Here is a 44,402-nt window from a genome sequence, read left to right as displayed (position 1 = left end):
GCGGCGAAAAAGGGGGGACTGGACGCCCAGGCGCTTGGCCGCTCGCGCGGCGGCTTCGGAACCAAGCTCCATGTCTGCGTAGATGCGCTCGGCCTGCCGGTCCGCCTCATCCTGGGGCCTGGTCAGCAGAACGACATGGCGCCCGCCTGCGATCTGATCGACGGCCTCGCCGCCAAGTATGTGATCGCCGACAAGGCCTACGACGCCGACCGGCTCTACCAGAAGGCCATCGACCAGGGCGGCGACCCCGTCGTCCCGCCCAGGCGCCATCGCAAGCGCCAGCACGGCTACGACAAGGCCCTCTACAAAGAGCGAAACCGCGTCGAGCGCTTCTTCAGCCGCATCAAGCAATGCCGCCGCATCGCCACCCGCTACGACAAGCTCGCCCAGACCTTCATGGGCTTCGTCACCCTCGCCAGCATCATGCTATGGCTCAAATGACTAAATCGTCCCTACGACCTAGAACCTTTCCGGTTCAAATGGAATCATTTGAACCGGACAAAAAGGCTCTAAATCAAGAACTTAGAGCACGACGGGCGCTTGAACCGGTATCCACTTCAAGCTGTCGTGCTCTAGGGCCGGGCTTCCAGGACCATGTTGAACGGGCCCTGGGTGGCGCGGCGCACGCTAGAGAAGCCGGCGCCCTTGATCACCTCGGTGAGCTTGGCCTCGCCGGCCTGGGCACCCAGCGCCTCACCCACTTCCTGGGCCAGCGAGGTCGGCACGCAGATCATGGTCGAGGCGTTGTAGTAGAGGCGGCTGACCGGATTGCCGAGGTTGTCGGCGGGGGTGTCGCCCGCGATCGGCTCGACCAGCATCCAGGCGCCGTCGGCCTTCAGGAGCTTGCGCATGTGGGCCGCACAGCCGCGCGGGTCGCCCATGTCGTGCAGGCAGTCGAACATGGTGATGAGGTCGAAGTCGCGCTCGGCGATGTCCTTGGCCTTGGCGGTCTCGAAGCGGACCCGGTCGCCCAGGCCGTGGGCCTTGGCGTGGGCGTTGGCCTGCTCGATCGAGGGGCCGTGGAAGTCGTAGCCGACGAAGGTCGAGTTCGGGTAGGCCTCGGCCATCAGCAGGGTCGAGAAGCCCACGCCGCAGCCGACGTCGGCGACGCGGGCGCCGGCCTGCAGCTTCGGCAGCACGCCGTCGAGCGCCGGCAGCCAAGCCTGGGCGATGGCGTTGACGTAGCCCGGCCGGAAGAAGGCGCCGACCGCGCAGAACAGGCAGCCCGAGCTTTCGCCCCAGGTGACGCCGCCGCCGGTCTTGAAGGCGGCCTCGACCTTGGGCTGGCCGTGGACCATCTCGGCGGCAAGGTCGAAGGCGCCCTCAAGGTAGACCGGGCTGTCCTTCACGCCGAACACCATGGCCTGCTCGGGGCTCAGGCTGAAGGCGTTGCGCGCGGGGTCGAAGGTGACGTAGCCATTGGCCGCCTGGGCCATGGCCCACTCGCGGACATAGCGCTCGGCCAGGCCGGTTCGCTTGGCCAGGTCCGCGGCGCTGGCGGCGCCGTCCTTGTGCAGGGATGCGAAGAGGCCCAGCCGGAAGCCGATGCGCACCGTCGGCACGCTGTAGGCTCCACCCAGGTCGCCGAGCATCTTGCCTACCAGGGCGTTCAACTTGTCGCCGTCGATGTCGTTCATGTGATCCATAGGCCTCAGAAATGAAATTCGGTCGACCGAGCGGATGTCGGTCCCGGGTGTAGGAGCGCCGAGGGCGGAACTTCCCCCATGCGGGCGGGCGCTTTCAACGGATCGACCGCATCAGCGAGGCCGAGAGCGTGGCGCCGGCGGCGGTCAGCATCGCGGCGAGGATGGCGAACGGCAGCCACAGGAGGCTGGCGTCGGTCAGCCCCGCCCTTGGCAGGCCCCGGTCGGCGAAGCCGAAGCCGGCGACCACGGCCAGCGCCGTCAGGATCGTGCAGGCGCCCGCCGCGGCCAGCCCGGCGCGGCGCCGGGTGCGGGCCTGGCGGGCGATCGTCGCCGCTACGCCGCGGCTGACGTCGATCTGGGCCGCGTCCGCCGGCTCAGCGAGATGGCGAATGAGCTCGGCTTCGAACTTCGTGGTCATCATCTTCCACCTCGAGGATCTGCCGCAGCGTGGCGAGGCCGCGGGCAATATGCGATTTGACGGTGCCCAGGGGAAGCTTGAGCGCGGCGGCGATCTCGCCGTGGCTCATGCCCTCGCCATAGGCGAGCACGATGCAGGTGCGCGGCGCGGTGGCCAGCCGCTCCAGCGCCCGGTCGATCTCCAGGCCGTGCAGCAGGGCCGATTCCGGCGACGGCTGCCCGACGTGGGCGAGCTCGTCGTGGAACGCCACCGTGGGCACGGTCCCGCGACGCATGGCGTCGGTCAGCAGGTTGAGCGCGATGCGCCGCAGCCAGAGGCGGACGGCGTCGGGGTCGCGCAACGACCCCAGCCGTCGCCAGGCCTTGAGGAAGGTCAGCTGAGTCAGGTCCTCGGCCAGCGTTGCGTCACCGCAGGCGCGGCGCAGCAGCCCTGCGATATAGCCCTGGTGGTCGCGGACCAGCCGGGTGAAGGCGGCGAGGTCGCCGCCCGCCGCGAGCAGGACCGTGCGGCGTTCCGGGTCGGTCAGGGGCACGATGGCGGCGCCTAGGGCCGCGCGCGCGTCCGCCGCACCCAGCGCCCGCAATGGACCAGGCCCAGCCCCAGGGCGGCGGAAAACGCCGCCAGCGCGAACAGCGGCGCGGGCCGGCCGCCGGTCAGGACGATCAGCGCCACGGCCCCGACGACCAGGCCGGCGCTGGCGAACAGCACCAGCATGCCCAGCACGGTGAGGCGTTCGACCCAGCTCAGGCCCGCGGGCTGGCGCAGGTCGCGGATCGCCATCGCATCGGTCAGCAGGCCCTTTTCGATCGCCAGCCGGATCGTCGCCTCGGCCTCGCTGGCGGCCCGGTAGCTGGACCAGGACATCACCGCGCTGACCACGGTGACCGCCGCCAGCACTGCAAACAGTTCCATGGGGTTGTTCCTCTTGCCTGGCGGTGAAGACGTCGGCCTGGGCTCGCCTGGATGCAGTGGCCCACGAATTTCGCGGACCTGCATCCGGAATGCGCCGACGCGGCGTCCAGGGGGTCGGCGCATCGGATCCTGAGGCACCCATCCGTGCCCCTGCGCCGCCGACGGAGGAGAGTGCGATGCGCGGGCGACGCAATCGGTGGACGCCAGGTCTGGCGGTCCTGCTGGCCATGACCTCGGCGGCGTGCAGCGGCGGCGGCGGCGGACCCGGCGGGGGGACGACATCGCCAACGCCGCCGCCTCCCCCGGTCGTGGCGCCGCCCGCGTCGCCGGCCCTGGTCTTCACCGCGGATTTCTCGCCGGCCCTGCCGGCGCCGGGTCCGGCGACGCGCCAGGAGATCTTCACGACCGGCGTGGACGGCAAGGCCATCCAGCAGCTGACCCACGACGGGACGGAGCATTTCCTGCCGCACTTCTCACCCGACGGGTCGAAGCTGCTCTACACGCGGTTCGCGGTCGGCGGGTACGGCGATCCGGCGTCGATCCTGGACGTCTGGGTCTATGACCGGGCGAGCGGCGCCGAGACGCAACTGACCCACACCGGCCGTTCGGTGCAGGGCGTCTGGTCGCCGGACGGGCGGCAGATCGGCTATGGCGACTTCTCCAACAACACCATCTCGATCATGAACGCGGACGGTTCGTCGCCGCGGGTCATCGCCCCCTCGAGCGGGAACCCCGACGACCGGCAATGGGGCGACTATCTGTGGTCCAGCGACAACTGGATCTACTTCTCGGTGGCCCAGGACATCGACGGCTGCTTCAAGGTTCGCCTCGACCGCATAAGGCCGGACGGCAGCCAGCGGACCCGCATCACCGACGGCGGCCCCAACTGCACGCCGCCCGGCCTGGAGCAGAGCGGGGAGGCCGACCCCGGCATCAGCCCGGACGGCAAGACGATCTACAGTTCGCGCGGGCTGCCGCGGATCGTGCCCGGCACGGCAAACGCCACCGTGCGCCACCTGTTCAAGTTCTCGAGCGACCCCTACACGCCGGGCAAGGTCGAGACCGATCTCAGCCAGGCCGCCAAGGCCGATTGCATCGCCGGCGTGCCGAAGGTGTCGCCGGGCGGCGACCGCATCGCCCTGTTCCTTTTCTGCCCGTCGGACCCCGAGCACGCGGGCGTCACCCTGACCGATCCCGACGGCTCGGCGTTCACCTTCGTCACCCGCGGCTTCGGACCGGACTGGAACCCGGCGGCGCGGTAGAATAACGGGGACGCCAATTCGCAACACCGTCGCACGCATTTTCGTCTGGAGCGCACCGCTCTCGCGGACCCAGCCCGCCCGGACGCCGCCAGGCACGCTCCGAGGCCCGACGACATCACGCCCGCTTCCCGTCCCGTTCCGGGGAAAAGACGGGCACTCCCCGGGATCGGCGCTCGCCTCCGAGGCGAATTGGCTTGCCAGCGTGGCCGTCTGTGAAAAGCTCCACCGTGAGATTGGCCGTGGCCAGTCTCGGGGGAAGCAAAACCATGAAACGCGCAATCCTTGGCGCCTTGGCCCTTGGCGCCTTGGCGCTGGCCGCCTATCCGGCCGCCGCCGCCGGCGTGACGTTCCACCTGACGCACGACGCCGACAGCTACCGCTGGGCGCTCCCGCAGTCCCCGACCCCGGACTACGCCGACGACGCCTCGTTCGACGTCGGCGGCCCAGCCTTCGGCGCCGCCAATGGCCAACTCGCCGTATTCTCCAACTTTACGTTCTACACCGCCGCCGCCGACGGCGGGCTTGAGTTCGATTTCCTCGGTGGGCTCCCCGAATTGGGCGACGCGTCCGCCGCGTCTTTCTTCGGCGCGCACTTCGACCTGTTCGGGCCCCAGTTGTTCAGCGGGGACACCTCGGCGCCGACCTTCCAGTTCGGTGAGTACGATCTCGTCGACGGCGGCGGCGACTGCGGCTGCGACTCGTTCACCACGCAGGCCGTCGGCCAGTATCACCTGTCGATCAGCGGGGGCGTGCCCGAGCCCGCGACCTGGGCGCTGATGATCGCCGGGTTCGGCGGCGCAGGCGTGGCCCTCCGCCGCCAGCGCCGCCAGGTCGTCGCCTAGACCGCGCTGGCGCGCACGCCGCGGGGCGGCCGCCTGGCGCCGGTGCTTGACCGGCCGCGGGCTGACCGGCGCGATACAGGACGCCGGTCCCGCGTTGCGGCGGCGGTTCCACTGGCTAAGGTGGGGGCCAGGGAAACGCACACCAACGGGGACGGCATGATCAGGACCAGGATCACGGAGATGTTCGGCGTCGAGACGCCGATCGTCATGGGCGGGATGACCGGGCTGGGCGCCGCGCCGCTGGTGGCCGCGGTGGCCAACGCCGGGGCGCTCGGGTTCATCGTGGCGCACATGTCGCCGACCAAGGCGGCGCTGCTGGCGGAGATCGAGCGGTGCAGGGCGCTGACCGACAAGCCGTTCGGGGTGAACCTGACCCTGCTGCCGTCGCTCAACCCGATTCCCTATGACGACTATCGCGAGGCGATCATCGAGAGCGGCATCAAGATCGTCGAGACCGCGGGCCGCAGCCCGATCGAGCACCTGGCGGGGTTCAAGGCCGCGGGCGTCAAGGTGATCCACAAGTGCACCTCGGTGCGCCATGCGGTGACCGCCGCACGGCTGGGCGTCGACGTGATCTCCATCGACGGGTTCGAGTGCGCCGGGCATCCGGGCGAGGACGACGTGGGGCTGATCGTGCTGCTGCCGGCGACCGCCGACGCGGTGGACCTCCCGATCATCGCCTCCGGCGGGATGGCCGACGGGCGCAGCCTGGCCGCCGCGCTCACCCTGGGCGCCGACGGGATCAATATGGGCACCCGCTTCATGGCCACGCGGGAGGCCGCCATCCACGAGAACGTCAAGCGCAAGATCGTGGAGAACACCGAGCGCGACACGCTGCTGACCAACCGCACGCTGCGCAACACCAGCCGGGTGGCGCGCAACGCGATCTCCGAGGAGGTGGCGAAGATCCAGCAGGATTCCACCAAGACCATCGAGGACGTCCGCCACCTGGTGGCCGGGCTGCGCGGGCGGGTGAAGGTCTATGAGGGTGGCGACGTGGACGACGGCATCTGGACCGTGGGCCAGAGCCAGGGGCTGATCCACGACATCCCCACTTGCGCCGAACTGGTCGCCAATATCATGCGCCAGGCCGAGGACGTGCTCGCGCGGACCTCGGGCCGGGTGCTGCAAACGACGTAGGCGGCGAGCGGAATGGTCTTAAGACCTGTGCCCTGAGGTCTTAGGACCAGGGCATCGAAGGTCTTAAGACCATACCGCACCTCTGGAGAAGTTCTCCGCCGCGTTCGGTCACGTATAGGCGTGCGCTGGTCTCGGGCTCTAGTCCAAAGACTCGGCTCCGGTCCAATCTTCGCGATCTATATGTTTCGGACGCCGCTCGCGCTGCAGGCGAATCCTATTGATGCGGCGCCTTCGTAACCCTAACGATGAGTTAATCCGTCAGGACCAGGGAGTTTTCAGATGCATATTCGATCCGCCGCGGCTGCCGCGGTGCTGGGCGTGGCCACGTTGTTGTCGCCGTTGATGACCTCCGCCGCGTCCGCCGACGCGCTGTATTCGGGGTCCGTGACCGGCTTCTTCAGCGATCCCGTGACCAGCGGCGACGTCGTGCTGATCAGCGGCGCCTCGGGGTTCCTCAACAATGGGGCCAGCGCGGTGAGCACCGGCTTCCCGGGGGCCGCCGTGACCTGGGGCAGCACGCCCGGCTCCAGCCAGTTGATCTTCCTGGGCGACAACTTCCTGAACGTGACGTCGATGCAGATCTTCCACCTGGGGACGATCATCTACACCAACGGCACCAGCGACCTGTCGACCCTGATCTTCGGGGCCAAGCTGCACCTGCTGACCGGGGGGGTGGCCGACGAGCACATCTCCGACCTCAACATCGTGACGACCCAGAACACCGGGCTGGGCGCGGCGCGCGACTCCGACTTCGTCGGGTTCAGCGACTTCTCCAGCACCTTCAACGTCTATGAGGGCATGACCTCGTCGATCGAGCTGTTCGGCAGCATCGTCGGCGACCCGATGCTGACCCTCGACCACATCGACATCTCGCCCGTGGCGGCCAGCGCCGGCTTCATCGGGCACGGCCTGGGCGCGGTTCCGGAGCCGGCGACCTGGGCGATGATGATCCTGGGCTTCTTCGGCCTGGGCGGGGCGCTGCGCACGCGCCGGGCCCGCGCCGCGCTGGCCTGATCCAGCCGCCTCGACGTCGACCGGACAAAAAGTAGCCCCCGATCCCGCGGTGATCGGGGGCCAAAGACGCGGCTCGCGGGTCAAGGGGCCCGCAAGCCTCGCCGGGAACTCAGGCCGGCCGCGGCGGCTCCCCAGCCACCTCGACCGGCCAGCCCCGGCGGGCGAGGCCCGCACGGGGTGAGCCCCAGGAGAGGTTCCGTCCGCCTTTCCGCGTCCGCACAGACGCACCCCCCGGGCGTCGCCAGCGGGGGCTGGCGGCGATGAACGGGGCCGGGGCGCCGGCCGAATGTCGGGTCTGCCGGCGCGCCCAGAAGCAGTTGAAACCCAACCCCAGAAGACCAGCCACGGGACCGATCCGACAGGGGGGCGACCCGATCGTTCCCCGAGCGGACGCCGATCTTTCGTCGCCGGGCCGGCCGGCGCGGCGATGCCGGCCCCGAGAGGTTGTGCTAACTTGCGAGTCGATGGGGCGGCGCGGCAGCGGCGCGCCCGCCTGGGTTGAAGGGGGACTGGATTAGGATGCAGCTGGCCCATCAGGCTGCGTTTTCGCTGGGCGCGCTCGACGTGCGGCCGGCCACCCGCGAGGTGGTGTCGCAATATGGCCGCGAGGTGCTGCAGCCGCGCGTCATGCAGGTGCTGGTGGCCCTGGCCGCGGCCGACGGCGCGGTGGTCAGCCGCGACGACCTGATCGCCACCTGCTGGGACGGCCGCGTGGTCGGCGAGGACGCCATCACCCTGGTGATGATGAAGCTGCGCAAGCTGGCGGGCCGCAGCGGCGGCGCGTTCGCGGTGGAGACCATCCCGCGGGTGGGCTACCGGCTGGCGACCGCGCCGGCGATGCCGGGATCCGAACCGGCGCTGAAGCTCGACGGCCGGGCGCGGCCGCGGCTGGTGGTGCTGGAGTTCACCCACGCGCCGGGAGACGAGGAGCAGGCCTGGTTCGCCGAGGCGCTGGCCGACGAGCTGACCGCGGGGCTGTCGAAGTCGCCGCTGCTGGCGGTGACGCCTCGCCAGTTCCTGCTGCACTCCGACGTGGTCGGCCATCCGCCCGGCGCGATCTGCGCGCGGCTGGGGGTGGACTATGTGCTGGACGGCAAGGTGCGCAGCCTGGGCGGCACCGTGCGGGTGTCGGTGGACCTGATCCAGGGCTCGGACGAGACCAGCGCCTGGTCGGCGCACTACGACCAGCCGCTGGCCGACCTGTTCTCGGTGCTGAACGAGATCACCACCTCGATCATCGGCACGGTGGAGCCGGCGGTGCTGGCGCGCGAGGAGTTCCGGGCCCAACAGACACCCGAGCACAGCCTGCAGTTCTGGCGGCTGTTCGTGCAGGGCCGGCGGCGGTTCTGGCGCTCCACGCCCCAGGACGTGCGCGCCGCCGAGGGACTGCTGGAGCAGGCCCTGGCGATCGAGCCGGACGACGTCTCGGCGCTGTCGATCCTGGCCCACTGCAAGCTGTTCGACGTCTGGGTCGGCAATACCGAGGACCCCTCCGCGGCGATCGGCGAGGCGCACCGGATCGCGCTCAGCGCCGTAGCGGCGGACGGGTCGGACGCCTTCGCGCACTACACCCTGGGCGTGGTGTTCTCGACGATGGTGCGGCTGGCCGAGGCCAAGGCCGAGCAGCGCCGCGCCCTGGAGCTCAACCCTTACCTGGCGGCCGCGTCCGGGGAGATGGGGCGGCTGCTGGCCTTCGAGGGCCAGTCGCCGGACGCCATCGCCTATTCCGAGCGCGCCATCGCCGCCAGCCCCAACGACCCGGCGACCTGGCTGTGGTTCCGCAGCAAGGCCATCGCCCGCTTCGTGGCCGGCGACTATGAGGCCGCCGCCCGCGATGCCGCCGACGCCTGCGCGCGCGGGGCCGAGCGGTTTCCCCTGCACTACCTGCTGGCCGCCTGCCACAGCGCCGCCGGCCAGATGGCCCAGGCCCGCCGCGCGCTGGAGACCGGCGAACGCCTGGCGGGCGGGCGGCAGGGCCCGGGTCGGCGGCGCAGCAACGGCCCGGCCTATTCCCTCGAAGCCCTGAAAACCGGCCACCCGTTCGTCCGGGCCGCGGATCTCGATCGGCTCGTTAAGGCTCTTGGAACGGCTGGCTGGCAGGGTGTCTAGGTCGAGAACCTAGAACGGGGCCGCGGCGTAGCGTCGCGGGATGGCTGAGATGTCCAATACGACCGCGCCGCAGAAGATCGCCATCCTGGGTGGCGGAATGGGGGGCCTGACCACGGCCTTCGAGCTCACCAGCCAGCCGGGCTGGCAGGAGCGCTTCGAGGTCACCGTCTACCAGCTGGGCTGGCGGCTGGGGGGCAAGTGCGCCTCGTCGCGGGGCGCCAACGAACGCATCGAAGAGCATGGCATCCACGGCTTCATGGGCAGCTACTTCAATGCCCTGCCGCTGATGTCCGAGGTCTACGCCGAGCTGGGCCGCGCGCCCGGCCAGCCACTGGCGACCTTCGAGGAGGCGTTCCTCGGCTCCAACTTCACCATGCTGTGGGAGTGGCAGGACAACGGGCTGAAGCCCTGGCCGATGCGCGCGCCCGCCAACGACATCCCGCCCACCGACGGCGCCGCCTACAAGGGCGTCCAGACCGCGATCGCCGCGATCATCGAGGAGGTGTCGCAGATGCTGACCTTGACGCCGGGCGTGCCGAAGCCGGTGGGCGACTGCATCGCGGACCTGCTCGGCAAGGCCCGCCAGCAGGCCCTGAGCGTCCCGATGTCGGAAGGGCCGGACCATCCCCTGGTCCGCGAGATCAAGGACGCGCGGACGTTCATCTCCGGCGTCGTCAGCGCCATCAACCACCTCGATCCGAAGATCGCGGCCCACGCCGACACCCTGCGCCAGGCGCTGCTGACCCTCGACTTCTACGCCGCCCTGATCGTCGGCGCGCTCAGCGACAACGTCGAGGTCAACGGCTACGACGTCCTCGACCCGGAGAACTGGACCGACTGGCTGACCCGCCACGGCATCCATGCCGCCACCCTGCGGTCGCCGGTGGTGATGACCACGGTCAACATCTGCTACCAGAGCCCCAACGGCGACACGAGCCGGGCGGCGGCCATGGCGGCGGGCTGCTTCCTCAACTGGACGCTCCGCTCGGCGGCGTACATGGGCTCGGTGATCTGGAGCTTCGCGGCCGGCACCGGCGAGACCGTGGTGGCCCCGATCTACGAGGTGCTGCAGCGCCGCGGGGTGAAGTTCGAGTTCTTCCGCAAGGTCGAAGCCCTGCGCCTGGACCCGAACGACCGCACCCGGGTCAGCGCCATCGAGATGACCGTCCAGGCGACGCTGAAGGACCCGCAGGCCGGCTACCAGCCGCTGATCGAGGTCAAGGGGCTGCCCTCCTGGCCGGGCAGGCCGCACTACGACCAGCTGGTGGAGGGCGAATATCTGCGCGCCACCGGCATCGACCTGGAGTCCTACTGGAACGGCTGGCCCACCGCGGACTTCCCGCACCTGAAGACCCCGCACACGCTGCGCCATGGCGTCGACTACGACGAGATCGTGTTCGCCATCTCGCTGGGCGCCGCGCCCTACCTCTGCGAGGCGCTGATCGCGGAGAACCCGGCCTGGGGCGAGATGGTCGCGAAGATCCCGGCGCTGCAGACCCAGGCCATGCAGCTGTGGCTCTCCCGCGACCTCTACGAGCTGGGCTGGTCCGAGCCGCTCGATCCGGCCAAGAACGAGCTGGCGCTGAGCGCCACCTATTTCGCGCCGCCGAACGGCAACGCCGAGTTCCATGACCTGCTGCAGTGGGAGTGCTGGCCCAAGGACAACCAGCCCAAGGCGCTCTGGTACTTCTGCGGCCTGATGCCGGACTACGAGGCCCCGCCGCCGTTCTGCGACACCGACTATCCGCGCCGCCAGTCGGAACGGGTGAAGGCCCAGTGCATCCAGTACCTGCAGGCCTCGATCGGCACCATGCTGCCCAAGGCCACGGTGCGGGCCAACAACCCGGCCGGCGATTCCAACAGCCTGGACTTCGACCTGCTGGTCGACACCCGCGACGGCGGCGCAGGCGAGGCGCGCGCCCAGGGCGTGCAGCGCTTCGACAGCCAGTTCTGGCGGGCCAACATCGATCCTACGGAACGGTACGTTACCTCGCCGCCCGGCAGCGTCGACAGCCGCCTGGAGGCCTGGGGCTCGGGGTTCGCGAACCTCGTGCTGGCCGGCGACTGGATCTACACGGGCCTCAACGTCGGCAGTTTCGAAGGCGCGACAATGAGCGGCAAGCTGGCCTCCTATGCGCTGAGCGGAGCCCCGGCCCTGTCGACGATCATCGGCTATCCGACTGTCCCGCGGCCACAGTCAGCGACCGCGCGGCCGCACGCCCCGCCACCCGTCGCCGCGGCGCTGACCCCCACCCGGCGGGTCGGCTGAGGATCGCGACGGCCAACGTCTCCCGCAATGCGAGACCCAACCCCTACGCCAGGTTCGTCTTGTACAGCTCCGTCAGCACGCCCCACGCCTTCTCGGCGCTGGCCTCGTCGTAGACGGCGCTGCCCTTGACGCACCAGCCGTGGTTGGCGGGGTAGACCTCCACCGAGGCCGGCCGCTTGGCCTCGGCGAAGGTCGCCTTCAGGATGTCCTTCGATTCCGGCTGGGTCTTGTCGTCGTTCTGGGCGACGCAGCAGGCGAAACTGGCCTTGGTCCTGGCGATCAGCAGGTGCGGGCTGTCGGGGGCCTTGGTGGTCAGGCCACCGCCGTGGAACGACCCCACCGCCGCGATCCGCCCGGGAACCGCCGCCGCCGTGCGGAAGCTAAGAGGCCCGCCCATGCAATAGCCCTGCACGCCCACCTTCTTCTTGTGGTTGGTCTGCGGCTGGGCGTCGAGGAAGGCGACATAGGCCGTGGCGTCCTTGTCGACCCCATCGTTGGTCATGGCGCCGCGATAGCCCATCACCCGGGCGCGATCCTCGGGCTTGTTGAAGTCGAAGCCCGGCGTCGCCACCACCCCGTGCACCGAGCGGTAGAACGGGTTCGGGACCAGCACCACATAGCCCTGCGCCGCCAGCCTGCGGCCCATGTCGCGGAACGCCGGCCGCAGGCCCGCGATATCGGTCCAGATCAGCACCGCCGGCCACTTTCCCTTGCCGGGGGGGTAGAACAGCGCCGCGTCGGCCACGCCGTCCGCGGTCGTGACGTTGACGTCCTTCTCGACGACGTCGGCGGCATAGGCGCCAGTGGGGCCCAGGGTGGCGGCCCCGGCGGCCATCAGGCCGAACGTGCGGCGCGACACGGTCGGATCGTAGATCAGGCCAACGTGGATATCGTCGTCACACATGCGGGAGCCTCCCTGGCTTTGTCATCTTGCGGGTAAGCGCAGGGCCCATGTTGCGACGTTATTTCAGCCGACGGAAGAGACCTCCGCTAGCTCCACGCCCCGTAGGGATCGACGAATGGCTTGCCCAGGGCCTGGGCGACCGCCGGGTGGGTCACCTGTCCGGCCAGGATGTTCAGGCCCTTGGCCAGGTGCTTGTTGCGCTTCAGGGCGTCCAGCCCGTGGTTGGCCAGCTCCAGCCCGAACGGCAGGGTGGCGTGGACCAGGGCCTCCGACGAGGTGCGCGGCGCGGCGCCCGGCATGTTGGCCACGCAATAGTGCACGACCCCGTCGATCACGTAGGTCGGGGCCTTGTGGGTGGTCGGCCGCGAGGTCTCGAAACAGCCGCCCTGGTCGATGGAGACGTCCACCAGAACGCTGCCGGGCTTCATCCGCGACAGGTGCTCGCGGCGGACCAGCTTAGGCGCGGCCGCCCCGGCGGTCAGCACGGCGCCGATCACCACGTCGGCCCGCAGGATCTCCTCCTCCACAGCGTCGTAGGTAGAGTAGCGGGTGATCACCCGGCCGGCGAAGATGTCGTCGATGTAGCGCATGCGCGGGATCGAGCGCTCCAGGATCACCACCTCGGCGCCCAGGCCGGCGGCCATCACCGCGGCGTTGGCGCCGACCACCCCGCCGCCCAGGATGCAGACCCGCGCCGGCGGCACGCCCGGCACGCCGGAGATCAGCAGGCCCATGCCGCCGTTGTGCTTCAGCAGGGTCTCGCCGGCCGAGAACACCGCGATGCGGCCCGCCACCTCCGACATCGGCGCCAGCAGCGGCAGGCCGCCGGCGGCGTCGGTGACCGTCTCATAGGCGATGGCCGCGCAGCCCGACGCCAGCAGCCCCTCGGTCTGCGCCGGGTCCGGCGCCAGGTGCAGGTAGGTGAACAGGATGTGCTTCGGCGTCAGCCGCGCCCACTCCACGGCCTGCGGCTCCTTGACCTTGACGATCAGCTCGGCCGCCTCGAACACCGCGCCCGCATCGGGCAGGATGGTCGCCCCGGCCCGCACATAGAGCGCGTCCGGATAGCCGGCCCCCTCGCCAGCGCCGGTCTCGACGAACACCTCGTGCCCGTGGGTCACATATTCCCGCACCGCCGTTGGCGGCAGCCCCACCCGATACTCGTCCGGCTTGATCTCACGGGGCACGCCGACGCGCATGGGAAGGCTCCTGGGGGGAAGGATTTGCGGGTGTAGCGCGGTTTGAGGGAACGGCGTTGCGGGGTCAAGGGGGGCTAGATTTCCTGTCGCTCCAGCGCCAAGCGTCGCGGGTCCTCACCAATCGGGCTGACCCATCCGCGAAACGAGGTCAAAGGCTCGTCGGAGCCGATCTGATGCACTGAGAGTTCAACCATAGCTCCATCGATCTGCCACCGATCCCCTGGGCCGCTCACGACGAATACAGCACCACGAAGGCCCTCATCTGGGTCTCCCGCTCGAAAATCCAGCGGCACATCCACCGCCTTCGCTTGTTCAACCCGGTCGATCTGAATCTCCATCCATTGTCGGTCGCCCTGCAAGCCGAGTCGGCGGGCGGCTCGAACAAGGTAGGCATTCGTCGGCTTTACTATTCGGGCGTGAACTTCGATTCCGGAATGTCTCCAGCGTGGATGGTAGGTGAAATGCAGCAACAGGCACCCATGTGCCGCGTACCGAGAGGTGGTAATCGTCAGTCGTTCACCTTCTTGCGCCTCCCGACGCCGCCGATCCGACAACCACCCGCCTACAGCAATGCCGAGTGAGGCGCACACCGCAGCAAAAGTGGCCAAGGCCGCCAACCAGTTGCCTGTGCCTTCGTGAATATCGAAGAAGTGGAGCACGTCGATCCTTTGGTCTGCGAGCTGAAGTGATGCTCGGCGTCCGTCGCAATTCGGACGGCATCTTTCAGGATGCTTCCGCCCCTCAAATCTCACGGTAGATGCGAGCCTGCGGCCATGCGATCTATGGCTGGGTATGGCCGCCGCGCGACCTCTCCGCGCCCACACGCCTAACTCCACCGGTGTCATCCCGGTTTTCGCGCCAGCGAAAGGCCGGGACCCACCCGCGCCAATCACGCCGGGCGGTAGTGCGGCGGCGCCGTTTCCGCGAACTCGGCCGCTCGGGCGCTTGTGGGTCCCGGTCTTTGGCTTCGCCAAAACCGGGATGACACCCGGTGGGCGGGGCGATGGGCGCGGCTGCGCCGAAACCGGGACGACACCTGTGGGAGATGGAACTCAGGGGGATGATACGGCCGGGGCCATGCCTGCCGGATGACAAGCGGCGCGCGCGCCCCCATGTGGGTTCCACGCCCACCGGAGCGCCGCCGCTTGATCGCCGCCCTGGTCGCCCTGGCTCTCGCCGTCGTCCTCACCCCGTTCGCCGTCTGGGCGGTGGGGCTGGCCCGGCGCCAGCGCGGCGGCGCGGTGCTGGTCAGCGGGCTGTTGCTGCTGTTCGGGATGAACACGCCCATCGTCCCGCCGCCCCCGCCGGTCGCCGAACAGGTCCAGCGGCAGGCCGAGGACGACGACCCCGATTGACTCGCTCCCGACTTAGACGCCCAGCACGTCTCGCGCCCGCCGCGCGTCCGCCATCACCTGCTCGGTCATCACCTCGAGGCTCTCGAACTTCTCCTCCGGGCGCAGGAAGGCGATCAGGTCGGTCTCGATGATGCGGTCGTAGATGTCCTCGTCGAAGTCGAACAGCCAGACCTCCAGCAGCGGCCGGGTGACGCCCTGGACCGTCGGATTGACCCCGATGTTGGCGACGCCGGCGAACTCACGCCCGTCCGAGAGCCGGGTGCGCACCGCATAGACCCCGAAGCGCGGCGTCACATAGTCGGCCAGGTCGACGTTGGCGGTGGGGAAGCCAAGCTTGCGGCCCAGCTGCCGGCCCCGCTGCACCGGCCCTTCGATGGCGAACGGCCGGCCCAGGATCTCGGCGGCGGCTTCCGGCCGGCCGTCGCGCATCGCCTCGCGCACGGCGGTGGAGGAGTATTTGTCGCCCTCCCCCGCGTCACTCGCACCCGCCCCCACCGGCGCGGCCACCGACACCCCGAAGCCCATCTCCCGGCCATAGGCGCGCATGGTCTCCGGGCTGCCGGTGCGGTCCTTGCCGAACGAATTGTCGAAGCCCACCGCCACATGCCGCGCGCCCAGGCCCTGGTGGAGCACGCGCGCGGCGAACTCGCGGTCGGTCATCCCGGCCAGCTCGGCCTCCAGCGGCAGGACGTAGAGCATGTCGACGCCCAGCTTCTCCAGGGCGCGGGCCTGCTGGTCAGGCTTCATCAGCCGGAAGGCCGGCTCGTCCGGGCGGAAATAGACCCGGGGGTGGGGATCGAAGGTGATCACCCCCAGCGGCGCGCCCAGGGTCTGCGCCGCCGCGGCGGCCAGGCCGATCACCTGCTGGTGGCCCAGGTGGAGGCCGTCGAAGCTGCCCATGGCCACCGACGCGCCGCGGTCGCCCGCCGACAGGTCCTTCCAGCCGCGGATCACCCGGATGCGCTTCATGCGATGCGCGGGCGCCTCATGTGGCGCGACGCGGGGCGATCACCAGCGCCTCGCCGTCGACCACGGTCTTGCCGCTGACCTCGCAGGCGGTCTCCAGGGTCACGTGGCCCCGGCTCTCGTCCAGCGCCTTCACCGTCACCCGCGCCACCACCAGGTCGCCGATCTTCACCGGCCGCCGGAACCGCAGCGACTGCGACAGATAGATCGCGCCCGGCCCCGGCAGGCGGGTGCCCAGGATGGCGGAGATGTAGGCGGCAGACAGCATGCCGTGGGCGATCCGCTGCCCGAAGGTGGTGGTCTTGGCGTAGGCCTCGTCCAGATGCACCGGATTGCTGTCTCCCGAAACCTCCGCGAAGGCCTCGATATCCGCGGCCCCCACCACCCGGCTCATCTCAGCGGTCTGGCCGACGGTCAACTCGTCGAAATAGAAACCTTGCACGCTAGCTCCCCTCACAGCCCTTCCATCGCGCGACCCGCGACGGCCGGGACCGTGCACCCCCGACCGACGACGCGCGCCATCTACCAGATCATATCGGCGACAGCCCAGCGCGCCGTTAGGCCCTCTTGCCGCAAAAGATCGTCGACCACCGCGCTATTCAGTCCCGCCGGCCCCACCGTCTCGGCCCCATGGATGCCATTGGCGACGAACAGGGCGTCCAGCCCCCGCGCATTGGCGCCGCGAATGTCGGTGGGCAGCCCGTCGCCGACGCACAGCACCCGGGTCGGATCGACCGGCCGTCCCAGGGCCTTCGCCGCCTCCGCAAGGGCCATCGCGTAGATCGGGGCGTACGGCTTGCCCGCCGTCAGCGCGCGGCCGCCCAGGCTCTCGTAGAGCTGCGCCAGGGCGCCGCCGCAATAGATCAGCCGGTCGCCCCGCTGCACCACGATGTCGGGATTGGCGCAGATCAGCTCCAGCCCGCGTTCGACACAGCCGATGAAGCGGTCGCGATAGTCGCCCGGCTCGTCGATCTCGTCATCGTAGGGGCCGGTGACCGAGATGAAGGCGGCGTCCTGCGGCCCCGACAGCGTCAGGTCCAGCCCGTCGTAGAGCACCGCGTCCCGCTCCGGCCCGATCGTCCACACCGGCCCCGGCGCCCGTTCGGCCAGCAGCGCCCGGGTCGCGTCGCCCGAGGTCACCAGCTTGGTCCAGGCCGCCCGCGGCACGCCCAGGCTGTCCATCTGCTCGACGATCGGCGGATGCGGGCGCGGCGCGTTGGAGATCAGGATCACCGGACCCACCTCGGCCCGGAACCGGGCCAGGGCCGCGCAGGCCTTGGGGAAGCTCTCGCAGCCGTTGTGGATCACCCCCCAGACGTCGCACAGCAGCACATCGTAGCGGCTCGCGAGCTCGGAGAGCCCGGTGATCGGCGTGGGGGAGGTCATCTGGGGCGGCGGTTAGCACACTCCGCCGTCGCCGCGAACACCTCCTCGCCCCCACGACGCGAGAGGCAGAGGAGGCCTTACCCCGCGGCTGCGCGGCGCTGGGGCATCTGGACGACGGTGGCGGGCGGCGGGGCGCCAGCCTCGGCCAGGACCGCGTCCTTGATGGCGCGGGGTTCGCCGAACAGGTGGCCCTGGGCGATGGCGATGTCGAGCTCGAGGATGTCGACCACCTGGCGCTCGTTCTCCACCTTCTCGGCGATCAGCTCAACGCCGTAGCGGCGCATCAGCAGGGCGAAGTCCTCGGCCGCCAGGTCGGGCAGCGAACGAAGCACCAGGCGGTCGTCGATCTCGGTCAGCTCGTCCAGCAGGGTCTGGGCGGCCACCTTGACGAATTTCACGTCGGCGCGGCTGAGGTCCTGCAGGTCCAGGTCGAGGTTGGTCACCTTGTCCAGGCTGAAGCGGAAGCCGAGGTCGGCCAGCTTGGCCATGTTACGGGCCTGCACGCCGGTGCGGGCCTCGAAGGCGGCCTGGCCGACCTCGAAGATCAGGGCCGGCGCCAGGTCGCGGTTGGCCTTCAGCAGGTCCAGGAACTGCGGGAAGAAGGCGTCGTCGCCCAGGCTGGCCATCGAGATGTTGCAGAAGATGCCGACCCGACGCTCCTGGCGCGCCAGCCGGCGCACGATCTGCACGCAGCGGAACAGCAGCAGGTTGTCGATGGCGGTCATCAGGCCGGCCGGCTCGGCCACGGCCAGGTATTCGGCCGGCATGATCACTGCGCCGGAGGCGTCGCGCAGCCGCGAGAAGCTCTCGTAGAAGACGGTCTTGCGCTGCGGCAGCGCCACCACCGGCTGCAGGTAGAGGTCGACCCGGTTCTCGGCCAGGGCCGCGCGGACGATCTCCATCATGCCCATGGGCCGGGCCGCCGCCGTCGGCTGGCCGCCGCGGGCCGCGAGATAGGGGGCTTGCGGCTCGTCGAACCGCCGGCCGATCTGATGCACCAGGTCCTCCAGCAGGTGGACCTCGCCCTTCAGCGCGACCGAGCGGGACAGGTCGATCTCGACGGCCCGGGCCACGTCGACCAGCCGGCCGTCCAGGCGCACCACCTGGTCCAGCAGGACGCGGTGGGCGTCGCGCACGGCCTCGACCTCGCCGCGCAGGTCGCGCATCTCCAGGGCGCGCATGATCATGCCGTGCGACGCGAGGCAGAGGCCCAGGCAGCCCATCAGGGCCGAGACGCCCACACCCCAGCCGGCCCCGTTGCGCCACAGGGTGAGCGCCACGATCGCCGACAGGCAAAGGTAGGTCGCACAGAGGAGCGCGAGGGTGAGCCGCCGCATGGGTCCCGTTCCGAATCACCTGGAGTATCCGTTGCGGACTCCAGGCTGGTCGAATTGATTAACCATAGCCCCGGTTCGGAATGGTTAACGCCGAATCGGGATGAGCGCGCGCCGACGTGCGTCACGCAGCCACAGCCCGCGAACGGTGGAGGGCGCGCTGCTGCGTCAAACGCCCTGGCTCAAGGCCCGGACGACCCCGAACGGGTCGCATGGTCCGCGGCGAGCCGGTCCAGGTGCTGGCGGATGTGGGCGGCCTCGGCGGCGGTGTTGGCGAGCGCGATGGCCTTGTCGAAGGCCACGCGGGCGGCCTCATGGCGCCCCAGCTCCAGGTTCAGCCCGCCGGTCAGGCCGTGGAAGTGGAAGTAGCCGGAGAGCCGCTCGGCCAGGGGGGCGATCATCTCCAGCGCGGCCTGCGGCCCGGCCACCTTGCTGACCGCCACGGCGCGGTTGAGCGTCACCACCGGCGAGGGGGTCAGCCGCTCCAGGTTGGCATACAGCCGCTCGATCTGCGCCCAGTCGGTGTCGCCCGGGGTGGCGGCGCGCGCATGCAGGGCGGCGATGGCGGCCTGCACCTGATAGGCGCCCGGCCGGCGATGACGCAGGGCCTTGTCGATCAGGGCCAGTCCTTCGGCGATGAGCTTGCGGTCCCAGCGGCCGCGGTCCTGGTCGTCGAGCAGCACGATCCGCCCGTCGGCGTCGTGCCGGGCCGGGGCGCGGGCGTGCTGCAGCAGCATCAGCGCCAGCAGCCCCATCACCTCCGGCTCGGTCTGGTAGAGGCGCAGCAGCAGCCGGGTCAGCCGGATCGCCTCGCCGCTCAACTGGGCGCGGTCGGTGTTGTCGCCGGCGGAGTAACCCTCGTTGAACACCAGGTAGAGCATGGCCGCCACCGCCGCGAGCCGCTCGGCCCGCTCGACCGGACCCGGGGTCTCGAAGGCCGCGTCGCCGGCCCCGATCCGGGCCTTGGCGCGGGTGATCCGCTGTTCCATCGCCGCCTCGCCCACCAGGAAGGCGCGGGCGATCTGCGTCACCGACAGGCCGGAGACGATGCGCAGCGCCAGCGCGATCTGCTGCGGCGCCGGCAGGTCCGGATGGCAGCAGATGAACAGCAGCCGCAGGACGTCGTCGCGGTAGTCGGACCCGTCGATCCGCTCGACGACGCGGTCCTCCACGTCGTCCAGGTCGGAGATCGCCGCCTCGTCGGGCAGCTGTGTCTGCCGCGCGCGCTTCCGAACCCCGTCCAGGGCGGCGTTGCGGCCGACCATGATCAGCCAGGCGGCCGGATCGCGCGGCGGCCCGTTCTTCGGCCAGGTGTTCAGGGCCCGCAGGCAGGCGTCCTGGAACGCCTCCTCGGCGGTCTCCAGGTCGCGGAAATAGCGCAGCAGGGCCCCGACCGCCTGGGGCCGCGCGCCGGTCATCGCCGCAGCTATCCAGGCCGGATCGGTCATCCGCCGGCGGCCATCGGCGCACCCGGATTGTAGACCGCCAGGGGTCGGATCTCATAGGCGCCGCCTGGATTGGCGTCCGCCAGCAGGCGGGCGACGCCCAGCGCCTCCTCCAGGTCCGCCACGTCGACGATGTAGAAGCCCAGCAGCTGTTCCTTGGTCTCGGCATAGGGGCCGTCGATCACCAGCGGCGGGTCGGACTTGCGCAGGGTGGTGGCCGCCGTGGTCGGCAGCAGGCGCAGCGACGGGCCCAGCTTGCCGGCCTTCTCCAGCGGGGCCCGCACCTGCGCCAGCCGCGCCATCACCTCGCCGTCCTGGGTCTTGTCCCAGGCCCAGACGGTGTCCTCGTCGTTGTAGCAGAGCAGGGCGTAGAGCACGGGGCGGTCTCCGGATCCGGCCATAGGACGCATGACCATGCCCCAGGCCGACGGCCGCAGGCAAAATTAACGACCGCAACCCGTCGGACGCCGCAGCGCTTGCACCGGGGCGCACAAGGGCCTGATCTGGCGCGACAGGCAGAGGGAGCGGGTCGATGACGGAGGTGCAGCGTCGCGCGGTGGTGGGCGGCCTGGCAGCCCTGGCCGCCGCGCCCGGGGCGCGAGGCGCGACGCCGAAGGCCGGCCAGCGGGCGCGCCCCAACATCCTGCTGCTGCTGGCCGACGACTGGAGCTGGCAGCCGGAGGACCAGAAGGACCGCTTCGACCTCAACCTGCCCACCTTCACGCGCCTGCGCCGCGAGGGCGTGTTCTTCCCGAACGCCTTCTCCCCCTCGCCCAGCTGCACCGCCTCGCGCGGCGCCCTGCTGACCGGCCAATGGCCCTGGCGGCTGGCCGAAGGCGCGAACCTGGCTAGCATCCTGCCGCGCCGGTTCCAGGTCTATCCGGACCTGCTGGAGGCGGCCGGTTACCATGTCGGCTATGCCCGCAAGGGCTGGGCGCCGGGCCAGATCGGCCCCGCGCGCCGCACCCGCAACCCAGCCGGCAACGCCTATGACGACTTCGACGCCTTCCTGGCCAGGCGGCCGCCCGGCGCGCCATTCTGCTTCTGGTTCGGCACCAACGATCCGCACCGGCCTTACGTGAAGGGGGCCGGCATCGCCGCCGGGATCTCGCCGGCCGCGGTCACCGTGCCGCCCTACCTGCCCGATACGCCCGAGGTGCGCGGCGACATGGTCGACTACCGCTTCGAGGTGGAGCGGTTCGACCGCGAGTCCGGGGAGATGCTGGACCGGCTGCAACGCGAGGGCCTGCTGGGCAACACTCTGGTGGCGATGACCGGCGACAACGGCTGGCCGTTCCCGCGCGGCAAGGCGACGCTCTACGACGCCGGCTGGCACGTGCCGCTGACGATCGCGTGGAAGGCCGCCCGACTGAAGGCCGGCAGCGTGTCGCAGGCCATGGTCAGCCTGATGGACCTGGCCCCGACCTTCGTCGAGGCGAGCGGGGCGGCCCCGCTGAAGGAGGCCACGGGCCTCAGCCTCTTGCCGCTGCTGACGGCGGGCCGGCGCTGGCCGCGGGACCATGTGATCGGCTGCATGGAGCGGCACATCGACAGCCACACGAGGCCCGGCGACGGCTATCCGATGCGGGCGCTGCGCACCGCCAGCCACCTCTACATCCGCAACTTCCACCCCGAGCGCTGGCCGGCGGGCGACCCGACGACGCGCACCGTCACCTTCCAGGACATCGAACAGAAGCTCTACTCCGGCTTCGCCGACATGGACCAGGGCCCGACCAAGGCCGAACTGCTCACCAGGAAGGACGATCCGTACGTGAAACCGTTCTTCGACCGCGCCACGGCCAAGCGCCCGCCGCACGAACTCTACGACCTGCGGGTCGATCCCTACGCCCTGACCGACCTGGCGGGCGAGGCCGGGGAGGCGGCCGTGGTCAAGGCAATGGATGCGCGCCTGATGGCCGAACTGCGCGCCACCGGCGACCCGCGCGCCATCGACGGCGGCGCGATCTTCGACGACTACCCGCCCTACAGCGACCCCGGCTACGAACGCCCGCCGGTGCTCTGACCGGTCAGCGCGTCGGGACGGGGGTGTCGCCGCGGTAGTCGTAGAAGCCGCGGCCCGACTTGCGGCCCAGCCAGCCGGCCTCGACATATTTCACCAGCAGCGGGCAGGGGCGGTACTTGGAGTCCGACAGGCCGTCGTACAGCACGTTCATGATCGACAGCACCGTATCCAGCCCGATGAAGTCGCCCAGCTCCAGCGGGCCCATCGGGTGGTTGGCGCCCAGGCGCATGGCGGTGTCGATGGCGTCCACCGTCCCGACGCCCTCATAGAGCGTGTAGATCGCCTCGTTGATCATCGGCATCAGCATGCGGTTGACGATGAAGGCGGGGAAATCCTCGGCGTTGGAGGTGGTCTTGCCCAGCGACTGGGCGAAGCTGACCGCGACTTCATAGGTGTCGGCGTCGGTGGCGATGCCACGGATGATCTCCACCAGCTTCATCACCGGCGCCGGGTTCATGAAGTGCAGCCCGATGAACTTGCCCGGCCGGTCGGTGGCCGACGCCAGGCGGGTGATCGAGATCGACGAGGTGTTGGAGGCCAACAGGGTCTTGGCGCCCAGATGCGGCTGCAGCGCCTTGAAGATCGCCTTCTTGGTCTCTTCGTTTTCGGTGGCCGCCTCGATGGCCAGGTCGGTGGCGCCGATCATCTGCAGCTCGGGGGCAGGCTTGATCCGCGCGATGGCGGCTTCCATCGCCGTGTGCTCGATCACCCCGCGGGCCACCTGGCGGGTCATGTTCTTCTCGATCTGGGCGATGCCCTGGTCGATCCGTTCCGGGCTCACGTCATGGAGCAGGACGTCGTAGCCACCAAGGGCGATGACGTGGGCGATGCCGGAACCCATTTGGCCCGCGCCGATGACGCCGACCGTCTTGATGTCAACCATGCAGACCTGGCCCCATGCCTCTGAGCGGCTTCCGCTCAAATTCGTGGCAGCTTTCTAACACGCGTATGGCGCGGTGCGGCAAGAGCTTTGCTGCGTCGCAAAAGATCACGCGGCGTCCGGGTGCGTTCCCGATACCGCTGCGGCCGCCACTGACGCCTCGGGAAGCAGCCAGTTCCGCAGCGCGACGATACGGCGCAGCTTGCGGCTATCCCGTCGGCAGACGATCCAGAACCCCAGATCCGAGGCGATGTCGCTCCAGAACGGCCCCACCAGGCGGCCGATGGACCAGGCCAAGGGTCCCGGCCCGCACCGCTCGACCGCGACGAGCCGGGATAGGTTTGCGCATCTACTTCCCGGCGGCGGTCAGGGCGGTCATCAGGTCGGGGACGGCGGTCTTGTAGTCGGAGACCAGGCCGAAATCGGCGACCTGGAAGATCGGCGCGTCGCCGTCCTTGTTGATCGCCACGATGACCTTGGAGTCCTTCATGCCGGCCAGGTGCTGGATGGCGCCCGAGATGCCGATGGCGATGTAGAGCTCCGGGGCCACCACCTTGCCGGTCTGGCCGACCTGGTAGTCGTTGGGCGCATAGCCGGCGTCCACCGCGGCGCGGCTGGCGCCCACGGCGGCGCCCAGCTTATCGGCCAGGGGCTCGATGACCTTCTGAAACTCCTCGGCGGAGCCCATGGCGCGGCCGCCGGAGACCACGATCTTGGCGGCCCCCAGGTCCGGGCGGGCCGACTTGACGATCTTCTGGTCGACGAAGTGAACCTTGGCCGGCGCGCCGGGGGGGGCGGTGGCCTCGACCTTGGCCGAGCCGCCTTCCGCCGCCGGCTTAAAGGCGGTTGGACGCACGGTCAGCACCTTCTTGGCGTCGGCCGACTGCACCGTTTCCAGCGCGTTGCCGGCGTAGATCGGGCGCACGAAGGTGTCGGGCGAGACGACCTCGATCACTTCCGAGATCTGCGCCACGTCCAGCTTGGCCGCGACGCGGGGGCTGAAGTTCTTGCCCTGCGAGGTGGCGGGGATCAGGACGGCGTCATAGCCGCCCATCAGGCCCACGATCAGGTCGCCCACCGCCTCGGCCAGGCCCTGGCCCAGTTCGGGGCTGTCGGCGGTCAGGACCTTGCGCACGCCCGTGATCTTGGCGGCGGCGGCGCCCAGGGCGGCGCTCGAGGCGCTGGCCACCAGGACATCCACGTCGCCGCTCATGGCGAGGGCGGCGGTGACCACCTTGTGGGTGTTGTCCTTCAGCGTCGTGTTGTCGTGGTCCGCGATGACGAGAACGGCCATTTACAGGACCCCCGCGGTCTTGAGGTTGGTGACGAGGTCGCCGGCGGTTTCCACCTTGATCCCGGCCGCACGCTTCGCCGGCTCGGTGACCTTGACGACCTTCAGGCGTGGCGCGGTGTCGACGCCGACCGAAGCGAGCTCCTTCACGGCGAGTTCCTTCTTCTTGGCCTTCATGATGTTGGGCAGGCTGGCGTAGCGCGGCTCGTTGAGGCGCAGGTCGGCGGTCACCACCGCCGGCAGGTCGACCTCCAGGATCTGCAGGCCGCCGTCGACCTCACGGGTCACCTTGGCCTTGCCGCCTTCGATGGTGAGTTCCGAGGCGAAGGTCGCTTGCGGCCAGTCCAGCAGGGCCGAGAGCATCTGGCCCACGGCGTTGTTGTCGCCGTCGATGGCCTGCTTGCCCATCAGCACCAGGTCGGGCGCTTCCTCGGCGATGATCGCCTTGAGCACCTTGGCCACGGCCAACGGCTCCAGATCCTGGTCGGTCTGGACCAGGATGGCGCGGTCGGCGCCCATGGCCAGCGCGGTGCGGAGCGTCTCCGAGGCCTGCGGCGGGCCGATGGAGACGGCGACCACTTCGGTGGCGACGCCCTTCTCCTTGAGCCGGACCGCCTCTTCCACGGCGATCTCGCAGAAGGGGTTCATCGACATCTTGACGTTTGCGAGATCGACGCCCGTCTGGTCGGACTTCACCCGAGCCTTGACGTTGTAGTCGATCACCCGCTTGACCGGGACCAACACCTTCATGGGTTGCTAGCGCCTCAAATTATAGGTTGCGGAACGAATTGAGCCGGGTGGGCAATAGCGGTTCCGACGCGGTTTGCAAGCGCACGGCCCCGCATGGGTTCGTGTCGGGGCGGCTAGCCAGAGGCGCCTATCCTTACGTAAAAGGAGCCGCATGAACCCGAATATCGAGCGCCTGAAGCTCATCTTCATCGCCCTGTTCGCCGTCGCGGTGGTGGGCGTCCTGGTCTGGCAGATCGGCTGGATCGTGCCGCAGAAGAAGTGCGAAGGGGCCCACAAATGGTGGGATCCCTCCAGCCGCGTCTGCGCCCAGCCGGTGCTGATCTCCGACATCACCGGCAAGACCATCCAGGACAAGACGGCCGAAGCCGCGGCCAAACGCGCCATCGGCCGGCCCGTGGGCCCGACGCCGGCGCCGGCGCCGAAGTGAGCTAGCGCGTCGCGCCGGACTTCCAGAACACCTCGGCCTTGCCCTGGCCGTTGGCCCAGCGGGCGGCGACGAAGAGGAAGTCAGAGAGGCGGTTGATGTAGCGCATCGCCGGGCCGCTCACCGGCTCGCCGGCCTCGACCAGCCGCACCGCCTCGCGCTCGGCCCGGCGGCAGACGGTGCGGCCCAGGTGCAGGGACGCCGCCGCCGCAGTCCCGCCGGGCAGGATGAAGGACTGCAGGGCCGGCAGCCGGTCGTTCAGGGTGTCGATCTCGGCTTCCAGCCGCGCCACCTGGCTGTCCAGGATGCGCAGGCGCGATCCCGGCGCCTCATCGGCCGCCGGCGGGGTCGACAGGTCGGCGCCCAGGTCGAAGAGCTCGTTCTGGATGCGCGCCAGCATGGCGTCCAGCTCGGGGTCGGCGCCGAGCTGGGTGCGGGCCAGGCCCACGCAGGCGTTGGTCTCGTCGACCGCACCGTAGGCCTCGACACGCAGATCGGCCTTGCTGACCGGGGCGCCAGTGGCCAGCCGCGTCGTCCCCGCGTCGCCGGTTCGCGTATAGATACGGTTGAGGGTCACCATCGGCTCTCTCCTCGTCAGCTCTGGCCCCGCCACCAGGCCGCCAGCACCAGCACCGCGATCGCGATGGCCTGCATCAGCACCCGCAGCCGCATCAGCTTGTTGGAATAGGAGCGGCCGAAGTTACCGCCGCGGAACAGGGCGTAGATGCCCAGGGCCAGAACAATGCTCACGCCGGCCAGGGCCGCGTAGATCAGATAGTCGAAGATATCCATATCTGAGACCTTACGTCGCAGCGGGGCCGCTAGGCCACACGAAAGCCTGAGTCTAATTTAAACTTGACTCGGCGCGCGATGATCATGTTCAACGAGCGCCGGTTCGGATAGACCTTGAGAATCAGAGCTGCCGGACTTCATATAGAAGAAGAGCTTAGCCTCTAGTCCATCCGATCCAAGGCCAGGAACCCGTCAGAGGTTTCACGCCTTCAACGATCCCCACGTCGTGAGTCTGTCGAACGTGTTCACTGCCGGTATGCCGCGTTTTCCAGGCGCCGGTCCCCCTCCCCAAAGCCAAGATCGCCGGGTTCCCCTCCGGTGAATTCAAGAGACGAATGAAGCACATCTCCCCGAACCAGGTCGCCGCCGACAGTCCGGCGCGCGCCCCCACCCGCCGCGCGCTGGCCAAGCAGCAGACCCGCCTGAAGGTCCTCGCCGCCGCCCGCCGCCTGTTCAGTGAAGAAGGCTACGAAGGCGCCACGATCCGCGACATCGCCGCGGCCGCCGGCATGTCCACCGGCGCGGTCTTCGCCAACTTCTCGGATAAGTCCGACCTGTTCCGCGAGATCATGGTCGACGACATGGAGGCCCTCACCGCCGCCATGCGCGACGCCGCCACCCGCGGGCGCAACGTCGAAGACGCCGTGCTCAAGGTCTTCATGGCCGGCTACACCTTCTACAAGTCCCGGCTGCAGCTGGCCCGCGCCGCGTTCAGCGTCTCGTGGGACAAGGACGGCGGCCCCACGCTGCGCGGTCTCCCGTCGTCGACGACGCCCTTCCAGGAGTTGTTCGGCGAACAGCTGAACGCCGCCATCGAACGCGGCGAGCTGTCCCAGGAAGCCGATGTGAAGTTGCGCAGCCAGATGCTGTTCGACACCTATCTGTCGAACTTCCCGCAGGCGATCTTCGAGGGCTGGAGCCTGGACGCGCTCCAGGCGCGGGCCCGCGAACAGATCCGCATCCTGCTGGCGGGCGCGCGTCGCGGCTAGACAACGGTACGCATGACGATCGACGTCGAACGGGTCCCCGGGCCGCCGGCTGCCAGACAGTCGCAGAAGGCGGCGACACGCCAGCGCGTGCTCGCCGCCGCCCGGGAGCTGTTCGACACCCACGGCTACCAGGGCACGACGATCCGCGAGATCGCGCGCCACGCCGGCGTGGCCGTGGGCAGCGTGTTCACCACCTTCGCCTCCAAGGGTGAGATTCTCTCCGAGGTGATGCAGGCCCGGATCGACCCGCTGTATGCGGAACTCGACCGGGTCATGCCGCACCTGCACGGCGCCACGGCGGACCGGCTGCGCACGATGTTCGCCATCCACCTGGAGTTCGAGGCGCGGAATGTGCGGCTGTTCCTGTCGCATATCGCCGCCGCCTACGACTGGACCCTGTCCCCCGGCGCCCGGCCCTATGGCCACAACACGCGGCTGATGGGCGCGGTCATCGAGTGCCTGGAGCGGGGCAAGGCGCTGGGCGACATCCGCCAGGACGTCGACTGCCACGAGGTCGTCGACCTGATCATGGCGGCCTATGCCTGGACCTACCGGCTGGTGATCACCCACGACGCCGACGCCCAGGCGATGATCGCCGCCATGAACCGCCAGATCGGCCTGATCGTGGAAGGGCTGGCGCCGCGGCCTTAGGCAGCCGCGCTGCGCTCAGTTCGCGCCTTCCAGCAGCCGGCGCGCGATCACCTGCGCCTGGATCTCGCCAGCGCCTTCGAAGATGTTCAGGATGCGGGCGTCGGCGAGGATGCGGCTGATCGGCTGTTCAACCGCGAACCCGGTTCCGCCATGGATCTGAACCGCGTTGTCGGCGCAGGCCCAGGCGATGCGGGCGGCGGTCAGCTTGGCCATGCCGGCCTCCAGGTCGCAGCGGCTGCCCTCGTCCTTGGTCCGCGCCGCGAACCACGCCAGCCGCCGCGCGCCCAGGAGCTCGGCCGCCATCATCGCCAGCTTGTTGGCCACCCGGGGGAAATTCGCGATCGGCTCGCCGAACTGGCGGCGCTGCAGGGCGTAGTCCAGGGCGAGGTCCAGTGCGTTCTGCGCCACGCCGATGGCCCGCGCCGCCGTCTGGATGCGCGCGCTCTCGAAGGTCGCCATCAGCTGCGCGAAGCCCTGGCCCTCCTGGCCCCCCAGCAGGCAGGCGTGCGGGACCTCGAACCCATCGAAGGCGATCTCGTACTCCTTCATCCCGCGATAGCCGATCACCCCGATCTCGCCGCCGCTCATACCGGGCGCCGGGAACGGATCGGCGTTCGTGCCGCGCGGCTTCTGCGCCAGGAACATCGACAGGCCCCGGTGGTCCTTGCGCGCCGGATCGGTGCGCACCAGCAGGGTCATCAGGTCGGCGCGCGCCGCATGGGTGATCCAGGTCTTTGCGCCGTGGATGCGCCACACCTCCCCGTCGCGCACCGCCCGGGTCCGCAGCGATCCGAGGTCGGACCCCGCCTCCGGCTCGGTGAACACCGCCGTCGGGATGATCGCGCCTGAAGTGATCCCCGGCAGGAACCGGCGCTTCTGGTCCGCGGTCCCGTGCGCCAGGATCAGCTCGGCGGCGATCTCCGAGCGGGTGCCCAGCGAGCCGGTCCCGATCCAGCCGCGCGACAGAGCCTCGGAGACCACGCACATGGCCACCTTGCCCATCCCCGACCCGCCCCAGTCCTCCGGCGCGGTCAGGCCGAACACCCCCAGCGCGCCCAGCTCCTCGAGCAGCGCCAGCGGGATCAGTTCGTCGCGCAGGTGCCAGCCATGGGCGAAGGGGGCGATCTTCTCGGCCGTGAAGGCATGGAACTGGTCGCGCACCGCCTCCAGGGTCTCATCCAGGCCGCTGGCCTCCAGCGAGGGCCGGCCCCGCGCCCGGTCCAGCAGCTCGACGATCCGCGACTTGGCCGCCTGCGAGGCGCCGAGCCTGAGCCGCCCGATCAGGTGGGTCATCCGCTCGGCCGGGTGGAAGACATCGGCGGGCCGGAAGATCTCCGCTTGGTTCATCGGGATGCCGCCGGCCAGCTGGCTCATATATTCGTGCGCCAGCAGCTGGGCCGGCAGGGCCTCGGCCTCGCCGAACCGCCCCTGCGCGTCCAGCGCCCGGCCCCAGGTCGCGGTCTGGCGCAGGGTCTCGGCATAGGCCGCCGCCCAGGCCAGGCCGTGGGCGATGTGCTGCTCGGCGTCCAGGGCGGCGCGGTCCAGCCGGTCGCCCCTGCGGACGCGCCCGCCCACCGAGCCGGTGATCGCGGCCACCAGCGCAGCGGCTTCGTCCGCGGCGCGGTCCAGCAGGTCGAGAAGGTCCGGGACGACGAGGTTCATGGGATCCTGACTATAGGCAAGCTTGCGTTGCGTAAGGTCATTCCGCTTTCTAGGCGAGCCCAAGAGAACAGGAAGCGCCCATCATGCTCGTCGTCCACCACCTGAACGATTCCCGCTCGCAGCGCATCCTGTGGATGCTGGAGGAACTGGGCGCGCCCTATGAGATCAAGCATTACGCCCGCGACGCGACCACCCGCCTGGCGCCGCCCGAACTGAGGGCCGTCAACCAGCTGGGCAAGTCCCCGGTGATCACCGACGGCGACCTGACCGTGATCGAGTCCGGCGCGATCATCGACTACATCCAGCGCAAGTACGGCGCCGGCCGGCTGGCCCCGGCGACGGGGACCGACGCCTATGAGGCCTACAACCAGTGGATGCACTACGCCGAAGGCTCGGCGATGCTGCCGCTGATGCTGGCCCTCTATGTGGGGCGCCTGGGCGAGGCGGGCGCGCCGCTGCAGCCGCGCATCGAGAGCGAGACGGCCAACCACCTGGGCTATGTGGAGGCCTCGCTGGCCGGCCGCGACTGGCTGGTCGGCTCCGACCTCACCGCCGCGGACGTCCAGATGAGCTTCGTCGGCGAGATCGCTGCCTCGACCGGCCGCGGCGCCCAGTACCCGAACATCAAGGCCTGGGTCGATCGCTTCCAGGCAAGGCCGGCCTACAAGCGCGCGCTGGAAAGGGGCGGGCCCTACAATATGGGCCCGCGGAGTTAGAGGCAGATCCTCCTCTCCCCCGGCGAAGCCGAGAGGGAGAGGGTAGGGAGAGGGCCGGTGCGTGAGAGCGCGATCCGGGGCCGGGTCCAGCCCTGACCCATGAGCGTCGCCGCCGCGGGCCCTTGGACCACCATGGGAGCGACTGAGAGTTCCAGCCGGCCCTCTCCCTACCCTCTCCCTCTCTCGCTTCGCTCGGGGGAGAGGACAGCTACTCGAACGGCGGGAAGTCGTCTTCGTCGGGGACGCCGTCCAGGAAGTCGAACACTGCGGCCTTCAGCGACCCGTGCGGGATGGCCGAGAAGTGGTCGCAGCCCCGCAACGTCACGCCCTTGCCGTGCGGGAACAGGTCGGCCAGCCCCTTGGGATCGCCCGCGCCCTCGTCGCGGTCGCCGGCCACCACCAGCACCGGCATCGGCAGGCGGCCCATGGCGGCCTGGTCCAGGTCCGGGCTCTCGGCGGCCGAGAACGCGGCCAGGGCCTGGCGGTCCTCGCCCTGCTCGTCGGCGAACTGGCGGAAGCTCTTCAGCATCTCGTTCTTGATGGTCTCCGGATCGTCCGCCGACATCGCCTCGGCCATGGCGTCCAGCGCGGCGGCGGGCCGGGGATCGAACAGCTTCCCGCCGACCCCGCCAAGGATCAGATTGTTCACCCGCTCCGGCGCGTCGATGGCGATCTGCAGCGCCGTGCGCGTGCCCATCGAATAGCCGAACACCTCGCACCGCCCCACGCCCAGGTGGTCCAGCAACGCCAGGGCGTCGGCGGCCAGCTTGAGGCGGCCGTAGTCGGCGGGATCGTGCGACCGCAGGCTGTCGCCATGGCCGCGCTGGTCCAGGGCGATCACCCGCGTCCCGCGGCGCTCGAAAGCGGTGTACCAGCCCGTGCGCTTCCACCCCTCGTTCCGGTTCGATGCGAAGCCGTGCAGCAACAGGACGGTCCGCTCGGCCGGGCCGTGCGGGGCGATGTCGTCATAGCCGATGGAGACGCCGTTCAGGGTCGCGGTTGTCATGGCGCGAACCCTAGAGTCACGGCGGCTCGCCCGTCCACTCCCAGTGCCAGGGTTCGAACGGGTAGTTCACGAAGCCGAAGCGCTCGGCGTTGGCCACCAGCCAGCGGTAGGTGGCGGTCCGGGTCATGTAGAGCCGGTTCGGATCGGCCGAGGAATCCACCGTGAACCCCGGCGCATGGCCGACATCGATGTCCGCCGCCAGCCCCGTGCGGTGCGCCGAGCAGCGGGCGCGGACGATGCCGTCGCAATTGCCCTCGGCCTGGCAGCGCGCTGCGTCGGCGGCGGGGCTGCGATAGCCGGAGAAGATGGTCAGCATCTGCGGATCGGCCGCCGCTTCCGGCACCGCGGCGCGGGCGGCCGCCACCATCCGGCGGTAGGCGGCCAGCGCGCGGGGCCGCAGCCAGACCGGCTTGCCGCCATAACCCTCGGCGATCTGGGCGGCGGTGATCAGGTCCGGCGTCTCCGGGCAGGCGCCGAACGCGGTGAAGCGCACGAACTCTCGCCGGGTCTGCGCCGCGCTCTTCATCGCCAGGAACGCGGTCTCGCTCAGGATCCCGTCCCCGCCTTGCTGCTGGGCCCGCTGCCAGATGCCGAGCGCGGCGGCGAAGCCCTCGCTGTTGGCCGGGCAGGTTGTGCGGATTTCGTGCTGGATCAGCGGGACGTAGATCTCCCACCCGGTCTCCGGCCGGCCGAACGGCGCCCAGGCCAGGGTCTGCAGGGCGTTGGCGTTGGCCTGGGCGGCGGCGGTCCAGCCGGGGTCGCGGCAGTCGGCGGTGACCGGCTGCAGAGCGCCGGGCGGCTCCTCGGCGGCGAGCGGCTGGCCGTCCGGGCCGGGGGCGCCCTGGGGGTGCAGCGGGGCGCAACTGGTCACCCGCAGCACCAGGAGCAGCAGCAGGACCGCCGCCGCCGCCGAGACGCCCAGGAACTTCATGACGTCTCGAAACTTCATCATCCCGCCGCCAGCAACACGCGGTGGAACGCGGAGGTCCAGCATGAAGTTCGGTCGACCGCGGGATGACGAACTTGTTTGGGTGTCGGCGCTGGCCTAGCTGCGCCAACGCAGGGTCGCGGGTTCCACGGGGTTGACGAACGGCCGGCCCTCGCGCCGGCTGGCTGTCCATTCGCGTTTCAGCGCCTGGTACCACTTGGCCTGGCGGTCGGCGTCGTCGATCCAAAGCAGGGCGGGATCTGACTTCAGGCCCTGGTTCTGCAACTGCACCATGTCGCCGTCCTGGCGCAGGAAGGTGCGCGACCAGGCGGCGATCAGCGGCTTCAGCAGCACGAAGGCCGGGTGGTCGGACCAGGCGATCTGGGTGACCTGGGTGCGCGCATCGTCGATGGGCGTCAGGCAGGTCAGCGACAGCACCTGGCGCTTGCCGACCGTCACATGCTCCCACCGCAGTCCCGGCAGTTGGAACACGATCTCGGTCAGCGGCTGGCCGCCCAGCAACCCATAGGCCCGGCTGTTCTTCGAGGGCTTGTGGCGCACCATGGCGAAGCCGGCCTCGCGCGGCTCGAAGCGCTTTTGCTTGTCGTGCTCGCTGCCGGCCGTGCGCCACCACCACTGGCGGTGGACGTAGGGCCCGTGCGCCGGGTCCATCAGCCCCACCACAACCTGGTCGATGTGGGCCGCGAACACCACCCGGTCGACCAGCTTCGGCCGTCCGCCGACCACGCCCGGGAACACCGGTGGCGGCGCGTCCGGCTGGCTGGCCGGCGTCGATCCCATCCAGACGAACACCAGCCCCTGGCGCTCGGCGACCGGATAGCGCCTCACCTGGATGCGCGAGACGTCCATGGCCTGGCCGGCGGTCAGCGACGGGATCGCCGCGCAGGCGCCGTCCGCGCCGAACCGCCAGCCGTGATAGGGGCACTGCACGGTCTCCACGCCCGCGGCGTCGCGGTGAAAGCGGCCGGCTGACAGCGGCGCGGCGCGGTGCGGGCAGACGTCGCGTAGGGCGACCAGCGTCCCGCCCCGCGCGCGGCCCAGCATCACCGGCTCACCCAGCATCTCGACGCGCCGCAACTGGTCGGGCTTCAGGTCGCCGCTCAACGCCGCCAGATACCAGGCGTCGGTCAGGAAGCCCTGGCCGAACCGCCCCGCGGTCTGGGTGGCGGCGGCGCGGGCTGCGGAGGTTTCGCCGTCAGGCATGGCGCGGTTTTAGCCCTCTAGGGAAGCCTAAGAAAGACCGCGGCATAGGGCGAAATTCCGACCGACTCGCCGCGCAGGTCCGCCTCTCCGGAGCGCAGCGGCAGCAGTTCGGCGCCGGCCAGCGCCGGGGCCGCCAGCACCTGCGGCTCGTCGCTGAGGTTGAAGACGCAGGCGATCGACTGGCCCGCGTGGCGGCGCACGAAGGCGATCAGCGGCGCCTCGGTCTCCAGGAACTCGATGCCGCCCAGGGTCAGGGCGGGCTCGGATTTGCGCAGCGCGATGACCAGCCGCGAAAACGCCAGGGTCGAGTCGGGATCGCCCTCCTGGTCCTCGACGCTGAGACTCCGGTGCTCGACGGCCAGCGGCAGCCACGGCTCGCCGGTGGTGAAGCCCATGTGCTCGCCGGTGGTCCACGGCATCGGCGTGCGGCACCCGTCGCGCCCACCGTCGTAGGGGTAGTAGAGATCCCCCACCGGGTCGCGCAGCAGGTGGCGCGGCAGGGCGGCCTGCGGCAGGCCCAGTTCCTCGCCCTGGTAGATCAGGGTGGTGCCCTTCAGCGTCACCAGCAGGCCGAACAGCATCTTCGCCAGCTCCCGCGGCCCGTCCCCCAAGGAAGAGTTTGGGCCGCCGAACCGGCTGACCGTGCGCGGCACGTCGTGGTTGGAGAAGCTGATCGTCGGCCAGTGGGCCGGATAGGCGGCCAGCGTCGCGTAGTGCTCGGTGACGAAACTGGGCTGCAGCTTGCGCGCCAGCAGCATGACGAAGGTGTAGCCCGAGTGCAGGCCGTCGGCCGGCGCCAGATAGGCCCCGCACCGCGGCTCCTCCTCCGAGAACTCGCCGAACACGAACCGCGTGCCGCCGCCCTGGCCATCGTGCGCCTCCACCCGCCGGCGGATCAGGTCCAGGGTTTCGACATTCTCGGGCAGGTTGGAGTCGAAATAGTGGAACTGCAGATTGCCCGCGTGGCTCCAGTTCAGCCCCCGCCGCTCGGCCATCGGCACGGGCGGATTGGGCGTCAGGGCCGCGTCGTGCAGGAAGGTCCCCGCCACATCCAGGCGGAAGCCATCGACGCCCTTGGCCAGCCAGTAGTCCAGCACCGACAGCGCCGCCTCCCGCGCGCCCGGGTCGCGCCAGTTCAGCTTCGGCTGCTGGCGCAGGAACTTGTGATGGTAGTGCTGCCGCCGCGCCGGCTGGTAGGCCCAGGCCGGACCGCCGAACACGCTGAGCCAGTTGTTGGGCGCCGTGCCGTCTTCCTGCGGATCGGCCCAGACGTACCAGTTCGCCTTGGGCCCGTCGTGGCCGCCGGTCAGACTCTCGACGAACCACGGGTGGATATCCGAGGTATGGCTGAGCACCTCGTCCAGCACCACCTTCAGCCCGCGGCTGTGCGCGGCGTCCAGCAGCGCCTGGAAATCATCCGGCTTGCCGTAGTCCCCCTGCACGCCTTCGAAGTCGGCGATGTCATAGCCCCAGTCGCGGTTCGGCGACGGGTGGATCGGCGACAGCCAAAGGCCATCGACCCCCAGGCTCTGGATATAGTCCAGCTTGGCAGCGACGCCGGGCAGGTCGCCATGCCCGTCGCCGTCGCTGTCGAAGAAGCTGCGGACATAGACGTGGTAGAGGATCGCGCCCTTCCACCACGGCTCCGTCATTACAACCTCCGCTCATCCCGGCGAATGCCGGGACCCAGATCGCCAGGCGCTGAGGCTGACAGGATCAGCGCCGAGCTATTCGAACCCACCTCCGAGCCAGTCCATCTGGGTCCCGGCGTTCGCCGGGATGAGCGGAATGGGTTAGTCCCTAGACCTCGGACGCATCCGTGATGATCTTGCCGACCAGTCCGTAGTCGACGGCTTCCTCGGCGCTCATCCAGAAGTTCCGCTGGGTGTCCTTGACCACCCGCTCGAAGGTCTGGCCGGTTTCCTTGGCGATCATCCGGTTCACCCGATCCTGCATCTTGATGATCTCTTCCGCCTCGATCTGGATGTCCGAGGCCTGGCCGCGCACGCCGCCGGCCGGCTGGTGCAGCAGGAAGCGGGTGTTGGGCAGGCAGAGGCGGTTTTCCTTCCTGGCGCCCAGGAAGATGTGCGCGCCCGCGGAGGCCACCCAGCCGGTGCCGATCACCTTCACGGTCGCGCCGCAGAAGCGGATCATGTCGTGGATGGTGTCGCCGCTCTCCACGTGGCCGCCGGGGGAGTTGATGATCACCCGGATCGGCTTGTCGCTCTCGCCGGCGAAGGCGGTGATCTGGGCGGTGACCCGCTCGGCCAGGCGCATGTCGATCTCGCCGAAGATCAGCACGGTGCGCGACTTGTAGAGCGCGTTCTGCACCGGGCCGGCGGTCATCGGCATGTCGGGCTTGCGGGCGTTTTCGTCGCCGTCTTCGTCGTCTTCGTCGTCGAGGTAGGACGTCCATTTCAGCATTGTCGCGCCTTGGTCAGGCGCCGCGGGAAGAGCGCGGCGGAGGTTTCGTAGTCTTGGAGTTATTGCTCCGGGAGCCGTCCGGCAAGCGGTCACGGCGCCACAATCGTGCTTACCCCGCCGCCGTGCCGATCAGGCGGGCGTAGAACTGGACCATCTTCTCCAGGTTCTGCAGCGTCATGTGCTCGTTGGTGCCGTGGATCATCTCCACGTCCTTCATCCCGAACTCCACCGGCTGGAAGCGGTAGACGTCCTTGGCCACCGGGGTGAGGAAGCGGCTGTCGGTGCCGGCGGTGACCAGGCTGGGCGCCACCGGCGCGTCCGAGACCGCCCCGGCCGTCGCGGCCAGCACCTTCCAGCCCCAGGAGCTGGTCGAGGACACGGGCGTCGGCTCGTTCGGCGGCGCATTCCAGGCCAGGGTCACCGGCAGCTTGCCGACCGCCGCCTTGGCCCGCGCCATCACCGTGGCCGCGGTGTCGCCCGGCGCGATGCGGTAGTTGATCCAGGCGGTGGCGTCCTGCGGCAGCACGTTCTCCTTGGGGCTGCCCTTCAGCATGGTCGGCGCGATCGTGGTGTGCAGCAACGCCGCGCCGCCCGCGCTCCTGCCGGCCTGGCCAACCAGCACGCCGCCCAGCAGCCATTGGTTGGCCACCGCCATGCGGATCGGGAAGGCGGCCTTGGGCGCGATGGTCCGAATCAGGTCCGCGCCGGGCCCGCGGAAGGTCATCGGGAAGGGCGACCCCGCGATCGCCACCACCGCCTTGGACAGGGTCACCACGCCGCCGCCGCCGGCCGGCGGGGCGGAAGAGTGGCCGCCCGCCGCCTTGGCGGTGACCCGCAGCGTCGCATAGCCCTTCTCGGCCGTGCCGATCATCGCCAGCCGCCCGCCGCTCAGCGGATTGTCGCTGACCACCAGCAGACCCTCGTCGACCACGAACTCGGCCTTGATCCCCTTGGCCTGCAGATAGGCCGCCGCCGCTCGCCCGCCCTGGCCGACCACCTCCTCGTCGCCGCCGGAGACCACGATGACGGTGCGCTTCGGCTTGAAGCCGCCCTTGGCCAGGGTCTCGATGGCCTCGAAGATGCCGATCAGCGAGCCCTTGTCGTCCACCGACCCGCGGCCCCAGACCGCCCCGTCGGCGATGGCGCCGGAGAACGGCGGATGCGTCCAGTTCCGCTCGGTGCCCTCGGTCACCGGCACCACGTCCTGGTGCGCCATCAGCACGATGGGCGCCAGCGAGGGGTCGGCGCCCGGCCAGGTGAACACCAGCGTCCGGCTGGTCAGTTCGACGCGGGTCATGGCCGCCGTCGCCACCGGATAGGCGCCGGCCAGCAGGTCGTGCAGCCGGGTCCACTGGGCGTCCTCGTCCCCGGCCCCGTCCTGGTGGCGCACCGTGGGGATCTGTACCGCCTGGCTGAGATGCCGCGCGGCGGCGTCGAGGTCGACACTGACCGGCGCAGCGACCTTGATCGCGCCGAGGCCGGCGGCGGGCGTCCCATTGAAGGTGAAGGTCCTGACCAGCACCACCGCGACCAGCGCGACGATCGCCGCCAGGGCCAGCAGCAAGAGCCGTCCGAAAGTCCGCATCGTCGTTCCCGCCCTTGGCTCGCCGGATGCTGTCAGGGCCGGGGCCGGAAGGCCAGCAGCACATTGCCCGGCGCCTGGCCGAACATTCCGTAGCCCGACCCCGCCAGCACCAACCCGTTCACGCCGACGATGGAAGCCGCGTCGATCGAGCCGCCCTTGCCGGGCACGCCGTTCAGCGTCGTGTAGTCGCGCAAGGTGTCGAAGGTCCACAGCTCCGCGCCGGTCTTGGCGTCGATCACGAACAGCCGCCCGTCCAGGCTGCCCTGTACCAGCGCCCCGTCGATCAGCGCGGGGGCGCCGGAGAAGCCGAAGTTGCGCTCGCAGCGCGGCGCCCGCTTGTTCCGCCCGTTGGCGCAGTCGGACCTGACCGCATAGGTCCACTTGATCGCGCCGGTGTTGGCGTCGACCGCGTACATCCCGGGCTGCAGCGCGGGGTCGATCGGCGGCCCGCCCGGCAGTTGCCGCCCGACCACCGCGACCGGCACGAACACCGTGTCGTCCTGGAAGGCGATGCCCCAGTGGATGCCGCCGTTCGGCGCGCCTGAGCCGATGTCGCGCCGCCAGATCACCCTGCCCGTGTCCGGATCCAGCGCCCAGACCGTCCCCGACTTCTGGCCCGCGAACACCACGTCCTGGCCGCTCTTCAGGTGGCCCAGGATCAGCGAGGCGCCGAAGTCCACGTCGCGATAGACCGTGTCGGAGACGCAGTTCATCTGCTCGGTCCGGGGCCTGGGCCCGCAGCCGACGTTGAAGATGTCCTGCGCCGTCGCCTGCAGGCTCCAGGCCTCGGTCCCGTCCTTCAGATGCACCGCGATCAGGGCGTCGGTGTTCCTGTGCGCCGGCGGCGAATTGCTCTCGCCGGTGCCAAAGTAGATCAGGCCGCGCGCCTCATCGACCACCGGCGAGTTCCAGATCGGCGCCCCGGACGGCCCCCACAGCATCTGGCCGTCGCCGCGGTCCCGCAGCGGCTTGGCGTCCTCCATGGTGTCGTAGCGCCACTGCTGCTTGCCGGTCGCCGGCTCGAGCGACAGGACGAAGCCGTGGTTGGTGCAGCACCGCACCCTGTTGTCGGACGCCTGCATGATCTCGAACTGGCTGACCGGGACAACGATCCGGTCCTTGAGCACCCGCGGCGTGCCCGTCGTCAGGGAATAGGAATAGCTGGCCAGGTTCTTGGTCCAGAGCGCCTTGCCGGTCCTTGCGTCCACTACATGCAGGGTGGAGTCCAGGCCGGAGAAGGCCAGCACCGCCCGGCCATCGGCGATCACCCCATAGCCGGGGCTGGACCGCAGCGGCGCGCCGCCCGGGGTGTTGTAGACCCATTTCAGGCAGGGCTTGGCCGGGACACTGACGTCGAAGGCGTACATGGCCGACGCCTCGGCCACCGGCAGGAAGATGGTGTTCCCCACCACCGCCGGCTGCGCGCGGATCATGGTCACGTCCGGAAAGCCGATGGCCCAGGCGAGGTTCAGCTTCGACAGCTTGGCCTTGGTCAGCCCGGTCTGCGCCGCCGTCAGCACCCGGGTGTTGCGCGCGTCGAAGCCATAGGTCGAGACGCTGGGCGCGGCCCTGAGGTCCACCGTGCGGCGCGCCCCCTTGCACATCATGCCCTGGCTCCAAGCGTCCAGCGTCGCGGTGGAGCGGCCGGTCAGGTAGTTGATCAGCTGGCCGCGTTCCGCCTCGCCGAGGTCGGCCGCCTGGGCCTGCATCTTGCCCTTGGTCAGGGCGAACGACAGCACCTGATAGCTCATCGCCGACAGGGTCGCCTTGGCCGGCGCCCGACTGGTGTCGGGACTGTCGTGGCAGGCGGCGCAGTGGGCGCGATAGACTGCCTGACCCGGGTGCGGCAGGGTGTTCAGGGTATTGTCCTGCGCCCTGGCCGCGCCGCCAAGGCCGACCGCCATCATGCCGGCGATGGCCAGCCTGCCCATGAGCGTCATACGCGTCCCCCGATGTCCCGCGACGCTTCCGGCCGCTTCGGGCCCGACGATAGGCCATCGGACGCCGACGTAAATCTCCGCGGCGAAACAAGGTCGGCCGGACCTTGCCCGCGCCAAGGGGCGCCTTGACCGGCCGGCGCCTCGCATCGCAAATGGCCGCAAACCTCAAACAACTGTTCGGGAGAACGCCGTGAGCGAAGTTCTGCAAGCCCCCAAGGTCGGCGCCGGCGGCCTGTTCGACCTCACCGGCAAGGTGGCGGTGATCACCGGCTCCTCGCGCGGCATCGGCCGCGCCATCGCCGAGCACATGGCCCGCCAGGGCGCCAAGGTGGTGATCTCGTCGCGCAAGGCCGGCCCCTGCGAGGAGGTCGCCGCCGGCATCAACGCCAGGTCGCCCGGCCACGCCATCGCCGTGCCGGCCAACATCTCGTCCAAGGACGACCTGCAGCGGCTGATGGACGAGACCCGCAAGGCGTTCGGCCAGATCGACATCCTGGTCTGCAACGCCGCCTCGAACCCGTTCTATGGCAGCCAGCTCGACATCTCCGACGACGCCTTCGGCAAGATCCTCACCAACAACATCGTCGCCAACAACTGGATGATCGGCATGGTTGCCCCGGAGATGAAGGCGCGGAAGGACGGGGTGGTGATCATCGTCTCCTCCATCGGCGGCCTGCGCGGCTCGGAGGTGATCGGCGCCTACTGCATCTCCAAGGCCGCCGACATGCAGCTGGCCCGCAACCTCGCGCACGAGCTGGGCCCGTTCAATATCCGGGTGAACTGCGTCGCCCCCGGCCTGGTCAAGACCGACTTCGTCAAGGCGCTGTGGGACACCCCCGCCGGCGAGGAACGCGCCAGCTCCGGCACCCCGCTCCGCCGGCTGGGCGAACCCGACGACCTGGCCGGCGCCGCGGTATACCTGGCCTCCCGCGCCGGGGCGTGGACGACGGGTCAGACCATCGTGGTGGACGGCGGGAGTACCTGCTGAGCCTCCTCGCCGCCCCCTCTACCGGGGGGCCGCGGGATCTCGGCGACGCATGACGTCAAGATGGATGAACCCTGCAGGCGACGCGGGCGGCGCAGGACGCCTCACCGTGCGACGGTGATGTCCTTGATCAGGGCCTGGACGTTCGACTTGGCGCCGACGCTCCACATGGCCTTCAGATAGGCCAGGGTGTTGGAAGCGGCGTCGTCCTGCTTCCAGTCGCAGCCATGGAACTGGCAGCTGGCGAACACCGGGGGAGCGCCGCCGGAATAGACCAGGCGGGAGTCGCGGAATTCGCAGTCGGAGAAGGTTTCGCCGTCCAGCTGGACGGTCTCGTGATTGTAGATGACGCCACTGGGCATGTTGGATCTCAGGTGTCGTCGGCGGCCGGATCGCCGGCGCCGGCAGGGTTGGCCTCGGCGCGGTCGCGGTCACGCTGTTCGCGCTTGGCGGACGCCTTCTCGGCCGTCTTGATGGCCTTCTGGCGGTCGCGCTCCATGCGCTCGAACTGGTAGTTCGGCTTGCGGGCCATGGATCAGTCCTCGAGGGCCGCCAGCTCGGACGCCGCGGGTTCAGGCGTCGCGGGTCGATCGGCCGCGGCGGCCTGATAGGTCGCCGAGCAGATGGCTTCGAGGTGGCCGCGGATGGCGCGAGGCGCCAGCAGGGCGTCAACGGCGCGGCAGCCGTCCGCCTTGAGGCGCTGCTTCAACCTGGCGAGGTCGGGCATCTGCCCCGAGCGGGCCAGCATATAGGCGCGTTCGATGGTCGATGTTGTCATGGTCTACGGATGGGCGCTCCGGCGGCGCGGCACAAGCCCGCGCCGCCGGAAAACCCGGTCGCCCCTTAGGCCGACTGCAGTTGGCCAGCGGACATCTTGCCGCTGCGCTGGTCGCGCTCGAGTTCGAACGACACCTTCTGGCCTTCGTTCAGCGAGCCGAGGCCCGCACGCTCGACGGCGGAGATGTGCACGAAAACGTCGTTGCCGCCGTCGTCAGGTTGAATGAAGCCGAAGCCCTTGGTGGCGTTGAACCACTTAACGGTGCCGGTGGTCATGATCTTGTCTCTCTTCAGTAAGTGTTCGTGCGCCCCAGAACGGGACGAGAAATCAAAATGTCGGTGAGGTTTTTGGGAAGTCCGGGCTCGATCCGAGGAACAAGCGTGGAGAGCAACCGAACCAAAGCGATATTCGACGGGAGGTCTATAGCCGAACATCTCCCGGAACACCACCCCTATCGCACGCGGCGTCGGCCGGGGGTCCGCGGCGGCCAGGCCGGGGGATGACGCCCACGCCGCTCTCTGCTAGAGCCACGGCCATGTTTTCGGTTCGGACGAGCCTGCGAATTACCCGCCCGGCGTGACGCCGCTGGACGGTCGCGCGCGCCGGGTCTTCATCCCGCACCTCAGAACCTCCGGACCTACTGGATAGAGTCATGGCCGACGACGCCGACAAGCCCGTTCGCGACTACCGCGAGACCGTCTTCCTCCCCGAGACGCCCTTCCCCATGCGCGCCGGCCTGCCGCAGAAGGAACCGCAGATCCTGGCGCGCTGGGCGGCGCTGGACCTCTACAACGCCATGCGCGCCGAGCGGCAGCGGGCGGGGGCGCCGCTGTTCGTGCTGCATGACGGGCCGCCCTACGCCAACGGGGCCATCCACATCGGCCATGCGCTGCAGAAGACCCTGAAGGACTTCGTGGTCCGCTCGCGGTTCCTGCTGGGCTACGACGTCGACTACGTCCCTGGCTGGGACTGCCACGGCCTGCCGATCGAGTGGAAGATCGAGGAGGAGCTGCGCGGCCAAGGTCGCCGGAAGGACGAGGTCTCCAAGGCGGAGTTCCGCACCCGCTGCCGCGAATACGCAACCCACTGGATCGGCGTCCAGATGAGCGGCTTCAAGCGGCTGGGGGTGATCGGCGATTGGGAACACCGCTACGCCACCATGGACTATTCGAGCGAGGCCGCGATCGTCGCCGAGTTCCACAAGTTCGTGGCCAGCAAGCAGCTCTACCGCGGCTCCAAGCCGGTGATGTGGAGCCCGGTGGAACGCACCGCCCTGGCCGACGCCGAGGTCGAGTACCACGACCACAACAGCCCCACGGTCTGGGTGAAGTTCCCGGTGACCGAGGGCAGCGACGCGGCCCGCGGCGCCAGCGTGGTGATCTGGACCACCACGCCCTGGACCATCCCGGCCAACCGGGCGATCAGTTACAACGAAGCCATCGCCTACGCCGTCTACCAGGTTGAGGCGATGGAGCAGGGGCTGGAGTTCGAGCCCTGGGCCAAGGCCGGCGACCGGCTGATCGTCGCCGAGAAGCTGGCCGACGAAGTGTTCAAGGCCGCGAAGATCGCCAGGGCCCGAAAGGTCGAGAGCGTCGACTGCCAGGGCATGGTCTGCGAGCACCCGCTGGCCAACCTCGACAACTACTACAGCTTCGGCGTGCCGCTGCTCAGCGGCGACCACGTCACCGACGACGCCGGGACCGGCTTCGTCCACACCGCGCCGGGACACGGCGCCGACGACTATGTGGTCTGGCTGGCGCACGGGCATCGCGAGATCCCGGAGACCGTCGATGCGGACGGCGCCTACTATCCGCACGTCGCCCTGTTCGCGGGCCTCAAGGTGTTGGAGACCGAGGGCAAGAAGGCCGGGAAGTTCGGCCCCGCCAACCCCGCGGTCATCGACAAGTTGATCGAGGCCGGCCGCCTGCTGGCGCGCGGGCGGCTGGAGCACAGCTATCCGCACTCCTGGCGCTCCAAGGCCCCGGTGATCTTCCGCAACACGCCGCAGTGGTTCATCCGCATGGACGAGCCGCTGGACGACGCCGCCCACGGCGGCCGCAGCCTGCGCGAGACGGCGCTGGAGGCCATCGAGGCGACGGCGTTCTACCCGGCCGCCGGCCGCAACCGCATCCGCTCGATGGTCGAGAGCCGGCCCGACTGGCTGATCAGCCGCCAGCGGGCCTGGGGCGCGCCCCTGGCCATGTTCGTCGACAAGGAAACCAACCAGCCGCTGCACGACCCTGAGGTCGACAAGCGCATCGTCGCCGCCATCCTGGCCGAGGGCGCCGACGCCTGGTTCACCCGGCCGGACGCCGATTTCCTGGGCGAGCACGATCCGCAGCGCTTCGAGAAGGTCGAGGACATCCTCGACGTCTGGTTCGACTCGGGCTCCACCCACGCGTTCACGCTGGAGCACCGCGCCCACACCCACTGGCCGGCCGACCTCTATCTGGAAGGCTCCGACCAGCACCGCGGCTGGTTCCAGTCCTCGCTGCTGGAGAGCTCCGGAACCCGTGGCCGCGCGCCCTTCGACGCCATCCTCACCCACGGCTTCACCATGGACGAGGCCGGCGAGAAGATGAGCAAGTCCAAGGGCAACGTGGTCGACCCTGAGGTCGTCATCCGCGAGAGCGGCGCCGAGATCATCCGCCTCTGGGCGGCGATGATCGACTATTCGGACGACAGCCGGATCGGCAAGACCGTGCTGCAGACCACCTCCGACGCCTATCGCAAGCTGCGCAACACGGTCCGCTACCTGCTGGGCGCGCTGGCCGACTATTCCCCGGACGAGGCGGTGGAGCTGGACCAGATGCCGCCGCTGGAGCGGTTCATCCTGCACCGGCTGTACGAGCTGGATGTCCAGGTGCGGGCCGCCTACGAGGGCTACGTCTTCCAGGACGTGATCCGGCCACTGACCGAGTTCTGCCAGAACGAGCTGTCATCGCTGTTCTTCGACATCCGCCGTGACAGCCTGTACTGCGACCAGCCGACCGCGATCACCCGCCGCGCAGCGCGCACCGTGATGCAGGCGGTGTTCGAGCGCCTGACCGCCTGGCTGGCCCCGCTGATCCCCTTCACCATGGAGGAGGCCTGGACCACCCGCTATCCGGACGCCCACTCCAACTGCATGCGGGTGATCCCCGATACTCCCGC

Annotated in this window: 46 protein-coding genes; 15 read left to right on the top strand and 31 right to left on the bottom strand. The window is 69.7% G+C overall.

What is annotated here, in order from left to right; all coding sequences use genetic code 11:
- A partial coding sequence (locus tag Q0R13_RS10620) for an IS5 family transposase (protein WP_293903567.1) occupies positions 1-441 on the top strand: 441 nt, incomplete at its 5' end.
- Between the two features lie 131 nt (positions 442-572).
- On the opposite strand, the gene Q0R13_RS10615 is transcribed toward Q0R13_RS10620, so the two are convergent.
- The 4 genes from Q0R13_RS10615 to Q0R13_RS10600 all read right to left on the bottom strand — a co-directional run bounded on the left by Q0R13_RS10615 (position 573) and on the right by Q0R13_RS10600 (position 2,976).
- Complete coding sequence (locus Q0R13_RS10615; protein WP_293903564.1) at positions 573-1,637, bottom strand: methyltransferase domain-containing protein; 1,065 nt, start codon at positions 1,635-1,637, stop codon at positions 573-575.
- A gap of 103 nt (positions 1,638-1,740) precedes the next feature.
- Positions 1,741-2,064, bottom strand: a complete 324-nt coding sequence (locus Q0R13_RS10610) for a hypothetical protein (RefSeq protein WP_293903561.1) — start codon at positions 2,062-2,064, stop codon at positions 1,741-1,743.
- On the bottom strand, positions 2,021-2,596 hold the full coding sequence (locus tag Q0R13_RS10605; protein WP_293903558.1) for a sigma-70 family RNA polymerase sigma factor: 576 nt from the start codon (positions 2,594-2,596) through the stop codon (positions 2,021-2,023). Before Q0R13_RS10605 ends, Q0R13_RS10610 begins: the two co-directional genes overlap by 44 nt.
- An 11-nt stretch (positions 2,597-2,607) precedes the next feature.
- Positions 2,608-2,976, bottom strand: coding sequence for a hypothetical protein (locus Q0R13_RS10600; protein WP_293903555.1), 369 nt, complete (start codon positions 2,974-2,976; stop codon positions 2,608-2,610).
- Positions 2,977-3,152: 176 nt separating this feature from the next.
- Here Q0R13_RS10600 and Q0R13_RS10595 point away from each other — a divergent pair, with 176 nt between their 5' ends.
- The 6 genes from Q0R13_RS10595 (at position 3,153) to Q0R13_RS10570 (ending at position 11,612) form a co-directional block, all read left to right on the top strand.
- Entirely contained in the window at positions 3,153-4,238 is a 1,086-nt protein-coding gene (locus Q0R13_RS10595; RefSeq protein ID WP_293903552.1) for a hypothetical protein, read from the top strand.
- Between the two features lie 266 nt (positions 4,239-4,504).
- On the top strand, positions 4,505-5,080 hold the full coding sequence (locus Q0R13_RS10590; protein ID WP_293903549.1) for a PEPxxWA-CTERM sorting domain-containing protein: 576 nt from the start codon (positions 4,505-4,507) through the stop codon (positions 5,078-5,080).
- A gap of 156 nt (positions 5,081-5,236) precedes the next feature.
- A complete protein-coding gene (locus Q0R13_RS10585) occupies positions 5,237-6,220 on the top strand; it encodes a nitronate monooxygenase family protein (RefSeq protein ID WP_293903546.1) in 984 nt (327 codons plus the stop codon).
- 279 nt (positions 6,221-6,499) lie between these two features.
- The gene (locus Q0R13_RS10580) at positions 6,500-7,234 is read left to right on the top strand and encodes a choice-of-anchor K domain-containing protein (protein ID WP_293903543.1); all 735 of its coding nucleotides are present in this window, start codon (positions 6,500-6,502) and stop codon (positions 7,232-7,234) included.
- A gap of 519 nt (positions 7,235-7,753) precedes the next feature.
- A complete protein-coding gene (locus Q0R13_RS10575) occupies positions 7,754-9,343 on the top strand; it encodes a winged helix-turn-helix domain-containing protein (RefSeq protein WP_293903540.1) in 1,590 nt (529 codons plus the stop codon).
- A gap of 49 nt (positions 9,344-9,392) precedes the next feature.
- Positions 9,393-11,612 (top strand): NAD(P)-binding protein, encoded by a 2,220-nt coding sequence (locus Q0R13_RS10570; RefSeq protein ID WP_293903538.1) that lies wholly within the window; start codon positions 9,393-9,395, stop codon positions 11,610-11,612.
- Positions 11,613-11,655: 43 nt separating this feature from the next.
- Here Q0R13_RS10570 and Q0R13_RS10565 read toward each other — a convergent pair whose 3' ends face one another.
- The 3 genes from Q0R13_RS10565 to Q0R13_RS10555 all read right to left on the bottom strand — a co-directional run bounded on the left by Q0R13_RS10565 (position 11,656) and on the right by Q0R13_RS10555 (position 14,374).
- Entirely contained in the window at positions 11,656-12,516 is an 861-nt protein-coding gene (locus tag Q0R13_RS10565) for a dienelactone hydrolase family protein (protein ID WP_293903535.1), read from the bottom strand.
- A gap of 86 nt (positions 12,517-12,602) precedes the next feature.
- The gene (gene ald / locus Q0R13_RS10560; RefSeq protein ID WP_293903532.1) at positions 12,603-13,715 is read right to left on the bottom strand and encodes an alanine dehydrogenase; all 1,113 of its coding nucleotides are present in this window, start codon (positions 13,713-13,715) and stop codon (positions 12,603-12,605) included.
- 74 nt (positions 13,716-13,789) lie between these two features.
- Positions 13,790-14,374 (bottom strand): hypothetical protein, encoded by a 585-nt coding sequence (locus tag Q0R13_RS10555; RefSeq protein WP_293903529.1) that lies wholly within the window; start codon positions 14,372-14,374, stop codon positions 13,790-13,792.
- A 486-nt stretch (positions 14,375-14,860) separates the two neighbouring features.
- Here Q0R13_RS10555 and Q0R13_RS10550 point away from each other — a divergent pair, with 486 nt between their 5' ends.
- On the top strand, positions 14,861-15,070 hold the full coding sequence (locus Q0R13_RS10550; protein WP_293903526.1) for a hypothetical protein: 210 nt from the start codon (positions 14,861-14,863) through the stop codon (positions 15,068-15,070).
- A gap of 12 nt (positions 15,071-15,082) precedes the next feature.
- Here the strand turns inward: Q0R13_RS10550 and Q0R13_RS10545 are convergent, their stop codons facing one another.
- The 6 genes from Q0R13_RS10545 to Q0R13_RS10520 form a co-directional block, all read right to left on the bottom strand.
- Positions 15,083-16,039 carry a bifunctional riboflavin kinase/FAD synthetase gene (locus tag Q0R13_RS10545; protein WP_293903523.1) on the bottom strand — a complete coding sequence of 319 codons (957 nt, stop codon included), beginning with the start codon at positions 16,037-16,039 and terminating at the stop codon, positions 15,083-15,085.
- A gap of 16 nt (positions 16,040-16,055) precedes the next feature.
- Positions 16,056-16,478, bottom strand: coding sequence for a MaoC family dehydratase (locus Q0R13_RS10540; protein WP_293903520.1), 423 nt, complete (start codon positions 16,476-16,478; stop codon positions 16,056-16,058).
- An 80-nt stretch (positions 16,479-16,558) separates the two neighbouring features.
- Complete coding sequence (locus Q0R13_RS10535; RefSeq protein ID WP_293903517.1) at positions 16,559-17,422, bottom strand: TIGR01459 family HAD-type hydrolase; 864 nt, start codon at positions 17,420-17,422, stop codon at positions 16,559-16,561.
- Between the two features lie 77 nt (positions 17,423-17,499).
- Positions 17,500-18,759 carry an EAL domain-containing protein gene (locus Q0R13_RS10530; RefSeq protein WP_293903514.1) on the bottom strand — a complete coding sequence of 420 codons (1,260 nt, stop codon included), beginning with the start codon at positions 18,757-18,759 and terminating at the stop codon, positions 17,500-17,502.
- Positions 18,760-18,938: 179 nt separating this feature from the next.
- On the bottom strand, positions 18,939-20,204 hold the full coding sequence (locus Q0R13_RS10525; RefSeq protein ID WP_293903511.1) for an RNA polymerase sigma factor: 1,266 nt from the start codon (positions 20,202-20,204) through the stop codon (positions 18,939-18,941).
- Complete coding sequence (locus tag Q0R13_RS10520; protein ID WP_293903508.1) at positions 20,201-20,578, bottom strand: YciI family protein; 378 nt, start codon at positions 20,576-20,578, stop codon at positions 20,201-20,203. Before Q0R13_RS10520 ends, Q0R13_RS10525 begins: the two co-directional genes overlap by 4 nt.
- A 155-nt stretch (positions 20,579-20,733) precedes the next feature.
- On the opposite strand from Q0R13_RS10520, the gene Q0R13_RS10515 reads away from it, so the two are divergent.
- The gene (locus Q0R13_RS10515) at positions 20,734-22,224 is read left to right on the top strand and encodes a sulfatase (RefSeq protein WP_293903505.1); all 1,491 of its coding nucleotides are present in this window, start codon (positions 20,734-20,736) and stop codon (positions 22,222-22,224) included.
- Between the two features lie 4 nt (positions 22,225-22,228).
- Here Q0R13_RS10515 and Q0R13_RS10510 read toward each other — a convergent pair whose 3' ends face one another.
- From Q0R13_RS10510 to Q0R13_RS10495, 4 genes are all read right to left on the bottom strand, one after another.
- Entirely contained in the window at positions 22,229-23,107 is an 879-nt protein-coding gene (locus Q0R13_RS10510; protein ID WP_293903502.1) for a 3-hydroxybutyryl-CoA dehydrogenase, read from the bottom strand.
- Positions 23,108-23,212: 105 nt separating this feature from the next.
- A complete protein-coding gene (locus Q0R13_RS10505; RefSeq protein ID WP_293903499.1) occupies positions 23,213-23,401 on the bottom strand; it encodes a hypothetical protein in 189 nt (62 codons plus the stop codon).
- A 52-nt stretch (positions 23,402-23,453) separates the two neighbouring features.
- Positions 23,454-24,398: an electron transfer flavoprotein subunit alpha/FixB family protein gene (locus tag Q0R13_RS10500; protein ID WP_293903496.1), complete on the bottom strand. Its 945-nt coding sequence runs from the start codon at positions 24,396-24,398 to the stop codon at positions 23,454-23,456.
- A complete protein-coding gene (locus tag Q0R13_RS10495) occupies positions 24,399-25,145 on the bottom strand; it encodes an electron transfer flavoprotein subunit beta/FixA family protein (RefSeq protein ID WP_293903493.1) in 747 nt (248 codons plus the stop codon).
- Positions 25,146-25,296: 151 nt separating this feature from the next.
- Between Q0R13_RS10495 and Q0R13_RS10490 the strand changes: the two genes are divergently transcribed.
- Positions 25,297-25,572, top strand: coding sequence for a hypothetical protein (locus tag Q0R13_RS10490; protein WP_293903491.1), 276 nt, complete (start codon positions 25,297-25,299; stop codon positions 25,570-25,572).
- A gap of 1 nt (position 25,573) precedes the next feature.
- On the opposite strand, the gene Q0R13_RS10485 is transcribed toward Q0R13_RS10490, so the two are convergent.
- Together Q0R13_RS10485 and Q0R13_RS10480 are read right to left on the bottom strand one after the other, a co-directional pair.
- The gene (locus tag Q0R13_RS10485) at positions 25,574-26,149 is read right to left on the bottom strand and encodes a cob(I)yrinic acid a,c-diamide adenosyltransferase (protein ID WP_293903488.1); all 576 of its coding nucleotides are present in this window, start codon (positions 26,147-26,149) and stop codon (positions 25,574-25,576) included.
- Between the two features lie 14 nt (positions 26,150-26,163).
- Positions 26,164-26,361, bottom strand: a complete 198-nt coding sequence (locus tag Q0R13_RS10480) for a twin transmembrane helix small protein (protein ID WP_293903485.1) — start codon at positions 26,359-26,361, stop codon at positions 26,164-26,166.
- Between the two features lie 335 nt (positions 26,362-26,696).
- Between Q0R13_RS10480 and Q0R13_RS10475 the strand changes: the two genes are divergently transcribed.
- On the top strand, positions 26,697-27,350 hold the full coding sequence (locus Q0R13_RS10475; RefSeq protein ID WP_293903483.1) for a TetR/AcrR family transcriptional regulator: 654 nt from the start codon (positions 26,697-26,699) through the stop codon (positions 27,348-27,350).
- A 12-nt stretch (positions 27,351-27,362) separates the two neighbouring features.
- Positions 27,363-28,001: a TetR/AcrR family transcriptional regulator gene (locus Q0R13_RS10470; RefSeq protein ID WP_293903481.1), complete on the top strand. Its 639-nt coding sequence runs from the start codon at positions 27,363-27,365 to the stop codon at positions 27,999-28,001.
- A 15-nt stretch (positions 28,002-28,016) separates the two neighbouring features.
- Here the strand turns inward: Q0R13_RS10470 and Q0R13_RS10465 are convergent, their stop codons facing one another.
- Entirely contained in the window at positions 28,017-29,663 is a 1,647-nt protein-coding gene (locus tag Q0R13_RS10465) for an acyl-CoA dehydrogenase family protein (protein WP_293903478.1), read from the bottom strand.
- Positions 29,664-29,746: 83 nt separating this feature from the next.
- Between Q0R13_RS10465 and Q0R13_RS10460 the strand changes: the two genes are divergently transcribed.
- A complete protein-coding gene (locus Q0R13_RS10460; protein WP_293903475.1) occupies positions 29,747-30,379 on the top strand; it encodes a glutathione S-transferase in 633 nt (210 codons plus the stop codon).
- Positions 30,380-30,587: 208 nt separating this feature from the next.
- Here Q0R13_RS10460 and Q0R13_RS10455 read toward each other — a convergent pair whose 3' ends face one another.
- The 7 genes from Q0R13_RS10455 to Q0R13_RS10425 all read right to left on the bottom strand — a co-directional run bounded on the left by Q0R13_RS10455 (position 30,588) and on the right by Q0R13_RS10425 (position 39,486).
- Entirely contained in the window at positions 30,588-31,385 is a 798-nt protein-coding gene (locus Q0R13_RS10455) for an alpha/beta hydrolase (protein WP_293903473.1), read from the bottom strand.
- A 16-nt stretch (positions 31,386-31,401) separates the two neighbouring features.
- Positions 31,402-32,334: a M15 family metallopeptidase gene (locus Q0R13_RS10450; RefSeq protein WP_293903470.1), complete on the bottom strand. Its 933-nt coding sequence runs from the start codon at positions 32,332-32,334 to the stop codon at positions 31,402-31,404.
- Between the two features lie 96 nt (positions 32,335-32,430).
- Positions 32,431-33,537, bottom strand: a complete 1,107-nt coding sequence (locus Q0R13_RS10445) for an aromatic ring-hydroxylating dioxygenase subunit alpha (protein ID WP_293903468.1) — start codon at positions 33,535-33,537, stop codon at positions 32,431-32,433.
- Positions 33,538-33,554: 17 nt separating this feature from the next.
- The gene (locus Q0R13_RS10440) at positions 33,555-35,189 is read right to left on the bottom strand and encodes an alpha-amylase family glycosyl hydrolase (protein ID WP_293903465.1); all 1,635 of its coding nucleotides are present in this window, start codon (positions 35,187-35,189) and stop codon (positions 33,555-33,557) included.
- A gap of 148 nt (positions 35,190-35,337) precedes the next feature.
- Positions 35,338-35,961 (bottom strand): ATP-dependent Clp protease proteolytic subunit, encoded by a 624-nt coding sequence (locus Q0R13_RS10435; protein WP_293903462.1) that lies wholly within the window; start codon positions 35,959-35,961, stop codon positions 35,338-35,340.
- Positions 35,962-36,070: 109 nt separating this feature from the next.
- Complete coding sequence (locus tag Q0R13_RS10430) at positions 36,071-37,546, bottom strand: M20 family peptidase (protein WP_293903459.1); 1,476 nt, start codon at positions 37,544-37,546, stop codon at positions 36,071-36,073.
- 32 nt (positions 37,547-37,578) lie between these two features.
- Positions 37,579-39,486 (bottom strand): PQQ-binding-like beta-propeller repeat protein, encoded by a 1,908-nt coding sequence (locus tag Q0R13_RS10425; protein WP_293903456.1) that lies wholly within the window; start codon positions 39,484-39,486, stop codon positions 37,579-37,581.
- Positions 39,487-39,676: 190 nt separating this feature from the next.
- Here Q0R13_RS10425 and Q0R13_RS10420 point away from each other — a divergent pair, with 190 nt between their 5' ends.
- Positions 39,677-40,474, top strand: a complete 798-nt coding sequence (locus Q0R13_RS10420) for an SDR family oxidoreductase (protein WP_293903453.1) — start codon at positions 39,677-39,679, stop codon at positions 40,472-40,474.
- Positions 40,475-40,575: 101 nt separating this feature from the next.
- On the opposite strand, the gene Q0R13_RS10415 is transcribed toward Q0R13_RS10420, so the two are convergent.
- From Q0R13_RS10415 to Q0R13_RS10400, 4 genes are all read right to left on the bottom strand, one after another.
- The gene (locus Q0R13_RS10415; RefSeq protein WP_293903451.1) at positions 40,576-40,833 is read right to left on the bottom strand and encodes a hypothetical protein; all 258 of its coding nucleotides are present in this window, start codon (positions 40,831-40,833) and stop codon (positions 40,576-40,578) included.
- An 8-nt stretch (positions 40,834-40,841) separates the two neighbouring features.
- Positions 40,842-41,003, bottom strand: coding sequence for a hypothetical protein (locus Q0R13_RS10410; protein ID WP_293903448.1), 162 nt, complete (start codon positions 41,001-41,003; stop codon positions 40,842-40,844).
- A 3-nt stretch (positions 41,004-41,006) separates the two neighbouring features.
- Positions 41,007-41,249: a hypothetical protein gene (locus tag Q0R13_RS10405; RefSeq protein ID WP_293903445.1), complete on the bottom strand. Its 243-nt coding sequence runs from the start codon at positions 41,247-41,249 to the stop codon at positions 41,007-41,009.
- 65 nt (positions 41,250-41,314) lie between these two features.
- A complete protein-coding gene (locus Q0R13_RS10400) occupies positions 41,315-41,524 on the bottom strand; it encodes a cold-shock protein (RefSeq protein ID WP_293903442.1) in 210 nt (69 codons plus the stop codon).
- A 377-nt stretch (positions 41,525-41,901) separates the two neighbouring features.
- Between Q0R13_RS10400 and ileS the strand changes: the two genes are divergently transcribed.
- Positions 41,902-44,402 (top strand): isoleucine--tRNA ligase (gene ileS, locus Q0R13_RS10395; protein ID WP_293903439.1); only part of this gene is annotated, 2,501 nt, incomplete at its 3' end.

The organism is Phenylobacterium sp. (assembly GCF_025351295.1).
Taxonomy (GTDB): Bacteria; Pseudomonadota; Alphaproteobacteria; order Caulobacterales; family Caulobacteraceae; genus Phenylobacterium.
This window is presented reverse-complemented; position numbering and strand designations above follow the sequence as displayed.

What these genes read in the sequence shown, in the direction of transcription:
- Q0R13_RS10615 (WP_293903564.1), bottom strand. Translation starts at nt 1,637, where the DNA reads ATGAACGACATCGACGGCGACAAGTTGAACGCCCTGGTAGGCAAGATG.
- Q0R13_RS10610 (WP_293903561.1), bottom strand. Translation starts at nt 2,064, where the DNA reads ATGACCACGAAGTTCGAAGCCGAGCTCATTCGCCATCTCGCTGAGCCG.
- Q0R13_RS10600 (WP_293903555.1), bottom strand. Translation starts at nt 2,976, where the DNA reads ATGGAACTGTTTGCAGTGCTGGCGGCGGTCACCGTGGTCAGCGCGGTG.
- Q0R13_RS10595 (WP_293903552.1), top strand. Translation starts at nt 3,153, where the DNA reads ATGCGCGGGCGACGCAATCGGTGGACGCCAGGTCTGGCGGTCCTGCTG.
- Q0R13_RS10590 (WP_293903549.1), top strand. Translation starts at nt 4,505, where the DNA reads ATGAAACGCGCAATCCTTGGCGCCTTGGCCCTTGGCGCCTTGGCGCTG.
- Q0R13_RS10585 (WP_293903546.1), top strand. Translation starts at nt 5,237, where the DNA reads ATGATCAGGACCAGGATCACGGAGATGTTCGGCGTCGAGACGCCGATC.
- Q0R13_RS10580 (WP_293903543.1), top strand. Translation starts at nt 6,500, where the DNA reads ATGCATATTCGATCCGCCGCGGCTGCCGCGGTGCTGGGCGTGGCCACG.
- Q0R13_RS10575 (WP_293903540.1), top strand. Translation starts at nt 7,754, where the DNA reads ATGCAGCTGGCCCATCAGGCTGCGTTTTCGCTGGGCGCGCTCGACGTG.
- Q0R13_RS10570 (WP_293903538.1), top strand. Translation starts at nt 9,393, where the DNA reads ATGTCCAATACGACCGCGCCGCAGAAGATCGCCATCCTGGGTGGCGGA.
- Q0R13_RS10565 (WP_293903535.1), bottom strand. Translation starts at nt 12,516, where the DNA reads ATGTGTGACGACGATATCCACGTTGGCCTGATCTACGATCCGACCGTG.
- ald (WP_293903532.1), bottom strand. Translation starts at nt 13,715, where the DNA reads ATGCGCGTCGGCGTGCCCCGTGAGATCAAGCCGGACGAGTATCGGGTG.
- Q0R13_RS10545 (WP_293903523.1), bottom strand. Translation starts at nt 16,039, where the DNA reads ATGAAGCGCATCCGGGTGATCCGCGGCTGGAAGGACCTGTCGGCGGGC.
- Q0R13_RS10535 (WP_293903517.1), bottom strand. Translation starts at nt 17,422, where the DNA reads ATGACCTCCCCCACGCCGATCACCGGGCTCTCCGAGCTCGCGAGCCGC.
- Q0R13_RS10530 (WP_293903514.1), bottom strand. Translation starts at nt 18,759, where the DNA reads ATGCGGCGGCTCACCCTCGCGCTCCTCTGTGCGACCTACCTTTGCCTG.
- Q0R13_RS10525 (WP_293903511.1), bottom strand. Translation starts at nt 20,204, where the DNA reads ATGACCGATCCGGCCTGGATAGCTGCGGCGATGACCGGCGCGCGGCCC.
- Q0R13_RS10515 (WP_293903505.1), top strand. Translation starts at nt 20,734, where the DNA reads ATGACGGAGGTGCAGCGTCGCGCGGTGGTGGGCGGCCTGGCAGCCCTG.
- Q0R13_RS10510 (WP_293903502.1), bottom strand. Translation starts at nt 23,107, where the DNA reads ATGGTTGACATCAAGACGGTCGGCGTCATCGGCGCGGGCCAAATGGGT.
- Q0R13_RS10500 (WP_293903496.1), bottom strand. Translation starts at nt 24,398, where the DNA reads ATGGCCGTTCTCGTCATCGCGGACCACGACAACACGACGCTGAAGGAC.
- Q0R13_RS10495 (WP_293903493.1), bottom strand. Translation starts at nt 25,145, where the DNA reads ATGAAGGTGTTGGTCCCGGTCAAGCGGGTGATCGACTACAACGTCAAG.
- Q0R13_RS10490 (WP_293903491.1), top strand. Translation starts at nt 25,297, where the DNA reads ATGAACCCGAATATCGAGCGCCTGAAGCTCATCTTCATCGCCCTGTTC.
- Q0R13_RS10485 (WP_293903488.1), bottom strand. Translation starts at nt 26,149, where the DNA reads ATGGTGACCCTCAACCGTATCTATACGCGAACCGGCGACGCGGGGACG.
- Q0R13_RS10480 (WP_293903485.1), bottom strand. Translation starts at nt 26,361, where the DNA reads ATGGATATCTTCGACTATCTGATCTACGCGGCCCTGGCCGGCGTGAGC.
- Q0R13_RS10475 (WP_293903483.1), top strand. Translation starts at nt 26,697, where the DNA reads ATGAAGCACATCTCCCCGAACCAGGTCGCCGCCGACAGTCCGGCGCGC.
- Q0R13_RS10470 (WP_293903481.1), top strand. Translation starts at nt 27,363, where the DNA reads ATGACGATCGACGTCGAACGGGTCCCCGGGCCGCCGGCTGCCAGACAG.
- Q0R13_RS10465 (WP_293903478.1), bottom strand. Translation starts at nt 29,663, where the DNA reads ATGAACCTCGTCGTCCCGGACCTTCTCGACCTGCTGGACCGCGCCGCG.
- Q0R13_RS10460 (WP_293903475.1), top strand. Translation starts at nt 29,747, where the DNA reads ATGCTCGTCGTCCACCACCTGAACGATTCCCGCTCGCAGCGCATCCTG.
- Q0R13_RS10455 (WP_293903473.1), bottom strand. Translation starts at nt 31,385, where the DNA reads ATGACAACCGCGACCCTGAACGGCGTCTCCATCGGCTATGACGACATC.
- Q0R13_RS10450 (WP_293903470.1), bottom strand. Translation starts at nt 32,334, where the DNA reads ATGAAGTTTCGAGACGTCATGAAGTTCCTGGGCGTCTCGGCGGCGGCG.
- Q0R13_RS10445 (WP_293903468.1), bottom strand. Translation starts at nt 33,537, where the DNA reads ATGCCTGACGGCGAAACCTCCGCAGCCCGCGCCGCCGCCACCCAGACC.
- Q0R13_RS10440 (WP_293903465.1), bottom strand. Translation starts at nt 35,189, where the DNA reads ATGACGGAGCCGTGGTGGAAGGGCGCGATCCTCTACCACGTCTATGTC.
- Q0R13_RS10435 (WP_293903462.1), bottom strand. Translation starts at nt 35,961, where the DNA reads ATGCTGAAATGGACGTCCTACCTCGACGACGAAGACGACGAAGACGGC.
- Q0R13_RS10430 (WP_293903459.1), bottom strand. Translation starts at nt 37,546, where the DNA reads ATGCGGACTTTCGGACGGCTCTTGCTGCTGGCCCTGGCGGCGATCGTC.
- Q0R13_RS10425 (WP_293903456.1), bottom strand. Translation starts at nt 39,486, where the DNA reads ATGACGCTCATGGGCAGGCTGGCCATCGCCGGCATGATGGCGGTCGGC.
- Q0R13_RS10415 (WP_293903451.1), bottom strand. Translation starts at nt 40,833, where the DNA reads ATGCCCAGTGGCGTCATCTACAATCACGAGACCGTCCAGCTGGACGGC.
- Q0R13_RS10410 (WP_293903448.1), bottom strand. Translation starts at nt 41,003, where the DNA reads ATGGCCCGCAAGCCGAACTACCAGTTCGAGCGCATGGAGCGCGACCGC.
- Q0R13_RS10405 (WP_293903445.1), bottom strand. Translation starts at nt 41,249, where the DNA reads ATGACAACATCGACCATCGAACGCGCCTATATGCTGGCCCGCTCGGGG.
- Q0R13_RS10400 (WP_293903442.1), bottom strand. Translation starts at nt 41,524, where the DNA reads ATGACCACCGGCACCGTTAAGTGGTTCAACGCCACCAAGGGCTTCGGC.